General features: G+C 48.7%; 50 protein-coding genes, 1 pseudogene and 1 riboswitch. Of the genes and pseudogenes, 4 read left to right on the top strand and 47 right to left on the bottom strand.

Annotation, left to right across the window (positions count from 1 at the left end):
- Window positions 1–323 precede the first annotated feature (323 nt).
- The 24 genes and pseudogenes from Pmgp_RS11670 to Pmgp_RS11555 form a co-directional block, all read right to left on the bottom strand.
- Window positions 324–1,202, bottom strand: coding sequence for a beta/alpha barrel domain-containing protein (locus tag Pmgp_RS11670; RefSeq protein WP_134214158.1), 879 nt, complete (start codon window positions 1,200–1,202; stop codon window positions 324–326).
- A gap of 218 nt (window positions 1,203–1,420) precedes the next feature.
- On the bottom strand, window positions 1,421–2,662 hold the full coding sequence (locus Pmgp_RS11665; RefSeq protein WP_192902911.1) for an EAL domain-containing protein: 1,242 nt from the start codon (window positions 2,660–2,662) through the stop codon (window positions 1,421–1,423).
- 85 nt (window positions 2,663–2,747) lie between these two features.
- Window positions 2,748–3,560 (bottom strand): radical SAM protein, encoded by an 813-nt coding sequence (locus tag Pmgp_RS11660; RefSeq protein ID WP_134214156.1) that lies wholly within the window; start codon window positions 3,558–3,560, stop codon window positions 2,748–2,750.
- 71 nt (window positions 3,561–3,631) lie between these two features.
- Window positions 3,632–4,105 carry a Fe-only nitrogenase accessory AnfO family protein gene (locus Pmgp_RS11655; protein ID WP_134214155.1) on the bottom strand — a complete coding sequence of 158 codons (474 nt, stop codon included), beginning with the start codon at window positions 4,103–4,105 and terminating at the stop codon, window positions 3,632–3,634.
- A 31-nt stretch (window positions 4,106–4,136) separates the two neighbouring features.
- Window positions 4,137–4,895, bottom strand: a complete 759-nt coding sequence (locus Pmgp_RS11650) for a radical SAM protein (RefSeq protein WP_134214163.1) — start codon at window positions 4,893–4,895, stop codon at window positions 4,137–4,139.
- Window positions 4,896–4,905: 10 nt separating this feature from the next.
- Window positions 4,906–6,303, bottom strand: coding sequence for a nitrogenase component 1 (locus Pmgp_RS11645; protein WP_134214154.1), 1,398 nt, complete (start codon window positions 6,301–6,303; stop codon window positions 4,906–4,908).
- 120 nt (window positions 6,304–6,423) lie between these two features.
- Entirely contained in the window at window positions 6,424–7,776 is a 1,353-nt protein-coding gene (nifE, locus tag Pmgp_RS11640) for a nitrogenase iron-molybdenum cofactor biosynthesis protein NifE (RefSeq protein ID WP_134214162.1), read from the bottom strand.
- Window positions 7,777–7,810: 34 nt separating this feature from the next.
- Window positions 7,811–9,170, bottom strand: a pseudogene (nifK, locus tag Pmgp_RS11635) (nitrogenase molybdenum-iron protein subunit beta).
- Window positions 9,163–10,779 carry a nitrogenase molybdenum-iron protein alpha chain gene (nifD, locus tag Pmgp_RS11630; RefSeq protein ID WP_345789145.1) on the bottom strand — a complete coding sequence of 539 codons (1,617 nt, stop codon included), beginning with the start codon at window positions 10,777–10,779 and terminating at the stop codon, window positions 9,163–9,165. Before nifD ends, nifK begins: the two are co-directional and overlap by 8 nt.
- A complete protein-coding gene (locus Pmgp_RS11625) occupies window positions 10,776–11,138 on the bottom strand; it encodes a P-II family nitrogen regulator (RefSeq protein ID WP_134214153.1) in 363 nt (120 codons plus the stop codon). Before Pmgp_RS11625 ends, nifD begins: the two co-directional genes overlap by 4 nt.
- Window positions 11,139–11,142: 4 nt before the next feature.
- Window positions 11,143–11,460, bottom strand: a complete 318-nt coding sequence (locus tag Pmgp_RS11620) for a P-II family nitrogen regulator (RefSeq protein WP_134214152.1) — start codon at window positions 11,458–11,460, stop codon at window positions 11,143–11,145.
- A complete protein-coding gene (cfbC, locus tag Pmgp_RS11615; RefSeq protein ID WP_134214151.1) occupies window positions 11,457–12,272 on the bottom strand; it encodes a Ni-sirohydrochlorin a,c-diamide reductive cyclase ATP-dependent reductase subunit in 816 nt (271 codons plus the stop codon). Before cfbC ends, Pmgp_RS11620 begins: the two co-directional genes overlap by 4 nt.
- Before the next feature lie 150 nt (window positions 12,273–12,422).
- The gene (locus Pmgp_RS11610; RefSeq protein WP_134214150.1) at window positions 12,423–12,761 is read right to left on the bottom strand and encodes a P-II family nitrogen regulator; all 339 of its coding nucleotides are present in this window, start codon (window positions 12,759–12,761) and stop codon (window positions 12,423–12,425) included.
- A 67-nt stretch (window positions 12,762–12,828) separates the two neighbouring features.
- Window positions 12,829–14,247: an ammonium transporter gene (locus tag Pmgp_RS11605; RefSeq protein ID WP_134214149.1), complete on the bottom strand. Its 1,419-nt coding sequence runs from the start codon at window positions 14,245–14,247 to the stop codon at window positions 12,829–12,831.
- A 330-nt stretch (window positions 14,248–14,577) separates the two neighbouring features.
- A complete protein-coding gene (locus Pmgp_RS11600; RefSeq protein ID WP_134214148.1) occupies window positions 14,578–15,915 on the bottom strand; it encodes an ammonium transporter in 1,338 nt (445 codons plus the stop codon).
- Between the two features lie 127 nt (window positions 15,916–16,042).
- Window positions 16,043–16,381, bottom strand: coding sequence for a P-II family nitrogen regulator (locus Pmgp_RS11595; RefSeq protein WP_134214147.1), 339 nt, complete (start codon window positions 16,379–16,381; stop codon window positions 16,043–16,045).
- Between the two features lie 376 nt (window positions 16,382–16,757).
- The gene (gene alr, locus Pmgp_RS11590; RefSeq protein ID WP_134214146.1) at window positions 16,758–17,879 is read right to left on the bottom strand and encodes an alanine racemase; all 1,122 of its coding nucleotides are present in this window, start codon (window positions 17,877–17,879) and stop codon (window positions 16,758–16,760) included.
- Between the two features lie 401 nt (window positions 17,880–18,280).
- Window positions 18,281–19,399 carry an alanine dehydrogenase gene (gene ald / locus Pmgp_RS11585; RefSeq protein WP_134214145.1) on the bottom strand — a complete coding sequence of 373 codons (1,119 nt, stop codon included), beginning with the start codon at window positions 19,397–19,399 and terminating at the stop codon, window positions 18,281–18,283.
- Window positions 19,400–19,556: 157 nt separating this feature from the next.
- On the bottom strand, window positions 19,557–21,113 hold the full coding sequence (locus Pmgp_RS11580; protein WP_134214144.1) for an NAD(P)H-hydrate dehydratase: 1,557 nt from the start codon (window positions 21,111–21,113) through the stop codon (window positions 19,557–19,559).
- A gap of 169 nt (window positions 21,114–21,282) precedes the next feature.
- Window positions 21,283–22,083, bottom strand: coding sequence for a LytR/AlgR family response regulator transcription factor (locus Pmgp_RS11575; protein WP_134214143.1), 801 nt, complete (start codon window positions 22,081–22,083; stop codon window positions 21,283–21,285).
- Complete coding sequence (locus Pmgp_RS11570) at window positions 22,055–23,380, bottom strand: histidine kinase (RefSeq protein ID WP_134214142.1); 1,326 nt, start codon at window positions 23,378–23,380, stop codon at window positions 22,055–22,057. Before Pmgp_RS11570 ends, Pmgp_RS11575 begins: the two co-directional genes overlap by 29 nt.
- Before the next feature lie 88 nt (window positions 23,381–23,468).
- A complete protein-coding gene (locus Pmgp_RS11565) occupies window positions 23,469–24,419 on the bottom strand; it encodes an MBL fold metallo-hydrolase (protein ID WP_192902910.1) in 951 nt (316 codons plus the stop codon).
- Window positions 24,420–24,703: 284 nt separating this feature from the next.
- Window positions 24,704–25,228 (bottom strand): DUF4097 family beta strand repeat-containing protein, encoded by a 525-nt coding sequence (locus Pmgp_RS11560; protein WP_134214140.1) that lies wholly within the window; start codon window positions 25,226–25,228, stop codon window positions 24,704–24,706.
- Window positions 25,229–25,362: 134 nt separating this feature from the next.
- Window positions 25,363–25,920: an O-acetyl-ADP-ribose deacetylase gene (locus Pmgp_RS11555; protein ID WP_134214139.1), complete on the bottom strand. Its 558-nt coding sequence runs from the start codon at window positions 25,918–25,920 to the stop codon at window positions 25,363–25,365.
- A 187-nt stretch (window positions 25,921–26,107) separates the two neighbouring features.
- Here Pmgp_RS11555 and Pmgp_RS11550 point away from each other — a divergent pair, with 187 nt between their 5' ends.
- A complete protein-coding gene (locus tag Pmgp_RS11550) occupies window positions 26,108–26,290 on the top strand; it encodes a hypothetical protein (RefSeq protein WP_134214138.1) in 183 nt (60 codons plus the stop codon).
- 75 nt (window positions 26,291–26,365) lie between these two features.
- On the opposite strand, the gene Pmgp_RS11545 is transcribed toward Pmgp_RS11550, so the two are convergent.
- From Pmgp_RS11545 to thiS, 6 genes are all read right to left on the bottom strand, one after another.
- A complete protein-coding gene (locus Pmgp_RS11545; RefSeq protein WP_345789144.1) occupies window positions 26,366–26,941 on the bottom strand; it encodes a flavin reductase family protein in 576 nt (191 codons plus the stop codon).
- Window positions 26,942–27,062: 121 nt separating this feature from the next.
- Entirely contained in the window at window positions 27,063–28,358 is a 1,296-nt protein-coding gene (gene thiC / locus Pmgp_RS11540) for a phosphomethylpyrimidine synthase ThiC (RefSeq protein WP_134214137.1), read from the bottom strand.
- A 2-nt stretch (window positions 28,359–28,360) separates the two neighbouring features.
- Window positions 28,361–29,017 carry a thiamine phosphate synthase gene (gene thiE / locus Pmgp_RS11535; protein ID WP_134214136.1) on the bottom strand — a complete coding sequence of 219 codons (657 nt, stop codon included), beginning with the start codon at window positions 29,015–29,017 and terminating at the stop codon, window positions 28,361–28,363.
- A gap of 45 nt (window positions 29,018–29,062) precedes the next feature.
- Window positions 29,063–30,163 (bottom strand): 2-iminoacetate synthase ThiH, encoded by a 1,101-nt coding sequence (thiH, locus tag Pmgp_RS11530; RefSeq protein WP_134214135.1) that lies wholly within the window; start codon window positions 30,161–30,163, stop codon window positions 29,063–29,065.
- 82 nt (window positions 30,164–30,245) lie between these two features.
- Entirely contained in the window at window positions 30,246–31,016 is a 771-nt protein-coding gene (locus tag Pmgp_RS11525) for a thiazole synthase (RefSeq protein ID WP_134214134.1), read from the bottom strand.
- 5 nt (window positions 31,017–31,021) lie between these two features.
- On the bottom strand, window positions 31,022–31,213 hold the full coding sequence (gene thiS, locus Pmgp_RS11520; RefSeq protein ID WP_243119820.1) for a sulfur carrier protein ThiS: 192 nt from the start codon (window positions 31,211–31,213) through the stop codon (window positions 31,022–31,024).
- Window positions 31,214–31,300: 87 nt separating this feature from the next.
- A riboswitch (TPP riboswitch) is annotated at window positions 31,301–31,399 on the bottom strand.
- Between the two features lie 158 nt (window positions 31,400–31,557).
- Between thiS and Pmgp_RS11515 the strand changes: the two genes are divergently transcribed.
- Window positions 31,558–31,947, top strand: coding sequence for a RidA family protein (locus tag Pmgp_RS11515; protein ID WP_134214132.1), 390 nt, complete (start codon window positions 31,558–31,560; stop codon window positions 31,945–31,947).
- Here the strand turns inward: Pmgp_RS11515 and Pmgp_RS11510 are convergent.
- Window positions 31,931–33,262, bottom strand: a complete 1,332-nt coding sequence (locus Pmgp_RS11510) for a DNA recombination protein RmuC (RefSeq protein ID WP_134214131.1) — start codon at window positions 33,260–33,262, stop codon at window positions 31,931–31,933. The two genes, Pmgp_RS11515 and Pmgp_RS11510, sit on opposite strands and share 17 nt — an antisense overlap.
- Window positions 33,263–33,673: 411 nt before the next feature.
- Between Pmgp_RS11510 and Pmgp_RS11505 the strand changes: the two genes are divergently transcribed.
- On the top strand, window positions 33,674–35,740 hold the full coding sequence (locus Pmgp_RS11505) for a thioredoxin domain-containing protein (RefSeq protein WP_134214130.1): 2,067 nt from the start codon (window positions 33,674–33,676) through the stop codon (window positions 35,738–35,740).
- Window positions 35,741–35,997: 257 nt separating this feature from the next.
- Here the strand turns inward: Pmgp_RS11505 and Pmgp_RS11500 are convergent, their stop codons facing one another.
- On the bottom strand, window positions 35,998–36,297 hold the full coding sequence (locus tag Pmgp_RS11500; protein WP_134214129.1) for a hypothetical protein: 300 nt from the start codon (window positions 36,295–36,297) through the stop codon (window positions 35,998–36,000).
- Between the two features lie 79 nt (window positions 36,298–36,376).
- Window positions 36,377–36,739, bottom strand: a complete 363-nt coding sequence (locus Pmgp_RS11495; RefSeq protein WP_243119819.1) for a winged helix-turn-helix domain-containing protein — start codon at window positions 36,737–36,739, stop codon at window positions 36,377–36,379.
- A 307-nt stretch (window positions 36,740–37,046) separates the two neighbouring features.
- On the opposite strand from Pmgp_RS11495, the gene Pmgp_RS11490 reads away from it, so the two are divergent.
- Complete coding sequence (locus Pmgp_RS11490; protein ID WP_134214128.1) at window positions 37,047–37,487, top strand: GreA/GreB family elongation factor; 441 nt, start codon at window positions 37,047–37,049, stop codon at window positions 37,485–37,487.
- A 53-nt stretch (window positions 37,488–37,540) separates the two neighbouring features.
- On the opposite strand, the gene spoVT is transcribed toward Pmgp_RS11490, so the two are convergent.
- The 14 genes from spoVT to Pmgp_RS11425 all read right to left on the bottom strand — a co-directional run.
- Window positions 37,541–38,077, bottom strand: a complete 537-nt coding sequence (spoVT, locus tag Pmgp_RS11485) for a stage V sporulation protein T (RefSeq protein ID WP_134214127.1) — start codon at window positions 38,075–38,077, stop codon at window positions 37,541–37,543.
- Window positions 38,078–38,463: 386 nt separating this feature from the next.
- Window positions 38,464–38,661: a cold shock domain-containing protein gene (locus Pmgp_RS11480; protein ID WP_134214126.1), complete on the bottom strand. Its 198-nt coding sequence runs from the start codon at window positions 38,659–38,661 to the stop codon at window positions 38,464–38,466.
- Window positions 38,662–38,812: 151 nt separating this feature from the next.
- Window positions 38,813–40,273 carry a VWA domain-containing protein gene (locus Pmgp_RS11475; RefSeq protein WP_134214125.1) on the bottom strand — a complete coding sequence of 487 codons (1,461 nt, stop codon included), beginning with the start codon at window positions 40,271–40,273 and terminating at the stop codon, window positions 38,813–38,815.
- On the bottom strand, window positions 40,270–41,157 hold the full coding sequence (locus Pmgp_RS11470; RefSeq protein ID WP_134214124.1) for an AAA family ATPase: 888 nt from the start codon (window positions 41,155–41,157) through the stop codon (window positions 40,270–40,272). Before Pmgp_RS11470 ends, Pmgp_RS11475 begins: the two co-directional genes overlap by 4 nt.
- Before the next feature lie 141 nt (window positions 41,158–41,298).
- Window positions 41,299–41,712: an RrF2 family transcriptional regulator gene (locus tag Pmgp_RS11465; protein ID WP_134214123.1), complete on the bottom strand. Its 414-nt coding sequence runs from the start codon at window positions 41,710–41,712 to the stop codon at window positions 41,299–41,301.
- Between the two features lie 172 nt (window positions 41,713–41,884).
- Window positions 41,885–44,086 carry an adenosylcobalamin-dependent ribonucleoside-diphosphate reductase gene (locus Pmgp_RS11460; RefSeq protein WP_134214122.1) on the bottom strand — a complete coding sequence of 734 codons (2,202 nt, stop codon included), beginning with the start codon at window positions 44,084–44,086 and terminating at the stop codon, window positions 41,885–41,887.
- Window positions 44,087–44,181: 95 nt separating this feature from the next.
- Window positions 44,182–45,336, bottom strand: a complete 1,155-nt coding sequence (locus Pmgp_RS11455; protein ID WP_134214121.1) for an aldo/keto reductase — start codon at window positions 45,334–45,336, stop codon at window positions 44,182–44,184.
- A 90-nt stretch (window positions 45,337–45,426) separates the two neighbouring features.
- Window positions 45,427–45,597, bottom strand: a complete 171-nt coding sequence (locus Pmgp_RS19755) for a hypothetical protein (RefSeq protein WP_192902909.1) — start codon at window positions 45,595–45,597, stop codon at window positions 45,427–45,429.
- Between the two features lie 16 nt (window positions 45,598–45,613).
- Window positions 45,614–46,126, bottom strand: a complete 513-nt coding sequence (locus Pmgp_RS11450) for a nitroreductase family protein (RefSeq protein WP_134214120.1) — start codon at window positions 46,124–46,126, stop codon at window positions 45,614–45,616.
- A gap of 62 nt (window positions 46,127–46,188) precedes the next feature.
- Complete coding sequence (locus Pmgp_RS11445; RefSeq protein WP_134214119.1) at window positions 46,189–46,473, bottom strand: ArsR/SmtB family transcription factor; 285 nt, start codon at window positions 46,471–46,473, stop codon at window positions 46,189–46,191.
- Between the two features lie 126 nt (window positions 46,474–46,599).
- Window positions 46,600–47,238 carry a DOMON domain-containing protein gene (locus tag Pmgp_RS11440; RefSeq protein ID WP_134214118.1) on the bottom strand — a complete coding sequence of 213 codons (639 nt, stop codon included), beginning with the start codon at window positions 47,236–47,238 and terminating at the stop codon, window positions 46,600–46,602.
- Window positions 47,239–47,500: 262 nt separating this feature from the next.
- Window positions 47,501–48,103 carry a superoxide dismutase gene (locus tag Pmgp_RS11435; RefSeq protein WP_134214117.1) on the bottom strand — a complete coding sequence of 201 codons (603 nt, stop codon included), beginning with the start codon at window positions 48,101–48,103 and terminating at the stop codon, window positions 47,501–47,503.
- Window positions 48,104–48,180: 77 nt separating this feature from the next.
- Entirely contained in the window at window positions 48,181–48,336 is a 156-nt protein-coding gene (locus Pmgp_RS20910; RefSeq protein ID WP_427910031.1) for a Fe-Mn family superoxide dismutase, read from the bottom strand.
- Window positions 48,337–48,571: 235 nt separating this feature from the next.
- A partial coding sequence (locus Pmgp_RS11425; RefSeq protein ID WP_205078015.1) for a hypothetical protein occupies window positions 48,572–48,837 on the bottom strand: 266 nt, incomplete at its 5' end.

Here is a 48,837-nt window from a genome sequence, read left to right as displayed (position 1 = left end):
CTTGAATAACGCTCTGCGTTATTCACATACCCACAACCCCTGCGACGGTAGAGACAAAAATAATATTGCTAAAAGACCGCCAGTAATAATATTCCATAATTACCATTCCAAATGAGCTGATCCCCTTTTTATGGGTGGTAAACTTTTACGTGATCACAGTGGTAAACTTTTTGATTGACAAACACATTTTTGGCTGAAAATGAAAGAACGCGGGCTGGTGGACCACTTGCTGACAATTAAAGACGGCAGGACCATTTACTTGATCAAGCGAACCACAAAATTAGGCAAGGCAGGGTAGAAATCACGCACGGGAAAAGACATATTTACAACAACGGGTAGTATTGCTCAAAAATGGTTAGAGCCCTATAACCGGGCTTTGTTATTTTGCTGGAGAATTCAGACCTGCCGCTGGCTACATTCAAATAATTCAAGGTGTCTGTTAACATCTCATCGTTTACGTTCAGATCTATCCCCTCATGCTGTTTCAACACTGCCAGGATCTCCTCAAAGGAGCAGTTGCCGGCACGCTCCCCCAATCCGCCCAAGGTGGTGCTGAGAAAACGGGCGCCTGCTTTAAAAGCGGCAAAGGTATTGGCGGTAGCCATACCAAAATCATTATGACCGTGAAATTCAATATCCATTCCAGTGTTTTCAAGAAGCATGCCAATTATTTGTTTTGTCCGGAATGGCTCCAGTATCCCGATAGTGTCGGCAAAGCGTAAACGTTCCGCTCCTTCCCGCCGGGCTTGAACAGTAAATTCTATTAGAAACTCCAGATCAGCCCTCGATGCGTCTTCCGCTCCTACTGTAACGCTGCATCCTTGCTCCAGAGCGTAACAAACAGCCCTTTTCATATTCTCGACTACCCAGGTTCTGTTTTTGCACAGCTTTGTTTTTATTTGGATATCTGAAACAGGAGCTGAAACATGGATATGTTTTGCCCCACAGGCCAGTGATGCCTTAATGTCGCTTATATTTGCCCGGTTCCAGGTAGAAATAACCGCTTTCAGGCCAAGGTCAAGAATTTCTTTTATTGCTTCGTCTTCAGGCGGACCCATTGCAGGTATGCCCGCTTCTATATATTCTATCCCGAGGGAATCGAGCATTTTAGCTATTTGAACTTTTTCCCCGACAGTAAAAGCTACACCCGGCGCCTGTTCGCCATCCCTGAGAGTCGTATCCGCAAACTTTAAGTTTCCCATATCAGTACCCTTTAACCTACTCAAATTAAACCTGTGACTGCTTATAATTAAAATAGCCGTGTCACCGGGCCGGGCGCCACATGGTCCGGGAGAAAACTCCCGCCCCATCCGGCCCGGGCGCGGCTAAGAACTATTTACCAACTGATTGGCGACAGCTTCCGGATATTACAGTCCATGCGGAAGTTAGAATCGCAACAACAGCTTTAAGGTGTTTTATATTAATATAGATAATTCTGCCTGATATCCACACAGATGATAAACCGTCTGCCGTCCAGTCCTACAAATAAGGATGAGATGGTTACGCATAAATTACCAGACGCCAGAGATATATACGGTTCGGTGGTATAACTGCTTAGACTGGTATTAACTATAAGATAATAATAATCTTTTGAAGAATGATCTGTCCCTTTCTTTGCCGGTCCGAAGATTTTTCTATTTTTTAATATCTCAACGTGGTTAAAAATTGTATCAGTTACCTGGGTGCCGGCCTCATTTAAAATATAAACACACTCTAAGACCAGATGGCTTTTAATTGCCTCCTTTAATCTAGCGTCATAATGTTCGACAGATATTTTTGAAAGATCACTTGTAATGATGTCTATTATCATCTTATATCCTTTATGACGTGATTTGGCATCTTTAACTTTTTTCACTAAATGACTTCTGTATTTGAAGGCAATACTATCAGTTTTATTCTTAATACAACTAATTTTGTCATCTATATTCTCTTGTGGTTTTGAGAAATAATACCCCTGAAGCATATCTGCCCCCAGATCCAGGGCTAACATTGCTTCTTCCTCCCTTTCAACACCTTCGGCAACAACAAGCGCTCCTATCTTTTTTGACAAGTTGACTAAAGATTTGAATACCTCCTGTTTATAATACATTCTATCGATATTGTTAATTAAACTCCTGTCTATCTTTAACACATCAGGTTTTACAAGTGGAATTCTGTCAAGATTGGAGTGTCCGGCGCCAACGTCATCCAAAGCTATTAAAAAGCCATAGTTCTTATGTGTCTCAATAAATCTATTCAGTGCAAGAATATCGGTAGTTTTTGATTCAATAATCTCTATCACCACATTGCCGGGATCTATTCTATAACTATGAACAGTGTTAAGGAGGTGGCCGGAACCGACCACACCCCTGTCTATAATAGAAGTATCAAGGTTAAGAAATAGAATTGCTTCATTGTCTTTATTGTAAATTCGGCTGTAGCTTTCAAGAGCCTTTTTCCTGCATAACCTATCGAATTCTAAAGTCATTTCCCGATCTTTGGCAAGATGAAATAGAGTATTTGGAGGAATTATTCCATTTGTTTCGACATCAATACCCCTGCATAGGGCTTCAAAGCCAACGACGGTTTTTTTCTTCACTGAAACAACCGGCTGGAAATGCGTTGTTATAGATTCATTTTTAATGATGTCATTAATATCCAACTTATAGTCCAAAAGTGGCATATTACGGCTCCTTGGAAACATGATGGCTCGACTAAAAGCCGGGGGAAACCTGCATGTGCTGCAGTATCCTTCTCACTCAAGAAATTCAGCAATATATTTTCCTCATATCTTGCAGACACTGCTCCCTGCAGTCCGTCTGCCGTATAACCGGCGCCAGTTCCCGCCTGGTCTTGTACAACATTTTACCGCTGGGTGCCGGGAGTAGGGAGAATTCCGCCTGAGGCACAAGCGGAATGACATTCATAACGAATGCACCGGCCTTTCTTACAGTTATGGCTACCTGCTTCAAGTGAATGTCATTTATTCCGGGTATCAGAACAGTGTTTACTTTGACCAGTATTCCCCTGCTGTTGGCTTCCCGGATGCCGGCAATCTGCTTGTCTATCAGCAGGCTCGCCCCGGCAAAACCGTAGTGAGGTTTGTTCTTATAAAATACCCATCCATAAATTTTCCTGGCTATATCAGGGTCAATCGCATTTACTGTAACAGTAACTGTTTTAACGCCAAATTCCTGAAGCAAATCCAGGCTTTCTTCCAGCATTAGACCATTAGTGCTGATACACTTAATAAGGTTTGGATAGCAGCTATGCAACATACTCAAGGTGTCCATAGTTTCCTTGTCAGCCAGGGCCTCGCCGGGCCCGGCCACACCGACCACCCGCAATCGTACATCCTGCCGCATCATATTGTGCACCTTTTTTAAGGCTTCCCGGGGTGATATTGTTTTGGTGATAAATCCCGGCGCGTTTTCATTTACGCAGTCGAACTTTCTGGAGCAGTAATTGCATTTTATGTTGCAGCCGCTAGCCACGGGAAGGTGAATGTGTGTAAACCAGCGAGCGGCCGCCCGGTTGAAACAGGGGTGCTGATTTAAGACAGATTTCTCGTGTCGGTTCATCTACTGTCCCTCCTTTGTAGGTTCGTGTTTCCCGCTCAATGGAATATTTCCATACCAGGCGCGGCTAAGAACTATTTTTCGACTGGTTGGCAACAGCTTCTGGATAAGATAATCTTTACTTCTTTGTGATCTATTTTTTCAATTTCTCCTGAATACCCCCCGCCCAGCAATTCCGCCTGCAGCCACGGAGGCACATGATTGCACATAATTTCTAAATAATCAAACCTGCCTTGACGTAAAAACGGAAGAAGCGCCTGCTTGGACGTGATCCCAATATCGTTTTCCTGGATCTCTTTTATGGAAATCCGGTAGTATCCATTTGATATTTCAACAGGAGCCAGCTCAACACCATTTTTTCCCCTGTTGTTAATCTGCCCGCGCTTTTCTTCCTCTTCCGCGAGGACGTAATCAAGAAATTCCAATGGCTTTCCTTCGAATTCCCAAACGCTGAAACCTGCCTTCTCCAATTCGTAGTAAGACAAACCAGCTATAGAGAGTCCTGCAAAAACCCTGCATCCATTTAAAAATTCCAGGGCCTCCGCCATTTTTTCACGCAGTTCTTTGATGACCAGGCTTTTATCCAGAACAAATATTTCTCATTCTATTTATTTCTTTCATACAGGTCTGGGGCAGGTTCTCAAACAGACTTCCAGGGGCGGGGATCAGCGGCATAATATTGCTTATGAACGCCCCGAGATCCTTGACTTTTTTAATGACTTCAGGAATATGGTTATCGTTGATTCCTTGAATCATAACGATATTTACTTTAACTGCCACACCTTGCACAGCAAGAGATTTTATACCTGACAATTGATTCTCAATAACAAGCCCGGCTCCCTCACCCCCCTTGTACCTTTTCCCTTTATAGTCGACGAACCTGTAAATCTGCTCTCCTATTTCGGGGCTAAGGCAATTTACCGTGACAGTCACATGCCTGATGCCGAGGTCAATTATTTCCCGCGCATAATCAGGCAGCATCAGCCCATTTGTAGATAAGCAGAACAGCACATCCGGATCGGATCGTTTTATTAAATCAACTGTAAGACTTGTTTTCTCCCAGTTGGCCAGCGCGTCACCCGGTCCGGCTATTCCCACAACGCTTATATTAGACAACCTATCCTTAACAAATTTGTACTTTTGCAGGGCAGCTTCGGGCGACAGGATCTCACTGGTCACACCCGGCCTGCTCTCGTGTAAACAGTCAAATTTTCTGTTGCAGTAATTGCAGCTTATATTACAATGGGGCGCCACCGGCAGGTGCATCCTGGCATACTTATGGCTGACCTCAAAAGAAAAGCAGGGATGCCTGTCGTACTTTATTAGGGTATAATCCATCTTCTTCACCTCAACCCTGCAGCTGCTGGCCCGCTACTTTCAGTTTCTTATAATATTTCTGATACATAGAATTTCGATAGCTGTTGTATTTGTTTTCCAGCAGCGTATTGGTGATCCGGTCTAAAAACATCGTTGTGCCGACGTATCCCACTGATAACAACCTCTGTCCCCCCACCCGGTCATGAATGGGAAAACCGTGCCTGACCAGGGGAATACCTTCTCTTTCTGTCAGATATCTGCCGTCGGAATGCCCGATAGCAATGTTTGCATTCATCCTTATACTTTTTTTCCTGATTTGTGCGAAATCTGTTTCATTTAAAAAATGAACTTCACCCCGGTAATTATTCAACTCATTATTCAACAACTCGATCATTTTACCGGGCTTGCTTCCCGTAGCAACCACTACCGGGTAAACTCCGTTCTCCATGCAGGTTTTAAAAATCGCATACACATTTTCCGGCTCACCGAAAATAACGCTTCTTCCCTGGAAATTATATTTATGTGAGTCGATCATGCAGTCCAGCAGCCTTCCCCTCTCCCGTTCCAGGCTTTCAGGTACTTTATTGCCGCTAAGCTGCTTTAATACGTCTATAAATAAATCAGTATTTTCAATGCCCATAGGTACAGGCAAGTTATATAAGGGGACGCCAAATTCGGCTTCCAGGTACCTGCCGGGTGAAATATCATCATCCACCGTTATGCCCATCTGGATGGTGGCTGCCGCTCCCGGCATTTCCGCTATATCAGACAGTTTTGTTCCTCCCCCGGGTATCTTTTTATACGGCCTCTCAAAAGGTCGGTCCAGAGTATCAGAGAAATCAGGGCACAGTGTAAATTCAACTTTAAACATGTGCAGTATTCTCTTGATCTCCCTGATATCGGCAGGGCTCAGGTTTGGGACTATAACATTTATCCTGGAATGTTTCTCTGTCTTTTTTGCCAGCCTGGCTACCATCCTTTTTACAGCCAGAAAATAGCCGTCCGTATGGGCGCCTCCATAACCTGGAGTGGATACGGTAACCAGGGGAAAATCACCCAGTTCTCTTTCTTTTAAATATTTTGAGGTGATTCTTTCGACATCTTCACCTATTGTTTCAGCCAGGCAGGTGGTGAGCACACCGACAAGCCCGGGATTATACAGTTTGATTAAGTTATCCAGGCCCTTTATTAAACTGGCCTCCCCACCGTAAATGGTACCCTTCTCATTAAGGGAAGAGGAGGCCACGTCGATGGGCTCGTTAAAATGTTCGGCAATATGACGGCGCATATAAGTACTGCAGCCCTGTGAACCGTGGATAATCACCATGGATTGTTCCACACCTTTAAACGGCAGGATGGCTCCCATGGGCATACACATATTGCACGGGTTTTCATTGACATTGCGGCAGTTCTCGGTCTCCTTATCCATAAAGCCACCTCCCATTTGGGTCGTGCGTCGTGGGACGTGGGACATGGGATCCAGGCATTCCTCTTAAGTTCTATTAACCCTGAAGCCCATCTTGTATTCTCACGTCTCATTTCTCACGTCTCACGTCCCAATATATTTCCAGACCGGTGAGCAGACGGTTGAGTATACCTCCCGGGCAAAGTTCACCGCTCCCGCAAAGCCGCTCAAAGGGTGCTTGCGGTCATGGTTGTGGTCGATAAAGGCAATACCGAGCTTGTAGGCCAGCGGTCTTTCCTTTACTCCCCCCACCAGGAGATGGGCTCCCTTTTCTACCATGAACTTTTCCAGTTCGGTGGGGTTGGCGTCATCCAGGATCACCGTGCCTTCGTCCACCAGTTCGTTGATAATCTCATATTCCTCCTGCCGGCCGGTCTGGGTACCGATCATCACCACATCTATGCCTATCTCGCTAAACTGCTTAACCAACGAGATGGCCTTAAATCCACCACCCACGTAGATGGCGGCCTTTTTACCTTTTAGTTTCTCACGGTAGCTCTGAACTGTGCCGCTGTAAGCATTTACCTCTTTTTTTATAAGTTCTTCTGTTTTGTGTATTATTTTCAGGTCACCAAAGAACCTGGCAATTTTCCTGAGGGACTCGGCTGTATCCTCTAAACCCAGAAAGGATACGTTTAGATAGGGAATGTCATATATCTCATCCATCTTTTCGGCGAGATAGATCATGGACCCGGCGCATTGGACAATGTTGAGGGAAGCCCTGGCGGCCGTCTTCAGGGTTTCGCAGCTGGAATCCCCGGTAAATGCCACATTTAGCTTTATACCCATCTGTTTTAAATAATTGCCAATGATCCACACCTCACCGGCAAGGTTGAAATCTCCCAGGTAGTTGACACACTTACTTTCCTTTGTTTCATTTCTGCTTGTTGGTCCTATCAAACGCAACAGGGCGTCACAGGCAGCCCGGTACCCTGCTGATTTATTGCCGATAAAACCGCTGGATTGCACCGGAATAACCTTAATACCGTGTTTTCTTGCGGCAGCCTTGCAAACAGCCTCAAGATCGTCGCCGATAACTCCAACAATGCAGGTGGCATAGACGAAGATCAGCTTGGGATTGTATTTTAAAACCAGTTCGTCAATAGCCCTGGCCAGCTTTTTTTCACCACCGAAAATCACATCTTCTTCCTTTAAGTCAGTGGAAAAACTGAAACGGTACAGTTCAGCGCCGCTGCTCAAAGACCCCCGGATATCCCAGGTATAACTGGCGCAGCCAATTGGTCCGTGGACAAGGTGGACAGCGTCGGTAACCGGGTTTAAAACAACCCTGGCCCCGCAGTAAACACAGGCCCTCTGGCTCACACACCCGGCGACGCTGTCATTTTCACATTTGAGCTGTTTCTTTTGCTTTCCCTTGGTGTGGATAAAATCTTCTCTTTCTTTAATAAACACGTCAGGCAACCCGGCCTCTTTCATGGCAATCACATCTTTCCCTGAATAGTTTTTCAAACTAGAGGATTAATTCAAAGTGGCTGTCGTCCGCGTCACGGTCAACGCGATCAAGCAGCGTGTTGCCGATGGTCTCCACCAGCCTGGCCGTCCCAAGGTAACCCACCGAAGGGAAGTAGTGCAGGTTGGCACGGTCGGTGATGGGAAAGCCCAGCCTTACCAGAGGGATGTCTTCGGCCCGGGCGATATACTTTCCATGAGTATTGCCTATCAGCAGGTCCACCGGCTCGTTCTTGATCTTCTGGTGCAGCAGAAAGAGGTCGCCGATCATGGCCTCGCAGCCGGGGGCTGTATTTTTGATTTCCGGGATAAACTGCTTATCCGGCGTACCGGTAAGAGCAAACACCGGTTCCATTCCCATATCCACCAACAGGCTGGTTATACCGCACACCATGTCCGGGTCGCCGTAAACCGCCACTTTCTTACCGTGGAAATGGGGGTGGGCGTCCACCATCATATCTACCAGCCGGCCGCGCTCGTCCTCCAGCTCCCTCGGGATGGAAACCCCCATCAGCTTACTCACGTTAAGCACAAATTTATCGGTATTGGAAATACCTATCGGCGTTGGGCCAATCACTGCGGGAATGTCGAACCGGCCCTTCAGAACAATTGCCCCCGAGCCGCCGGCGGTCCTTCCCAAAGCGATGGTGCCCATGGAGTTGGCCGCGTCTTCCAGGTCGCTGATGGTCGTCCCCCCCGGGGGGTAAAGAGCTCCGGAGCCAGGCGCCAGCGGGGCGTCAAAGACATCCGTCGTATCGGGGAAAACTATAGGCTCCACCCCCATCATACCTAAGATCCTTTTGATTTCCCTGATATCGCCCGGCTCAATGAAACCGGGGATGATGTTCAACTTGCCGTTTGGCTCACCCTTTTTGGGAAAGGTCTGGGTGATGGACACGACCATGTTGTCGTAACCGGTGATGTGTGATCCCACGTAGCTGGGTGTGTTCGAAATGACCACTTTAATTTTTGGATCAAAAAAGCTTTGCTTTTTGATACTTTCCATAAAGCTGGACACGTCGTCTCCTATGGTCTCCGAGGAGCAGGTGGTGCTGATGGAGATCACTTCCGGATGGTAGAGGGTGACGACATTTTCAATGGCTTCCCGCAAGTTGCTCAGGCCGCCGAAAACCACCGTGTCCTCGGAAAATGAGGTAGTGGCGGCGATAGGAAGGCTCCCGGTAGTGACGGGCCAGGGTCATGCGCAGGTAGCTTGAACACCCCTGTGAGCCATGGGTCAGGGGCATGCAGTTGCGGATCCCCTTGGATGCAAGGATGGCTCCTATAGGCTGGCAGGTCTTGGCCGGGTTGATTACCAGAGCTTTGCGTTCGACAATTTCTTTCGGTGTATATTTAAGCATCTTTATTCTCCCTCCAGGGCGGAGTAATAAACCTCCAGGTGGGGCTGTTCACTGCCATGTCAATATCTTGAAGAAACTTTTCAAACCCCTTAAAGCCGGCATACGGCCCGGCGTAGTCATATGAGTGCATCTGGCGCGAGGGGATGTGCATCTTCTGAAAAACATACTTATCTTTAATTCCCGAACAGAACAGGTCGATTCCCAGCTCTTTAACCAGGTACTCGCACTCGAAATGGTTGTAATCATCGATTGCGATTTCGCCGTTCTTCATTTCCGGCAGCATTCCTTCATAGTCCATTAGGTTGGGCAATTCTTCCTTCTTTCTTTTGATTTCATCGTCGTCGTATGGCGATATGACCTTCGGGTCGCGCTCCCAGTGGATGTCCTCCAGAATTTTCGACCGTCCGGTGTGCACGATTTCGGGGATAACCATCCTGCCTTCATAGTCATCCCTGTGGGCAAATTCATAGCCCGCCACCACTACCTCCATGCCAACTTTCTCGAACATGTTCCTGAAGTGGTGAGAGCGGGATCCCCCTACCAGGATCATGACTCTCTTGCCGGCCAGCCTCTTCCTGTATTTCTCGATAATGGGATCCAGCCGGGCCGTCTCCCGGGCGATCACCGCTTCCGTCCGCCTGGTCAGCTCCTTGTCGTCAAAGAACCTGGCCATGTCCCGCAGGCACTTCACCAGACCGTCCACTCCCATGTAATTGACTTTCAGCCAGGGCACACCGTACTTCTCCTCCATCATCCGGTTGGTGTAGTTAATGGAGCGGTGGCAGAGCAGGATGCTCAGCTTCGCCCGGTGCGCCTTCGCAATCTCATGGAATGACGCGTCTCCCGTGAAGGAGCTGACGATCCGGTAGCCGACTTCCTCCAGGACCTCCTTGATCATCCAGTAGTCTCCGCCAATGTTGTACTCGCCGAAGACGTTGATGTCGAAAGGACCGGGGTCTTCCAGTTCCTCGGTGCCGACCAGGTGCTCCATCAAGGCGTTGGAGGCCAGGTGGTGCCCTGCCGACTGGCTTACTCCCCGGTAGCCTTCACAACTAACCCCGATTGTTTTTATTTGCAGGTCTTCTTCCGCCTTTTTGCAAACCATCTCGATATCGTCGCCGATCAGGCCCACCGGGCAGGTGGCGTATACTCCGATGCACTCAGGCCTAAATATGGCGTAAGCTTCCCGGATGGCCTGGGCCAGCTTTTTCTCCGCCCCGAAGACGATATCCGTTTCCATCATATTCGTGCTCAGGCAGTAACCGGCGAAATCATCTTCGCCCACACCAGGCCGGGAAAGGTTGCGGCGCGTGCCCCAGGTATAGTACGCGCAGCCCACCGGGCCGTGAGTAAGGTCCAGGATGTCCTTGACCGGCCCGAAGACAACGCCCTTGGTTCCGGCAAAGGCGCAGCCGCGGTTGGTTAATATGCCCGGCACGGCTCTGTCGTTGGCCTCGATTACCTGCTTCTGCTCACCTGAATTCTTTACAACCACATGTCTCTTCCGGTTTATTCCCGCCTTCTTGGGAAAGGCGGCATACATTTCGTCAATGATTCTCCGGCTTTCCTCTACTCCGACGGGTTTTTTTCCCTTATTAGCACCAGTCACGAAATTGCCTCCTTTCCGCGCTCCCCGGTCCTGACGCGGATCGCGTCATCCACCGGGCAGACAAAGATTCTGCCGTCGCCGATATTGCCGGTCCTGTTTATCCTCATCAGCACCGCCACCACCGCCGGCACGAACTCGTCTTCCACCACCACCGAAACCATCCGCTTGGGCAGAAACTTGATTCTTCTGCCATCGGCTTCACTCTCCCTGTGTTCGGACGGGTAGGTAACCTGCAGGCCGCGCTGCTTTCCCCGTCCAAATACCTTGTAGGCCATGAAGGCTGGAAAACCTACAGTTGCCAGAGCGTCCTTGGTGCACTCCATCTTGTTCATCCGGATGATGGCTATGACTTCCTTCACCTTTTCACAGTCCCCTTTCCCCCGTCCTGATGGTGTATGCTTCTTCCACCGGGGTGACAAATATTTTGCCGTCCCCGATATTGCCGGTGCGGGAGCTTTCCTCAATAATTCTAACCGCCTGCTCCACCCGGACGTCTTCCACCACGATCAACAATAACGTCTTGGGCAGGTTGTCATACAGCACACTGCCCACCTTCAGGCCCTTTTGCTTGCCGCGGCCGAAGACATCGATCCTGGTGAGAGCGGTAAAACCACCGGCGTCCAGGGCTTCAGCCACTTCCTCAACTTTTTCCGGTCTGATCACAGCCTTGATCATTTTCATTCCACAATCCCCCATTCGATCATTAATTCTTCCAGCTCGTCGAAATCCAAAGGCTTGGGAATGACAAACATCTTATTGTTGTCAATATTTTTTGCCAGGCTGAAGTAGGCCTGGGCTTGAGTGGAGTCGGGAGCGTACTGGATTACCGTCTGCTTGCGGATTTCCGCCTGCTGGACGATAGTGTCGCGGGGAATGAACTGGATCAACTGGGTGCCCAGCCTCTCAGCAAACGCCTGGAGCAACTCTTCTTCCCGGAGGACACTGCGGGAGTTGCAAATAATCCCGCCCAGCCTGGTGCCGCCGGTCTCCGCGAACTTCTGGATTCCCTTGCAGATATTGTTGGCCGCGTACATGGCCATCATTTCGCCGGAAGCCACGATGTATATTTCCTGCGCCTTACCCTCCCTAATGGGCATGGCAAACCCCCCGCAAACCACATCGCCTAAAACGTCGTAAAAAACGTAGTCCAGGTCGTCAGTGTAAGCGCCCAGATTCTCCAGCAACCCGATGGAAGTGATGATCCCCCGGCCGGCACAGCCGACACCCGGTTCGGGCCCTCCCGACTCAACACACCTGATTCCATTAAAACCAGTTTCCAGTACGTCTTCGAGCTCTACATTTCCTTCCTCACGCAGGGTGTCCAGCACACTGTGCTGCCTTTTTCCCCCCATCAGCATCCTGGTGGAATCAGCCTTGGGGTCGCAACCGATTTGCATGATCTTCTTTCCCAAAACGGACAGCGCCGCCGTCAGGTTTTGTGTGGTGGTAGACTTTCCTATACCGCCTTTACCGTAAATTGCAACCTGTCTCATTAAAATTTCCTCCTATTTTTGGTAATAAAAATGACGCCTGCATCCCCTGCAGGGGGAACAGGCGTCTTCGCCTTACATTTATTAATGTCAATCTGATAAATCAACTTTAGGGCGTCTCTGCCTTAAATGAAACAACCAACAGAAATTTTCTTATATTGCTATTTCTCCCGTTTCACCAGTTCTGATCCGGACGGCATTATCAATCTTGTAGGTAAAGATTTTCCCGTCACCGACCTCGCCGGTACGGGCGTTTTCAATGACAAGTTTAACAATAGCCTCAACGTCCTTATCTGGAACTACCATTTCCATTTTAATTTTCGGGAGCAGGTTGATACTGTATTCAGTACCGCGGTAGACCTCGGTCCTGCCTTTCTGAAGACCGCAGCCGATTACCTGGGTTACAGTCATGCCATGGATACCGAACTGATTTATAGCCTCTTTGACATTTTCCAGTTTACCGGGGCGTAAGATGCATTCGATCTTTGTCAACTTAATACCTCCTCTTTTTTAGGTTTACTGGCAAGGGATCGATATTCCCCAAAGTTAAGCTAACTCATTATAAAGCAGGCTTTACCTCGCTGCTGGTCTTAACAGCAGGTATACTGGCAGATCCGAACGGTGAAGCTGAAAGTACAAAGTCGGTGTACGCGTCCTCTCCGTGCTGTGTAAAATCGAGGCCGGTGTCCTGCTCCTCGTCCGTGGCGCTAAGCTTGATGAAGATACTGATAACCTTCAGGATAACAAAAGTACCTGCTATGGCCATGGCCCAACTGGCCCCGATGGCGATAAACTGCTTGCCGAGCAAGCCGGCGTTACCGTAAAACAACCCGTCGGCGCCCAGTTCATTAACAGTTGTAGTGGCAAAAAGACCGGTGGCAATGGCGCCCCAGGTGCCGCCGATGCCGTGTACTCCGAAAGCGTCCAGCGCGTCGTCGTAACGGAGTTTGGCCTTGACCACGCCTACCGCTATATAACATACCGCGCCGGCAACCAGGCCGATAATGATAGCGGGCAGCGGCTCCACGAAGCCGGAGGCAGGCGTAATGGCTACGAGACCAGCCACAGCGCCTGAAGCAGCGCCGAGTGTTGTCGGTTTGCCGTGGTGAATCCATTCAGCAACTACCCAGGAAAACGCTGCCGCGGCAGTAGCCAGGTGGGTCACTACGAAGGCACTGGCTGCCAGCCCGTTGGCGCCGAGGGCGCTGCCGGCGTTGAAGCCGAACCAGCCAAACCACAGCAAGGCCGCACCGAGCACTGTAAAGGGCAGATTGTGCGGAATCATCGGCTCGTTGCCGAAGCCCTTGCGCTTGCCCAGCACAAGGCAGGCGACCAGACCGGATACACCGGATAAGATATGAACCACGGTACCTCCCGCGAAGTCGAGCGCGCCGAGGTTGCGCAGCCATCCGTCGACTCCCCATACCCAGTGGGCCACGGGGTCATACACAAAGGTGGCCCAGAGCAGTAAAAACGCCATGAAAGCTGGAAAGCGCATCCTTTCAGCAAAGGCTCCGGAAATCAGAGCCGGGGTTATAACCGCGAACATCATCTGGAAGATCATGAACGCCTGGTGGGGAATTGTCGCTGAATAGTCGGGGTTGGGGACAAGCCCTACACTTTTCAGTCCCACCCAGTCCAGGTTGCCGATAATGTGATTAACGTCGGGCCCGAAAGCCAGGCTGTAGCCCCAGAGCGACCACTGCAGGCTGATTAAAACCATAGCGAAAAAACTGTACATAATAGTGCTTAAAACGTTCTTCTTGCGGGCTAAACCGCCGTAGAAAAGAGCCAGTCCGGGCAGGGTCATGAGCATGACCAGGGCGGCTGAAGCCAGAACCCATGCCGTATCGCCTGTGTCAACTGTCGCAGCAGTTTCCACAACCGCCTCGGCTGACTCCTCGGCCCAGGCCAGGGCCGGAACTGTCATTATAAACGCAGTAGCCATTAATATAGTCCGTAAGAGCCGGTTTTTCATTTTCTTAAAACCTCCTTTTCTTATTCCACTGAGAACCACTATTTGAACGCACCCGGCTCAGGTGGCGCCCCCTTCGCCGGCACGTGGTTTTTTGATGGTTCCCTTTATAACAGAAAACGCTCTCCCGAACAGGCTTTACCCTGTCCTTGAGAGCGTCACTGCTCATATGAAATACTGCTTTGGATCCTGAACAAGAAACGCTTTCCAGGAAAATGCCTTTCCTAAAAAGCGTCTTTGCCTTTGATACTGCTTTGTATCAGTTAAATTAAGATTTATTTTGTAATTATAAAAGGATAACCGGACGGTGTCAATAGGTTTTGCAGAATTTTTTTATTTATCTACAACCGCCTGTGTAACTGCATATACCGCACCCGGCGTCTTTAACCCGGCTCCCGTGTGAACTGCGCTTTCTTCCACATCATAGAGCGGGGTGGCTACCAGGCCGGTATAAGCCGGCATACCGTGGTCAGTAAGATCCATTCCTTCAAATTCTTCCGCGGCGGAAACCCTGATCCCCATTGTCCTTTTCAATACTCTGAAGATAATATAAGTTGATGCAAAGGCCAGGACCGAAACTGAGAGAACACCAATGGCCTGTACAGCCAGCAGGTTAGCCCCGCCACCGTAGAGAAGACCGCCCTTCTGGGCGAAAATGCCGACCGCGATCACCCCCCAGGTCCCGTTCACCCCGTGCACGGCGATAGCTCCCACCGGGTCGTCAGCTTTAATCCGGTCAAACACGCCAACAGCCAGAACACAGAATATCCCGGCCAACCCCCCGATGACAACAGCACTGACAGGGTGCACAAACGCGCACCCGGCGGTGATGGCGGCCAAACCGGCCAGTGCTCCGTTCATGGCCATACTGGGATCCGCCTTGCCGAACTTAAACATGGTGAAAAGTATGCCCGCGGTGCCGCCCGCGGCCGCGGCCAGGTTTGTGTTCACGGCAATCCTGGCAATGTTCATATCCAGGCCGGACAGAGAGCTGCCGGGGTTGAAGCCGAACCAGCCGAACCACAGAATAAATGTCCCCAGAAAAGCCAGGTGCATATTGTGCGCCGGCAGCACATTCATCGTGCCATCCTCGTTATATTTACCCGTCCTTGGCCCCAGCACAAACACAGCCGCCAGGGCGCTCCAGCCTCCCACGGCATGCACGACCGCGGAACCGGCAAAATCGAGCATGCCCAGTTTATACAACCAGCCGCCGGCACCCCAGACCCAGTGTCCGGCTATCGGATAAATCACGCCCGCGGCCAGAGCCGTATAAATAATATAAGGACGGAACTTCATCCGCTCCGCCACGGCCCCCGAAACAATGGAAGCCATAGCCATAGCGAAAGCGGCCTGGAAAAGCCAGTAAGCATAGATGGGGACCCTGAGCTGGATATGTTCCAGGTTTCCTTCTATGAAAAACCCGGTAGTGCCGATAAGCCCGCCCCGGTCAAGGCCGTACATGATGCCGAAGCCTATAGCCCAGTAGCTGAGCATACCCACGGTGCTGTCGGTGAATACCTTCATGACAATATTCATGGAGTTCTTCGCGCGAATAAACCCAGCTTCGAGAAAGGCAAAACCGCCTTCCATCAAGAAGACTAATGCGGCGCAGAGCAATACCCATATTGTATCTATGCCTGACGCCAGATCGTTAAAGCCGATTTCCATGATAAGATCCTCCTTATCTGATTTTCTTCTATGAAAATAAAAAAGGCGCAAACCGGCCCGGGTTAAAAACCCGGATCAGGGAGCGCCTTTGCCCTGCAGGAATCGTCTCCTGTTTTTTTAATTAAATCTATATGGCTTCGTTGCCGGATTCACCAGTCCTGATCCTGTAAGCGTTTTCCAGGCTGAAAATAAAAATCTTGCCGTCCCCCACAGCGCCGGTCCTGGCCTCGTCGCTGATGATATCCACCACTTCCTGTACCTGGTGGTCCATTAAAACAATTTCTATTTTCAACTTGGGTATAAGGTTAATGCTGTACTCATGTCCCCTGTAAACACCAACTCTGCCCTTCTGCAGCCCGCAGCCCACAACTTGTGTTACAGTCATCCCCTGTATCCCGTATTTACCAAGAGCGTCCTTTACGTCCTCCAGCTTTTCCGGACGAATAACCGCCTCAATTTTCTTCACTTTTTAAACAACCCCCATGTTGTTCAATATTAATTTTTAAGTAAAAATAAAACCCTTAATTACCACTACATAATGGCATAAGGGCATCATTGACCATTGACACATCTTCGTATCTTATTTCATTATACTCAACAAAGTTTTTCCAGGCAAGCTAAAAAAACAACTTATTTTAAGTCGTATGTCGTAAGCCGTAGGCCGTAGGTAAAAATAGTCGTAAGTCGTAGGTTATAGGACGTAGGCATGCATGAAATCCTTATAAGCCAAAGACTAAAAAGGAATGCAGGATATACCTACGGCTTAAAGCCTACGGCATACGACTAATATAGCCTACGGCTTACGCTTTTTCTCACGTCTCACTTCTCATATCCCACGTCTTCTACTTGTATAATCTGGGGACGCGGTAGCTGATCATACACACCACCTCGTAATTAATGGTGCCTATTTTGGCGGCAACCTCGTCAGCGCTAACTTCCTCATCACCCTGGTGTCCAATAAGAACTGCTTCATCTCCGACCTTCACCCCAGGGATATGTCCCACATCCACCATCACCTGGTCCATGCAGACCCTTCCCACCACCGGCGCTCTCAGGCCGTTGAGAAGCGCTTCGCCCCTGGAAGATAGCAGCCTGCTGTATCCGTCCGCGTAGCCCAGTGGCAGTGTGGCGATAACAGTAGGTTTTTTGGTGGTAAAAGTGCAGCCGTAGCTCACTTTAAAACCCGCAGGCACACTCTTAACATGCGCCACTTTGGCTTTCAGGCTAATAGCCGGGCGAAGTTCAAGCAGGCTATGGTCAACTTCATCTGACGGGTAGAGGCCATATACAATAATACCGGCCCTAACCAGATCGAGGTGGGTCTCCGGCATTTCCATTATAGCCGCGCTGTTGGCGGCGTGCCTCAGCGGTATTTCAAGCCCGTTCCTGCGCAGCTCCGTAATTATTTCCATAAACCTGGCGTACTGTTCCAGGGTATACCTCTTATCCGCCGCATCGGAAGCGGCAAAATGAGTAAAAATACCTTCCACTTCAAGGTGCGGGTTCCGGGCAAGCTCCAGGATTTCTTTCACTGCCCCTGGCCCAACCGCCCAGCCGATACGGCCCATCCCGGTGTCAACCTTGAAATGAATCTTTGCCTTTACTCCTTCGGCAGCTGCGGCTCCGGCCAGCGATAGCGCCATCTCACGTGTGTATACCGCCTGGGACAGCCGGTTGCGCACAACTTCCACGGACTGTTCGGGAGTAATATAACCGAGTATGAGCACAGGGGCCTCGATCCCTGCCTCGCGAAGCTCGGTACCCTCAGCCGTTCTGGCCACTCCCAGCCAGTCCGCGCCGCTGGCCAGGGCTGTACGGCTTACTTCCACAGCGCCGTGGCCGTAGGCGTTGGCTTTAACCACCGCCATAACCTTGGCCGGCGGAGCAGCTTTTCTGCGTATTTCATGTACATTATGGCTGACAGCGGCCAAGTCAATTTCAGCCCAAACCGGAAAAACAGACAAAGAGCAGCACTCCCCTTAATAACAATCATTTACTTATATTCTCACCTCCAGTATTATTTCCTTCATAAAAAACAAAACCCTGAATAAACAGGGTTTGAAGGAAAAACCTTTCGGTATTTATAACAAAAATTTAGTCCTACCGGTGCATGGGTTGATGCCGGCTATCCCATAGTAAAAAGAAATAAACTAGCATATATGTAAATGCCGTTGCCGCGGAAAATACTAAATATTTCACTTGGCAAACCTCCCTTCTTTTTACTCCTTTATTATATTGTATACAATATTTTATAATACGCAATACTATATACGGAATTCATAATATTTTATTTTCAATAATGATAATCATTATCGCTAAGTGTTTAAAAATTTTATTCCCCTCTAGGGGGAATAAAAATATCAACTCAGCTTAATACTTCACTTAGCTCGCAGCATTCCATATTTAAAGATTCTCCCACAGCCCGGCAGGTCAGCTTCCCCTTATAGGTGTTAACACCGCGGGCCAGGGCGCGGTTATTCAGAATGGCATTCAGACAGCCTCGATCGGCCAACTCCAGGGCTAAGGGCAAAGTGGCGTTGGTAAGGGCGAAGGTGGAAGTGCGGGCAACGGCGCCCGGCATATTGGCCACGGCGTAATGGACAACACCATGTTTCTCATAGATGGGATTGCTGTGCGTGGTAACCCGGTCGATTGTTTCTATGGAGCCGCCCTGGTCGATAGCCACGTCCACAATTACTGAGCCCGGTTTCATCTGCTTTACCATTTCCTCGGTGACCAGCTTCGGCGCCCTTGCCCCAACGATCAGTACCGCGCCTATCAACAGATCCGCGTAACGGACCGACTGCTCGATATTATAATGGTTGGAAACCAGTGTGATCAGCCTTCCGCCGTAAAGATCGTCCAGGTAACGCAGCCTCTCGGGGCTGCGGTCGATAACCGTCACCTGGGCGCCCATGCCCGCCGCCACTTTAACAGCGCTGGCCCCGACTGTGCCGGCGCCGATAATAACCACATCCGCCGCAGGCACGCCGGGTATGCCGCCCAGCAGGATCCCTCTCCCCCCGCTTGGCTTTTCAAGGAAATGGGCGCCGATCTGCACTGACATTTTGCCGGCGACCTCGCTCATTGGTATCAACAGGGGCAGCGAACCGTTGTCCAATTGAATGGTTTCATAGGCTATGCCGATAACTTTCCGCTCAAGCAGAGCCTTGGTAAGCTCGGGCGCACTGGCCAGGTGCAGGTAGGTGAACAGGATCTGTCCCTCGCGCAGCAGGGGGTACTCCTGAGGCAGGGGTTCTTTTACTTTCATGATCATCTCAGCCCGTTCAAATATCTCTGACGGCGCCTCAGCTATTTTCGCCCCCACAGATGTATAGGCTTCATCGCTGATTCCGCTGCCCAGCCCCGCGCCTGCTTCCACGATTACTTCATGGCCCGCTCCGGTTAAAGTGAGCACCCCCGCCGGAGTGACCGCTACCCGGTCTTCATTGGACTTAATTTCCTTGGGCACACCAATGATCATATTAATCCCTCCGATACGATTTACAGGATGTTATATATACTTACCTACTTATTACTTTTTTACCAAAAAGTTAAGCTAAGTGCATAATAATATTTTAAAATCCTGTTAATCCATCAAAAACCCGTTAATCCTGTCAATTTGTTTTCCATATTTTTTATTACTGCTTTTGCACCAGTTCCCGGGTGGCAGCCGGAAGCGCGGACATAATATCTCCAGCGACTAAACCCATCATGCCCTTCTCCCCGGCGGCCAGATCCCCAGCCAGCCCGTGGATATAAGCACCGGCGGCAGCCGCCCGGGCTGTTTCCATACCCTGAGCTATCAGTGCGGCCACCACGCCGGTCAGCACATCGCCGCTGCCGGCGGTCGCCATGCCGGGGTTGCCGGTCGGGTTAATGAAAATCGCCCCGTCCGGCGCCGCGATAACAGTCCGCGCGCCTTTTAAAAGGGCGGTTACACCCCACTTCTCAGACGCCTGCACAGCCGCGGCTATTCTGTCCTTCTGAATCTCCTTTGGAGATACTCCCAGCAGCCTGCCCATCTCACCGGGATGAGGGGTGATTACCACCGGAGCCTGCACCTTTCTTAAAATATCGCCCGAACCGGCCAGTGCATTAAGGGCGTCAGCGTCTAAAACACAGGGTATTCTGACATGTGGAAGCAGTTCTCTCACCAGGGTGACCACCTCGCCTGCCTGTGACAGGCCGGGGCCTATTGCCAGCACGTCAGTGTTTTCCAGTAAAGACAGGATACGCTGGCGCGCTCCCCTGCTCAAACTGCCTTTCCCCGTATCGGGCAGCGGAGACGTCATCACCTCGGTGAGTTTTTCCTCCATAATCTCATGGAGTGTTTCGGGGACCGCCACTGTGACCAGGCCCGCGCCTGCCCTCAAAGCAGACTCCCCGGTCAGGCAGGCGGCCCCGGTCATCCCCCTGGACCCGGCGACCACCAGCACCCTGCCGAAGTCTCCCTTGTGGGCCAGGCTGGGGCGGGAGGGCAGCCATTCACGCACCAGTTCCGCCGTTGTTATGAACCTTGGCGGCGCTATTTTTTCCACAAGGACCGCCGGTATAGATATATCCGCGACAGTAAGTTTTCCAGTGAAATCGGCGCCTGGCTCAAGCATCAAGCCAAGCTTGGGCAAACCGAAAGTGACTGTGTAGTCCGCCCTGATGCAAACGCCGTTGACCCTGCCGGTGTCTGCTTCCAGCCCTGAAGGGATATCGACGGCTAATACCGGTTTGCCGCTCCCGTTCAGCAGCTCGATAACCCGTCCCACCTTTTCCGCGATAGCGCCTTTGAAACCAGTCCCGTAAATGGCATCCACAATCAAGTCTGTATTCATCAAAACCAACTTAACGATATTGATCCCGTCGCCGTGGTGCAGGGAAAAAACTTTCTGTTCCATCTTCCGCCAAATATCAAGGTTTACAGCCGCATCCCCGCTGATCTCCTCCAGGTTGACCATTGATAATACTTTTACTTCCGCGCCCATGTTCAGCAGGTGGCGCGCCATAACCAAGCCGTCCCCGCCGTTGTTGCCTTTACCGATAAAAATTGTAACTACCTTGCCCCGCACCTCGCCCAGCACGTCCCGGACCAATTGAACAGCCTGATGCCCGGCGTTTTCCATTAAGACCAGGCCTGAAATCCCGTACTCTTCTATCGCCGCCTTGTCCAGCGCCCTCATTTCTCCCGCTGTTACAACCCGCAAGTTTTTAAACCTCCTTGTCCATGAGTCGTCTCATGGATGTTAATCCAAAGCGTGAATATTCCTTTAAAAAAGTTACAAGTATTTTTCTCCAATAAATCAAAAAAACCTGCAGCCAGAGCTTTTAGGCCCGGCGGCAGGTCAGGTACACAGATCTCACGAGGCGGAGAAATTAAAACCCCAAAATTCTCCTTAATTTTTTGGCCTGTGCCCGGCTAACCGGTACTTCACTGCGCTCCTTGTCTTCGACAATAAGGTTATAGGTGCCATTGAAAAACGGCACGATTTCTTTTACTTTATTGAGGTTTACCAGGTAGCAGCGGTGTGTCCGGAAAAAAACCTGGGGATTGAGACGTGATTCCAGTTCTTTCAGGGTGAAACGTGTAAACAGTTTTTCGTTGAAAGTTTTTAAATAAATATTGTCCTGCTCGGTATAAGCGTAAAAAATATCAGACTCGCTGACAAGGATTGTCTTGCCCTGAATTTCAGCGGGTATCCGGTCAATTTTTATTAATTCCTTGTCCTTATGTTCAGACTTGAGTCCGCCGTTGCGCGCAGCCGGGCCTTCAGGAGAGTGTAACAACTCTTCGGATACAGCTTTAGATTCCCGTGTCAGCTTCGTTACTTTATCAATCGCTTTTTTTAAGCGTTTTGGCTCAATCGGTTTTAAAATATAGTCTATGGCGTTTACATCAAAAGCAGAGAGGGCAAATTCATCGAAAGCGGTGACAAATATAATATAAGGCCGGTTGGGCAACTCCTGGATGGCGGCCCCCAATTCAAGGCCGTTCATACCGGGCATGGAAATATCCAGGAACAGCACTTGATAATCAAGTGCTTTAATCAAGGCCAGGGCCTCCATGGCGTTGGTAGCCTCACCCACGATCTCGATATTGTCGAAGTTGCCCAGCGCATATCTCAATTCTTGCCTGGCCGGATATTCATCATCGATAATCAATGCCTTGAGTTTCAATGGGATACCCCCTTTCTTCGAGAGAGTCTTCATGCAGGGGAACCCTGACGTATACACCTGTGCCATTGCCTTCCTCGCTCTCAATGCGCAGCCCGTAGTCCTCGCCAAAAAGACTCTTTAAACGCTCATTCACATTACTCAAACCTACACCATTACCGGAGCCAAAACCGGGTAAAAGAACCTTGGGCATGATTTCACTGCTGATGCCGACACCGTCATCCCTGATCTCAAAAATCATTTCCCCGTCAACCCGCCTGGCAGAAATAAAAACTGTGCCTGGCCCCATTTTGGGCTGAATACCGTGCTTAATAGCATTTTCCACCAGCGGCTGCAGTGTCAGCACAGGCACCTGGCAATCGATCAAAGTCGGGTCAATGTCCCTCTGGATCCTTAGTTTTTCTCTGAAGCGGGCTTTTTCAAGAATCAGGTAAGTGTTGACATATTCAATTTCTTCCCTCAATGTGTTAAAATGCCCGTGCCTTTTCAGAGTTTGGCGGAAAAAAGAAGCCAGCCTGATTAAGAGTCGGCGGGATGTTTCAGGGTTGGTCCTGGTATAGGTGATAATAGTATTTAAGGTGTTGAACAAAAAGTGAGGGTTGATTTGAGCATGCAGGGCGTCGAGCTCGGCCTTGGTTACCAGTTGGGCCTGCCGGTCCAGTTCCGCCAGTTCCATTTGCAGCCCCAACAGCTGAGCTACAGCGGTGGCAAGTTTTACCACAGAAGGCTGCAGGTCGCCCTGACTGGTCTGGTAAAGCTTGACCGAGCCGGCAACTTCTCCCTTGCATTTAAGGGGGGCAATAACCGCTGACTGCAGCGTGCAGTTTTTATCCGGGCAGTTAAGCCCTTTTTTGTCTTTGATGATGATCAGCTCACCGGTTTCCAGCGCGTGTTTGGTGGCGTCAGTGATTATCGGCCCTCCCGCCAGGTGGTGGTCAGAGCATTCTCCAATGTAAGCCAGCACCGTTTCCCGGTCTGTCACAGCCACAGCTGATACATCACTCAGCTTCAGGATGATCTCAGCGGTCTTATAAGCTGTTTCTTTGTTCAGACCACGCCTTAAATAAGGCAGGGTCTCATTGGCGATTTGCAGGGTCGGGTCCAGAGGATGTTCATCCAGCTTAATTCTGATGAATTTGTTCTTCTGAATATAGTCCACAAGGAGGTAGGTGCCAATAACGCCGGCAATGATCATCAGAACAAGAGCCTGCCAGAGCACCGGGTTGAGCAGCGCCACCAGGACAAAAACAAACAACTGGATCAGACCCCAGCGCAAGAATACATTGGTAATAAAATTCATATCCCTACTCCATTCAAAACATATTGCCAAAACATTTTTCTTGTTTTCATAATACTATTTTAATTTAGAAATCTCAATTAGTTTCCCGCTAGGATTTAGTTTTCATATTTTCAAAATAGTGGGTGATACCCCCGGCATTGAGCCTTAAGTCCAACTCCAGGAATTTTACGGCGGGATGACCCCTGTCAAACGTCATATGCCTGCCTATTTCACGCATAACCAGTTCCCATAAAGCTGTTTCAATTTCCTCGTCTCTTCCTCCCGAGTCGAAAACCTGGCGGCCAATGGACTCGAAAACGGAAATCAGTTCCTTAATACGTTTGAGGATGGCAACAGCCCCCGCGGCCTTGCCGAAATGAGTAAAATAAATATAGTCAGGCTCCAAGCCACAGATGCGGTCTAAAGTTTCCACCGCCGCCGCCGGGTCAAACTCCGGCGGCGGGGCGGACGGCAAAGTGAAATCAAAGCCAAGCAAATCACTTAAGGCAAGGAAACGCAGCCCCAGGGCGTCACCGCTGAATATACCCCGGCTGAACGGGTCGTGCACTACAAAGTGATGCCGGGCATGGCCGGGTGTAAAATAAAAGGTAAGCAGCCTACCCCCGCCCAGGTCCAGTGTCTCTCCGTCCGCAGGCGTGTACACCCTTTCTGGTGGAACCGGCAGCACCTCACCAAACAAACGGTCAAAGCTTGCGCCATAGACAGCTCTGGCGCCGGCGGCAAGCCTGGACGGGTCGATCAGGTGCCTGGCCCCCCTGGGGTGCACATAGACCTTGGCCCGCGCCAGGTGCTGCGCCAGTGTCCCGGCGCCTCCCGCGTGATCCAGGTGGATGTGAGTGACTATAATGCAATCTACTTTTTCCGGCGGTACTGCCAGGCTTTTCAAGGCGTCCGTGATATGAGCCACTCCCGGAGCCGGACCTGTTTCAACCAGCGCCACCCTGTCTGACAGGATCAGATAGCCATTGGTCCTGCCGGGCTCCTGGTCGTACAGGTCAATCTGGTAGATGCCATTACCCAAGTCAACAGGTTCCGACAATTTAACAAACCTCCCGTAGGATTTAACCTGGGGCGTGTAAATCTTGTTATATAATAAACTAATTAGATCAATTTCTTTAAGACTAGAATATCTAAAAAGTTTGAAGATTGCAACAAAAACTGTAGTTCCCGTCCCTTTTAGGTTTTATTGTCGCATGACAAGACTGCTGCAAAAAGTCACTGGTTTTAACTGTCCAATCAAAAATAATTATTAAAAAAAGCCTATGGTCTACGAACCTGGATGCCCCTTACTTCAGTGAGGGGAGGAAGTCACAAAGGCGCCTTTCATTCAACATATACCTGTATGTTGCCGTTCTCTGTACTGAGCCTGGCACTGCCCATGCCGCCGCCCAGTTTTATAGTCTGGCTTCTAAACTGGGCTGTCCCAGGATCGTAATTATTGTTCATACCTGAAATACTCCCGTTTCTTGTCCTGGCTTCGATGGAAAGGTCGGAATTACCCGGCAGCCCGAAATCCAAAGACCCGTGGCTGCTGCTTAAAACATAGCTTTTTGTCAGCGGCAAGTTTGAGGAAAGCTCTATGTCGCCATTTTGGGTCCTGGCCTGGACGTCTCCACCGGGATCCTCCACCAGGATCTGGCCGTTCCTTGCATTGGCCGTAACACTGCCTGTAACTTTACTTACAGTGACCCGGCCGTTATCAGTGTTCACCTCTAAGCTGCCGTTTAAACCAAACACATTAACCTCACCGTTGTCCGTCCTGACCTTCATTTTCCCTGTCAGGCCACTAATCTCAACGATCCCGTTGCCGCAGTCCACCTCTGTGAACAGACCGGCAGGGATTTCCACAGTAATATTTACACGTGTGTTGTGTCTTTCTGAAGATCCCTCATAGCTATTATAAATCCTGGTGACGCTTTACCCCAAAAACAACAGGCGCCGGTTTAAAGGCGCCTTAGTGAACGGGGGCAATTTCACATCAATTATTTTGCGGCCTTGCCGGTTATTTCCTGCCAGGCGGCCTCAAACTCGCGCAGCACCTGGTCGCTGAAAAGGACAAAACGGACCTCTGCAAAACCGGGCTGGCCGCTTACAAAATCTTTTACTTCACGCAGGGCGATCCTGGCCGCCCGGTCTACCGGGAAATGGTATATGCCGGTGCTGACCGAAGGGAAGGAAATTGAGCGGAGCCCCCGCTCCCTGGCCAGGGAGAGGCAGCTGTGGTAGGCGCTGCGCAGAGTTTCATCCTCGCCTTTGCCGCCGCCTGCCCATACCGGGCCTACTGTATGTATGACATAGCGCGCCTTGAGGCGGCCTCCCGTAGTAATGACCGCCTGTCCCGGGGGCAGCATGCCCTGCCTGGCGCGGATCTCCTTGCACTCGGCCAGGATCTGGGGGCCACCGGCGCGGTGTATGGCGCCGTCCACACCTCCCCCGCCCATCAGCCCGGAGTTGGCTGCATTTACAATAGCCTCGGTTTCCTGTACGGTAATATCCCCTTTAATCATTCTTATCAGTGTTTGCCCAAGCTGTGTTTCCATAAACAAAAACCTCCCTGTATCTTTTGGGCTTGTAGATTATCACAATACCCTTTTATTGTAACTTTACCAGCCTTTTTAGAAATGTAAATAACAAATTCCCAGATACAGTTCCCAGCCTAAAATGACCTAATAGGAAACAGCTCATAAGGAGAAAATATCAATATAATGAAAGAGGAGGTATAAAGAATTGGTAAATTGTCCGTATACCAACAAAAGAAACAACAATGCTTTAAACGAAATCAGCTCAGAACTGGCGTGCGAATTTGATTTCATCTGCGATGAAATGCATAACTGTGTCAATAAGCAGGCAGGGATGGCAACGGAAGAACATAAAAAGAAAGGAGCACTTGGCTCCAGGGCTGCTGATTAAAAAAGTTTTTCAATTGAAACACTCGTCCAAACACCAGGCATTCAAGCAAACGAATGTCTATCCTGGCCAGAAGGTTTACTCTGCCTTTTTTGAATACCCGTAATATCCCAATTTTTTTGTAACCAGCCTGTATTCACCGGAGCAATAACCGTAAGGTTCAATTATTTCAAAATCCGGCCGGCCTTTCTCATCCAAAACGTCCTTATTATAGTGAACCGCCAGCACATCTGCTATAAAAATATCGTGGCTGCCAAGAGGAATGTTTTGCCTGACCCGGCACTCGACATTTACGGGACATTCTGCGATCAAAGGAGCTCTAACATGCGCTGCTGGCAGGGGGGTCAGGCCGGTTTCCTTAAATTTGTCCACATCCCTGCCGGAAACCATGCCGCAGTAATCAACAACCCTGGCCTGACCGGCTGAAGGTATATTTATTACAAATTCCCCCGACTCCTTGATCAGCTGGTAAGAATACCTGCCCACAGGGCGGACGCCAATGTACACAATCGGGGGTTCAGAACACATGATCCCTGTCCAGGCGATAGTGACAATATCCGGATCGCCCCCTTCAAGGCAGGCCGTCACAAGCACGGTGGGGACAGGAAAAAGTCCTGTGGAAGGTCCTTTAGTAACTTTATTAATGTCAACCAACTCCCTTTTTTCTCTCTTTAAAAATTATTATATACCAAAAACTGCAAAACTAGCCTTATAACTTTTTTGCATTAAAGTCACGTAAAAACCCCTGCCTTCAGTCGACAGGGGCTAATTGTAACTATAAAGGGCTTACTCCATTTAATACTTTATTCATATTGCGCACAGCGCACATCTTACCGCACATGGTACAGGTATCTTCGTTCTCCGGCCTGGATTCATCTCTGTAACGGACAGCCTTCTCCGGATCCAGCGCTAATTCGAACATCCCAGGCCAGTCCAGGTTGCGCCTGGCTTCACTCATTTTGTCATCCCACTGCCGCGCACCCGGCACTCCCTTGGCGATATCGGCGGCGTGGGCCGCGATGCGCGAGGCAATAATACCCTCTTTCATATCCTCCAGATTGGGCAGACGAAGATGTTCCGCCGGGGTGACATAACAGAGGAAGTCGGCTCCGTTGGCAGCGGCAATGGCGCCGCCGATGGCGCTGGTGATATGATCATATCCGGGAGCAATATCAGTTACCAGCGGACCTAAAACATAAAAAGGCGCTCCGTGGCACAACTTCTTCTCTATTATCATGTTTGGCACTATCTCATTTAAAGCCATATGTCCCGGTCCCTCGATCATCACCTGTACACCCTTTTCCCAGGCCCGTTTTGTCAACTCACCTAAAATAATCAGTTCCTGAATTTGAGATGCGTCGGTGGCATCCTTGATACTGCCCGGCCGGCAGGCGTCGCCCAGACTAATAGTTACGTCATACTTTCTGCACAGATTAAGAAGTTCGTCATAATACTCATAAAACGGGTTCTCCCGGTTGTTTAGTTCCATCCAGGTAAACAGCAGGGCGCCACCCCTGGAGACGATGTTGGTAAGACGCGGGTTTTTCCTGAACCTGGCGGCGGTCTCCCGGTTTATCCCGGCGTGGACGGTCATAAAGTCGACTCCATCAAGAGCGTGCTTTTCTACTACTCCCAGAAACTCCTCTGCTGTTATTTTTTCCAGTTCTTTATCATAGAAACCCACGGCGTCATAGACCGGCACAGTACCAATGGCAGCCGGGGATATTTCTACCAGCCTGCGCCTGAATTCCTCGGTTTTCCCATAACAACTTAGGTCCATGATGGCGTCAGCCTTCAACTTTATAGCGCATCGCACCTTTTCCAACTCTGCTTCGATATTACAACAATCCTTGGAAACCCCCAGATTTACGTTGATCTTGGTCTTAAGGCCTTCTCCAATACCGCACGGTTCCAGAGAGATATGGTTTTTATTGGCTGGAATGACAACTTTCCCTTCTGCCACCAGTTTACGCAGCTTCTCAACGTCAACCAGTTCCTTGCGGGCCACCGCCTCCATTTCGTCGGTAATAATCCCTCGCCGGGCGGCATCCATTTGGGTCATGTAATCCACAGTTATTCCTCCTTCAGGTTAATGGCTTTTCTGAGTGCACGCACCCTGCCAATAATATCTTCAGCGCCGACAATTTCTGTCACAGCGGCAATACAGCGTGCCCCCCTGCGGCTTACCTCGGCGATGTTATGCTCCTTGATCCCGCCAATGGCTACAAAGGGAAGCTCAATGTTCCGCACCACAAATTCAAGGTATTCAAGACCTACCGGGTCACATACATCCTTCTTGGTCTTTGTGGCAAATATGGGGCCTACTCCAATGTAATCAATCCCGGTTTTAGCTGCGTCCAAAGCCTGGGCGGGGGAGTGGGTGGAAAGGCCAATAATCATCTTTTCACCTACTAGTTCCCGTACCTTCTCAGGAGGCAAATCATCCTGTCCGATATGTACTCCGTCCGCCTCCACCAGTAAGGCTAGGTCGACATGGTCGTTAACAATTAAGGTTACACCAGCATCTCTGGTCATTTCTCTGATTTTCAGGCATTCCTCGTACATTCTCCTGGCCTTTTTTTGTTTCTCACGGTACTGGACAACCCTGATTCCGGAATCAATCATCCTTGCCACGACTTCGACATTACTTCTTCCCAGGGAGTATTCCTCTGCCGTAATACCGTAAATATCCGCCCCCAACAAGTTGCTCAATTCTTTTCTAGCCGCCATTTCACCCTCCCTATACCATTTATCTAAACTTTTTAGCATTTACCGCTATAACATCTGCCAGTCCTTATAGACCGGCTGGTAACCTTGGCCATAGAGCATTCCGGCCATCTCCGCCACACTACGCTCATCTGATATCTCAAATTGGCCGGCGGATTCAGAATCAGACCTGCCGCCCACAGCGGTACAAGAACCGGCGGACATCTTGGTAGCTCCCAACTTTACCAGGCGATCCCTTAGATCGGCCCGCTCCCTGGTGGAAATGGTGATTCCCCCCCTGGGCATATAGAGTCTGAAGGCTAGCATGAGTTGCACCAGGTTTTTATCTGTCACCTTAAATCCTGGCTGGAAACCACCCACTTGTGGACGTATCCTGGGCGGAGAGATGCTGACTTCCACCTCCGGGAAAGCGTTTTGGAGATAGTCAGCATGAATGCCAGTGAAAAATGACTCGCTCCGCCACTCGCCCAAACCCAGCAAAGCACCCACATTGACTGTCCTGATACCTGCCCGGCAGGCGCGCTCGGGGGCTTCCAGACGGAAACGGTAGTCCCTTTTCGGACCGGCCAGGTGCAGTTTGGCGTATTCTTCCTCGTTGTAAACCTCCTGGTACATGGTCAAACCGTCCACTCCGGCTGAAATCAACTCGGCGTACTCATGTTCTTCCAAGGGATAAACCTCAACACTAATGGAGGTAAAATATTTTTTCAGAACTTCAACACATTCTCTGATATACGATACAGGAGACTCCCGCCTGGACTCCCCGGTCAAAATAAGAATGTGTTTTAGTCCGGTTGCCGATATTATTTCAGCTTCATGCGCGACTTCAGCAAGGGTGAGTTTCTTCCTCTTAAGCTCATTTTTAATCTGAAAACCGCAGTAAACACATTGATTCACACAGAAATTCGCCAGGTACAAGGGAGTATAGAGGAAAATTACCCTGCCGAAATGCTGAATGGTCAGACGGTGAGCTCTTTGGGCCATTTCCTCCAGGTAGATCTCCGACCGGGGGGAAAGAAGGTTAAGGTAATCTAATTCCGTAAGTCGGCTTTTGGCAATTATTCTTTGTATGCTTTCATCGGAAGTCTGCTCAAAAAAGCGTTCAAAATCAAAGTTTTTATACCTTCCAAGCACATTGTAAAAACTCATCATGATCATCCCCCGGGTAACAAATTCTCAAGATAACTAGTTGCCGCTGCGTGATCCCAGTTCGAGCTAATGATCAACCATTCTAATCTCTTAAAAACCCTGTAAGGGGCGAGGACGCCCTGGCAAATTCCTGGGTTTCACCAGGTCCCGCCAGATAGGCCAGGCGTCCTGCTTCAACCGCCAGTCTAAAAGCCCTGGCCATGGCTACCGGATCACTGGCTGTAGCGATGGCGGTGTTTACCAGCACTGCCGCAGCGCCCATCTCCATTGCTTCTGCCGCTTCGGACGGCCTTCCCAGTCCAGCATCCACGATAATGGGCAATGGTATTTCATCAATTAAGATTCTTATCAATTCTTTTGTTCTAAGACCACGGTTGCTGCCGATAGGAGAACCCAAAGGCATTACCGCGGCGGCGCCGGCTTCCACCAGTTTTTTAGCCACCATCAGGTCCGGGCTCATGTATGGCAAGACCACAAAGCCTTCGGAGGCAAGGATCTCAGTAGCCTTAACCGTTTCATAATTATCAGGAAGCAAATATCTGTTGTCTGTTATTACCTCAATTTTCACCCAGTCGCCGCATCCGGCCGCCCTGGCCAGCCTGGCAATCCGCACCGCTTCCCCGGCGTTTCTGGCTCCTGAAGTGTTTGGCATCAAAATGCAGTTTCCCGGCACATATGCGGCAATATTCTCTTCCTCGTATGCCGGGTCTACTCTTCTCAAAGCTATGGTTACCACCTGGGAGCCAGCAGTTTCTACAACTTCGGGGATCAACTTGTTTGAAGAAAACTTGCCGGTTCCCAGTAAAAGCCGGCTGTTTATTTCCCGACCGCCAATCTTAAAAACATCTTTCACTTGGTTTAACCTCCTCCCACGAATTTTACCAGATCAATTTTGTCGTTATCCTTCATTTTGAAACCGGCCAGACTTTCTCGACTTACGATTTCAGAGTTGTAAACAATTATAATATGCTCCGGGTTGTAGCCTTTCAAATTAATAAATACGTCCAGGGTCATACCTGCTTCTATGAATTCTTCTTTACCGTTTAACATGATTTTCAAATACAATCACCTCCCAACAAAAAAGCCTACCCGCCAGGGTAAGCCTTTTTAAAAAAATCGTGCTGACAATCATATAAAATCTTTCAGCTTCTGCTTCCCTACGCTGGTATTATCCAGTTCAGGTTCAGAGGGTCGAGATTGCTCTCTCTCAGCCTTGAGGCACCCCTAGCCAGTTATTCAATTATTATATATATTTATATTCTAACTCAAAATAAATGTCAAGAATGTGTTTTTAATCTTATACAATGTATATTTCTTTGTAAATCGTCCTTAATATATTGTATACTAATCCTATTGGTAAAGATATTATCATATAATGTGAGGTGTATATAGTAATGAGCAAAACTACAGTATCCACACAAAAAGCGCCCGCGGCTATTGGTCCGTACTCTCAAGCCGTAAAACTTGGTGACTTTGTCTTTACTTCAGGGCAGATCCCCATTGACCCCGCCAGCGGGGATATCGTGCCCGGAGGCGTTGAAGCTCAGGCGCGGCAGGCTTTGCATAACCTGGAAGAGGTGTTGAAAGCCGCCGGGGCGTCTTCAGCAACAGTATTGAAAACAACCCTGTTTATTAAAAACATGGATGATTTCGCCCATGTTAATGATGTCTACGCCGGCTTTTTCAAGTCTGAGCCGCCGGCCCGCTCCTGCGTGGAAGTGGCCAGGCTGCCGAAAGATGTACTGGTCGAGATTGAGGCCATAGCTTTTATTCCCCGTTCTTAAGAGCTTCTTCCTCAATTTGCCCCAAAAGGTTTACAGCGTCTGTCGCCGGGAGTTCCTGCACTGTTTTCAACTTTCTTTCTATGGTGCGGGATTTTCTGGCGGCATTGTCAATGGTATTGCTCGCTTCCTGCAGCTTTTTGTGCGTTTTTTCAAGAATATCACTGAATTTGCCAAACTCGCTCTTTACCGCTCCGAGCAGCGCCCATACCTCACTTGACCTTTTTTCTATAGCCAGGGTTTGAAAACCTACCTGCAGGCTGTTCAACAATGCTGACAGGGTCGTTGGCCCGGTTACTATTACCCGGTACTCTCTTAAAAGGACATCACAAAGGCCCGGCCTCCGGATAATTTCCGCGAAAAGCCCTTCCGTGGGCAGGAACATGATGCCAAAATCTGTGGTATGGGGCGGGTCCAGGTATTTGTCCCTGATATTCTTAGCTTCCGCTTTAATCCTGGTCTCCAGCTGTTTTGAAGACTGTTCGGCCAGCACTGGATTGGCCTGTTCCTGGGCTTCTACCAGCCTTTGGTAATCCTCCTGCGGAAATTTGGCGTCAATCGGCAGCCAGACAATTCTCTGCTCAGCAGCACGACCGGGCAGTTTTATGGCAAATTCCACTCTTTCACTGCTGCCTTTCTTAGTGACTACGTTTTGCTCGTACTGCTCCCCGGTAAAAATCTGCTCCAGCAGGGCGCCAAGTGAAATCTCCCCCCATACGCCCCTGGTTTTTACGTTGGTCAGTACTTTTTTCAGGTCACCCACTCCCGCGGCTAAAGACTGCATTTCCCCCAGGCCTTTATGGACCAGTTCCAGCCTTTCACTCACCTGTCTAAATGATTCCCCCAGGCGTCTTTCCAGAGTGTTATGCAGTTTCTCATCCACAGTCGCACGCATCTGCTCCAGCTTCAGGTTGTTATCTTTCTGCAGCATGGTCAATTTTTCTTCAACAGTGTCTCTCATCTTCTCCAGTCTCTGTTCATTGCTGGCGGTTAATGCTGTAATTTGACCCGCAAAACTATCCAACTGGCTCTTTTGTAATGTGGCGTGATCAACAAAGCGCTTCATTAAGGCATCTTCCAGTCTATAAAAAGAATTGGCAACCTCTGACCTAAGCATGCCCGCGTTTTTAGCTGCTTCTTCCCTGCTTCTGGCAATCTCCTCGCGCATTACTCTCTCCGTTTTTTCCTGGCTTTTCTCCAGCAGTACAAAACTAGTTTCTGGAGCTTTCGCGTGTTTAAATTGATAATATAATAGTACCAACAGGGCAATAATTATGATTTCGCCTGCTATTAATAAAACCGGAATTAAATTAGGCATAAGCTACCTCAATTCTCTTTAGGATTTTTTTATTAATACTCTTGAGCAGCTACTGGAAAGATGTTTCAACCTCGATTTCATTTTAAAATAATAGACAGTAGAAAAAAAAGGCCTGTTATAAGACCTTTGCAAATAGCCACCTCCTCTAATTTTCATTATAGGAATAAATTAATTTATGTACAAGCTACTTTAGGATTAGACCTGCGCCTAAGTAGTTACCATTATATGTAAAGTGATTTTATAAATTCGTTGCTGCCCTCAACATTATTGGTTTAAACCATACTAACTATGGTGTCAATGATATTCCCTCCTTGTTTAGTTGAAAAGCAATGATTGTTAGATTATTCATAAAATACTAATTACGTTTTTTGTGTAGAATAATAACATTCGAAAAAATCTGGAGGTAACTTTATGACAACAAGTAAAACACCCAATAGATTAGGTGGTGAAAAATCGCCATACCTTCTGCAACATGCTAATAACCCTGTACATTGGTTCCCCTGGGGTGATGAGGCTTTTGAAAAGGCTAAAAAGGAAAACAAACCGATTTTTCTTAGTATTGGTTATAGCACCTGTCATTGGTGTCATGTAATGGAAAGAGAGTCTTTCGAAGACGATGAAGTAGCTGCCATTCTGAATAATAACTTTGTCTCCATAAAAGTAGACCGGGAAGAACGTCCGGATATAGACCATATTTATATGTTGGTCTGCCAGAATATGACCGGTCAAGGTGGGTGGCCGCTTACTATATTGATGACTCCTGCAAAGAAGCCTTTTTATGCGGGGACATATTTCCCCAAACATGAAAAGTGGGGCAGGGCAGGCCTGGTGGACATCCTTATACAGGTAAGTGAAAAGTGGAGGCAGGATCCGGATTTATTAGTTAAGATTGGCGAGCAGGTAACCCAGTCACTACAATCCGGGGATAAAGACCTGCCTGTGGACAAAATTACCGGAAAAATATTGCAAAATGCTTTTACGCAGGCGAGGAGTCTTTTTGACAGTAAGTACGGCGGGTTCGGCACGGCGCCAAAGTTTCCCACACCACATAACCTGTCCTTTCTGCTGCGTTACTGGAAGAGAAATAATGAACCGGAAGCTCTGGCCATGGTTGAAAAAACGCTTGAATCGATGTACAGGGGGGGGATCTATGACCACATCGGCTATGGTTTTGCCCGTTACTCGACGGACGGGAAGTGGCTGGTCCCCCACTTTGAAAAAATGTTGTACGACAACGCCCTGCTGGCACTGGCTTATACTGAGTGCTTTCAGGCAACCGGCCGCAGCCTTTACGCCAAAGTGGCTAAAGAGATTTTTACATATGTTTTAAGGGATATGACTTCACCTGAAGGAGGGTTTTATTCGGCGGAAGACGCCGACTCCGAGGGTGAGGAAGGTAAATTTTATGTCTGGTCACCCGCTGAGGTTAAGAACATTTTAGGTGAAAAAGAAGGAGAAATATACTGCCGGTTGTTTGACATTACTGCCAAGGGTAATTTTGAAGGGCGCAGTATCCCGAATTTGATCTCAGCACCTCCGTTTAACGCAGCCGGGGAGATAAACTCAAAGACCGACGAAATGACCGTTTCAATAGGACTGCAGCGGCAAAAGCTTTTTGACGCGCGTGCAAAACGGGTGCATCCTTACAAGGACGACAAGATCCTCACCTCCTGGAACGGGCTGATGATTGCAGCCCTGGCCAGGGGAGCGGCTGTTTTTAGTGAACCTGTCTATAAAGAGGCGGCAGTGAGGGCTGTGGATTTTATTTTGCAAAAGCTGCGGCGGGAGGACGGCAGGCTGCTGGCCCGTTACCGTGACGGCGAGTCTGACTACCAGGCTTACCTTGACGATTATGCTTTTTTAACCTGGGGCCTGTTGGAACTGTACGGGGCAACTTTTGAAGTCACCTACCTGGTAAGTGCTCTTAAACTGGCCGGACAAATGATAGATCTGTTTTGGGATAAAGAGAATGGAGGTTTTTTCTTTTACGGGGAAGATGCCGAACGTCTAATCGCCCGTCCTAAAGAAATTTACGACGGGGCGCTCCCGTCCGGCAATTCAGCTGGGCTGCACAACTTGCTCCGCCTGGCCAGGCTGACTGGGAACACAGAACTGCTTGAGATGGCAGACAAGCAGATTGCGGCCTTTGCCGGAGAGATAAGCAAGCACCCCTGGGGTTATACTCACTTCTTATCCGGGATTGACTTAATGCTAGGGCCTGCGCGGGAGATTGTGATTGCCGGCAAGTCTGGTGAGGCTGATACGGAGGCGATGTTAAGCGCGGTCCGGCGTGCCTTCATACCGGAAACGGCGGCAGTGTTTCACCCTGCCGGCGAAAGTGGGAAAGGGATAGAAAAAGCTGCTCCTTTTGTTAAGGAACAGCTGCCGGTTAACGGCAAGGCTACAGCCTATATTTGTCAGAACTACGCTTGCCGGGAGCCTGTTACAGACCCGGAGGAATTGGCAAGACTGTTATAAGCGCTTTTTATAAGCTTTCTTGTCTATGTTATTCATTTTAAAATGATAAACAAGGGTACACATTTTATCATCTTTTTCTAAAATAAATTATGCCAAAATACGCCGGAGATAATCCATCTCGGCGTATTTTTATATCATAAACGTAATTGCACTTTGTACGCCAGGAATGCCGCTATGTTATGCAAAAAATGCTTAAAAGCAATAAAACCCACAGCGTTATACCCTCTCCAGCATATCGAGCCTAGAAAATATTATCCCTATGCTTCTTTATTATTAAAATACTTGGCACACAGCGGTTCTAGAGTATTTTCCTCCTTCTCCAAGTATGTATATACCGCTTGGGTTATTAGACCCTCACAATAGTTATTGTATGATATTTCCTCCACCTTTATTGCGCCTGTTTTAGTAAAATTTTTCTTTATCCTTGGTTTTCTGTTTCTTATCATTTTATGAACGTTATCAATAACTGCAACATAACGGGTAGCTCCCGGTGAGCTGCCCATTTCTAAACGGCCGCACTCTAAAGTCGCCTTAAAATAACGATACTTACTGTCCATGATCCACACCCTTTCTTAAATTTTTAATAGATAAAATCAATACGTTATACTTTTGCTAGTATAACGCAACCAAAAAATATTATCCCTTTATTTCTTTTTCATTAAAATGCTTGGCATACAGCAATTCTAAAGCGTTTTCTGCTTCCTCCCGAAAAGCCCTGTATTGCTGCATCAGTCGGCGGGCCTGGGAAGTAACTTCGGACCCTCCGCCTGAGGCGCCGCCTACTTTACATTTCAGCAGTGGAAAGCCTAATCTATCTTCAATGGCACGTATCAACCGCCAGGCTTTATTATAAGACATACCAATCTCGGCCGCCGCTTTGCTCAAAGAACCTATTTGTTCAACTCTTAACAACAAGTCGTATGGCCCGTCGCCAAAAACCTTCCCGTTATTATCCAACCAGATTTTATAAGCAAGGCGCACGCAGTTCTCATCTCCCAATAAATCTGGCTCCTCTATATACTAATGTTAGTATAACGATTTTTTAAATCTTTGTCCATATTACTTCCTAAATTATTAGCAGCTTGGAGAAAATTTGCTTCACAATTTGATTACCATGAATTTAAAGTCGGTACCGAAGGATTTGACACAGCCTCTAGTATTATCCTATTAAACCATTATTATTGACAATATTATATAATATACTATAATTATTGTAATAAGTTACAAATGAGTATTTTACACCTGTGGAATACTCATTTGCATCTTTGTGTAATTTCCCATTAACTGTATATTACAGCAGGTGAATATGGATAATTACAACATATCTATAAAAGCATTTGAAAGTATCATTAGGAATTTAGTAAAGTTGGAAGAAGAACAGCATATTATTGTTGAATATTTCGCTAAATCAGCTGCTGAGCGGTCTGAAATAGTAAATATTATTGAAAATTACATAAAAACAATTGACCAATTTATTATCAATTCAAAACAGAATAGTCGTCACGATAGAAAATTGCCGTTCGCAACTATTGGCTGTGAGATAGAGGTTGAAAATATGTTCAACCAGAACCGTCATAAGTTTAGATTAATAAGTGCGTTAGAAGAAAACCTAATCTATGGGGATGTTTCATTTTTATCATCATTGGGGCAAACCTTATTATTAAAAAGACCCGGCAGTATTGTGGAAGTAGACCTGCCCGCCGGCAGGGCTAAATGTAGGATTATATCTATTAATGCCATCATCTGATTTCCAATTTTAAAAGGACTCTAAAAAGAAAGCCCCTGAAAGGGGCTTTCTTTTTAGGACTCCATCTGTTTAGCCAGAAAACCTGCGGCTGTTTCAGCCAGTTTGGTTTCCAGGTTGCCCATTTGCACGCCGGGCTCTTTAGCGGCGATGATGACAGCGCCCAGTGTATCACCTTCAGCAATGATGGGAGCTATTACCGCGGAGTTGAAACTGACGTCTTCATCAATGGTCAAATAGCAGGTCTCATTGAATACAGCCATTTTCCTGTCAGCCATCACTTTTTCCACATCGGTGCTGATCTGTTTGTTCATAAGCTGCTTTTTGGGTGCTCCCGCGACCGCGATAATCATATCTTTATCCGCGACACAAGAAATGTGGCCCAGTGTTTCATTCAATGAGTCGGCATACTCGGTGGCAAACTCTCCGAGTTCACCAATCGGGGAATACTTTTTTAAGATAACCTCCCCTTCCCTGTCTGTGAAGATCTCAAGGGGATCCCCCTCCCGAATGCGCATGGTCCGCCGTATTTCCTTAGGTATCACCACTCTGCCCAGATCATCGATGCGACGCACGATTCCTGTTGCTTTCAACTTATGTCACCCCTTTTTAAATTAATGTCGCAACCTGTCATTCTTATGTGGGACCCGCTCAAACCTTAAAATGCAAAACAACTATTACCGATCCCTGTGCCTATCTCCATAATTACCAGGATTCCTTTATTAGTTTTCACTAAAATGGGATTTATATTAAATAAAAATCTTACCAAATTGACTGGATGCCCGGATAAGATCCTGAGAGGCGTTGGAAAAGTAAAAAGGATTCTACAGCGGTGACCATACTATCTTTATAAGGGTATAATTCTACGATTAAGGAAATTTTATACGGCTGGCCGAATTTTAGCTGTATAAAAGCAAAAAGGACTGAATAATTACCAGTCCCTTTCGCTAAGCGTTAAATTATTTAAAAGAAGATTCTTTTATAATTTAACTACATTTGCGGCTTGTGGGCCGCGCTCACCCTGAACTACGTCGAATTCCACATCCTGGCCTTCGTCAAGGGTCTTGAAACCGTCAGTTTGAATTGAGGAAAAATGCACAAAAACATCCTTGCCTTCTTCTGTTTCGATAAAACCGAAACCTTTACCAGCATTGAACCATTTTACCTTACCAATCATACTTTTAGCTTAGCCTCCTAAAATAACCTTTCGGCTTATAACACGGGCGGACATTTGCTGATACGGGAGTCAGCCCTGCCACAGCCTTTCATACCGGTATCTATTCTAACCAATCCAGTAAAAAGCTATACCTGTTAAATAATAAAAGAGTTTATACTGTCAGCACCTGGCTGCCAAGCACATTGCTCAGCTGGTCCAGTGTGGAGCATTCGAACATCCTGCAGTATTTCTGAAACTCGTTTATTTCCAAAGCCCACAGCCAATCTTCACGGGGCATGGTATTAAGCCAGATAATATCTTTAACCCTGCTCCTGATTTCCTTCAGGCCGGCTGTAGTCTGATAAGCCTGGATGGTCTGAGCGTCGCTGACAATAATTACAAACACTGAGGGTGAGAGGAGGCGGTGGTGTTTTTCCAGGAAAGTGTCCAGGGAAGCGTGCAGATTGGTGCCCAATCCCCACTGGCTGCTCTTTTCAACTAGAGTAGACATGGTCTTGATAAAGCTGTCACCCTTTTTAAAATAAGGAGTTACCCTTTCCAGATCCTCAGAAAAGATAAAGCTCTCAATGCCCTTGACAACGCTGGAAAGCCCGTAGATAAACTGGATTACAAAAACTGCGTAACGCGCCATTGACCCGGACACATCACAGATTAAGACCAGGCGCGGTTTTTGCTCCTTTTTGGACTGGTATTTCAAGTCAATCAACGCCCCGCCAAAACTTATATTCCTGCGGATGGTACGCCTGATGTCCAGCCTGCCTCTTCTTCTTTTTCTGTAGTAGCGCCTTGAAATACGGGTCGCCAGGCGGCGCGAAAGCTTTTTGATCAAAAGTATTACCCTGGGCAGGTCCTTATCAGATATTTTTTTCATATCCGCGTACAGAATCGATTCCTCATCACTCCTGGCGCCGGAACCGGGCGCCAGGGAAGCATATGTGTCTTTTAACTTTTCTTTGAGCGCCGAGTTGAAGTTCTGTTGGGCTACCGCTTCGCTCTGCTCAACCTGTCTCTTTACCTCTTCGTGCCACAGGTCAAGGGATTTTTCTGATTTCCTGGCTAAGGGCGCTGACGTGCCGGGACTGCCGGTCTCGCCGCGCATCCGGCTGATAGTCTCAATGAATTGTTTTTTTTGCCTTTTAGTCCAGCCTGGCTTGATGGAAAGCTTCTCATTTTGTTCCACCGCCTGGCGCGCGTGATCAAGAAATTCTTTGCCCCAGTCCCGCTCAGCGTCCTTACGCGCGGGCACCGGCCCGTCGCCGGCCTGCTCAGGCTGAGTTCCCGCACCGGCGTACCCCACGCCTTTCGGGTCCGGCCCCTGCATCTTGATATCTGAAACGGAAAAATAATCGTCAAAAGCTTTATTAAACGTGTTGCGGTCATGAAAATTCTTGACCAGTGTAGCGCTCAGCGCCACCTTCACCTGTTCCCGGTCCAGAATATCCACCTGGGACAGCGCGTCAAGGGCGTCCCTGGTTTCCGCCACACTCGCCCGAATCCCCTGTCGCCTTAAGATGTTAATGAATTTTACCAGGCCGTATAAAATTTTATACTCGGTTTCTTCCCCCGTACTGGGGGAATACAGGTCGGTATAGCCGGGGGAATCAACGATCATGCTTTTTGGGCGCCGGCGGCCAGTGCCTTGACCCCTACCTCCCTGACCACAGTGTCTATATCCTCTTTATTCTTTAAAACAATACTAAGCGTCTGTTTTACAGCCTCCTGGGTGAGCGAAGCCGCTCCGAGAGCTACCAGAGCCCTGGCCCAGTCAATGGATTCAGAAATAGCAGGTTTTTTGCCGATTCCGTCGTTGGCCCTGATCAGGCTGACAGCACGGGCCACCTCCCTCGACAGTCTTTCACCCGCCTCCGGAGCTTTTACCTGCAATATGCGCACTTCCTTTTCAATAGAGGGATAATCAATGAAAAGGTAGACACAGCGGCGCTTCAGGCCGTCGGAAATATCGCGCTCCCTGTTGCTGGTCAGCACCACCAAAGGAATCTGCCTGGCGGTCAGAGTGCCCAGTTCCGGTATAGAAACCTGAAAATCCGACAGCAGCTCAAAAAGGAATGCCTCGAATTCTTCTTCCACCTTGTCAACTTCATCAATCAGCAGCACCACCGGTTCCTCTGTGCGGATGGCCTTTAAAAGAGGCCTTTCCAGCAGGTATTCAGCGCTGAAAAGGTCACGTTCCGCCATTTCAGTACCTATGCCTTCCTTCTGCAGCTGAATTCTTAAAAGCTGTTTTTGATAATTCCACTCGTACAGTGCTTTATTCTCGTCCAACCCCTCGTAACACTGCAGGCGAATCAGCTGAGCGTTAAAAATCCGGCTCAGCACCTTGCCTATTTCCGTCTTGCCGACACCGGGCGCACCTTCCACAAGCAGCGGCTTGCCCAGCTTCAAGGCCAGAAAAACAGTTACCACCAGGTTTTTCTCACAGATGTATCCCTGCTCTTCAAAAGAACGGTACAGCCCGTCAACAGTCAGGTCCCTCATCAGATCTACCCCTCTCTTACACAGCATATTATGTATCTATAATTCTTATATATGCCATATGCCACATGTCACATATGGTAACATAACTTTCCTGTTTTATCAAGACGCCATCATTAACGTTACCCGGTTCTGGCCATTCATTTATTTTTCACAATCCTGCCCTATCAATTCAGCGAAAGTTTTGGAATTTAAATGTTCCACAAATCTTGCTTGTGACTCCATAAGAAACTGCCTAACGCTGCAGGAACTTTTATTAATACAGCTGTAACTATCCCTCAGGCACGGGTTTATCGCCAGAGGGCCCTCAATTGTTTCAACCACGTCAGCCATAGTGAAGCTGTCGCCAGGCTTGATTAACCTTACACCGCCCATTTTACCCCTCCTCGTCTCCACAAATCCGGCGCGGGCCAGGTCGCGAATGGTTTTGTTCAGAAAAGGTTCGGGGATATCTTTTGTCTCTGCGATTTCACATGTTTGAACCAACTCACCCCAAGGCCTGCTTACCAATTCCAACAGTGTTCTGACCGCGTATTCCGTTTTTCTTGTTAACTGCATGTCATTCAGTCCTATCTAGATAAAAAAGACCTTATTAATCTTAATTAAAATAATACTTTAAATATTTTTCCTTGTAAAGGAAAAATTCTTTGCTTTTTTACGGCTCTAGTTGTACAGCCTAAAACAAGATACCTCATCTGTATTCTCCTTTAAAAAATTCTTTCAACATGCCCTAGCATCTGGCCGCCCCGCAGTTTCTGCACACCAGACAGCCTTCAGCCCTTTCCAAAGCAGCTTCACCACATGCCTCACAGATTTTCCATTTTTCAATACTCATTTTATCCGGACAGCCTTTGCCGCAGCGCTGATCCAGTTCGGCCTTGACCTGGTTAAGCTGCTTGGCTATGGCTGAGGCACATGACTTGCCCGGAGAAACCTTCTTGCCCTTGCCTCTGGCCAGCATGTAGGACGGGCATGAATGGGTGCCTTCCAGCTGCTCGGTTATGCTTTCCACAGAGATACCACCCCGAATAGCCAGGCTGATTAACCGGGAGGCGGCTTCAGTGTAAACCAGACAGCCGCCGTCAGAGCCGGTGGTGATAAAAGTCTCCAGTATCTCCCCGTTGTCAGGCTGGTAGTTGATGGTCAGGTAGATTTTGCCGCAGCCGGTGTCAAGCCGGTGGGTCATACCATGGGCGCTTACCGGGCGGGGCAGAATTTCACCACGGCGCAGCTCAGGAACTTTCCCGGCGGCGCGTTCCCTGCCCACCGTGACCGTCCCTTTTTTGCTGCCTTCCCGGAAAACTGTGACTCCCTTGAGCCCCAATTCATAAGCTGTCTTGTAGCAGGCGCCGATGTCCTCCGCAGAAGCGTCTTCCGGCAGGTTTATAGTCTTCGATACCGCGTTGTCAACATGTTTTTGCACCGCCGCCTGCATCAGGAGGTGGTCGATGGGGGCAATCTCCCGCGCCCCCTTGAAGATCCCGGCAACCTCCTCCGGTATGCCTTCTATCCCCTGGCAGGAGCCCTTTTCAGCAATGACCGCCAGTGTTTCCGCCGGGATGTTGTAATCTTTTATGTATTCCAGGAACAGGGGCGAAAACACCTCCAGATCGCCGGCCACGTTGGTGGTCTTGGTATAGGCGACGGCAAAGATCGGCTCGACCCCGTAGCCTTCGCAGCCGGCCATGGTGGTCACCGAACCTGTGGGGGCGATGGTGATGCAGGCCGCATTCCGGCGCGGCCGGTCCGGGTAAAAAACGCTTTTGTCCCAGAGCGGGAAACACCCCTTTTCTTCAGCCAGTTTCTCTGAAGCTGCATGCGCCGCCTGGCGTATCAGCCCGGTGATTGTTCCGGCCAGTTCCCTGCCCCCGGCGGAGTCATAAGCCAGCCCCGCTTTGATCAGCGCGTCTGCCAGGCCGGTAAAGCCCAGTCCTATCTTCCTCGTCGCCCTGGTCGCGGCGGCGATCGCAGGCAGAGGATAATCAGCCACGTCGATCAGGTTGTCCAGAAAACGCACAGCGGCTGTGACGGTTTCCTCGAGTATCTCCTTGTTTAACCCGCCTTCAAAAGTGGACATCCTGTCCAGGTTGATACTGCCCAGAAGACAGGACTCCCCCGGGCTCAGCGGCTGTTCACCGCAGGGATTGGTGGCGTTGATCCGGTTCTCCGGAACCGGGTTGCCGGACTGCAGCCTGTCCAGAAAGATCACACCCGGGTCGCCGCAGCTGTGAGCGGATTCGATGATTATCCGCCAAAGCCGGCGGGCCGGCAGTTCCCGGCGCACTGTGCCGTTGAAAACCAGCTGCCACGGCAGGTCTTTTTCCAGCGCCTCCATGAACGCATCCGTGACTCCAACTGAAAGGTTGAAGTTTGTAAGCCCGCCGTCATTTTTAGCCTGAATAAAGTCAATAATTTCCGGGTGGTCGACGTTCAATATGCCCATGATAGCGCCGCGTCTTACGCCGCCCTGCTTGACCATGTCGGCGGAAGCGTCGTACAGCCTGATCAATTCCACCACCCCGGATGCCTGTCCCTTGGTGGTGCCTACCAGGTCTCCCCTCGGCCTGATTGCCGAGAAATTAAAGCCCACGCCGCCGCCGGACTTAAAAACCAGCGCCATGTCTTTAAGCGTGTCATACATGGATTCAAGCGTATCTTCCACCGCAAGCACAAAACAGGCTCCCGGCTGCCAGGGGCGGTCTTTTTTGCCAACGTTGGCCCAGATAGGAGTGGAGGGAACAAATAAAAGCTCTCCAATGATGTGGCTGAATTTTTCTTCCCAAGTTTTTAGGTTTTCTTTTTCAGCGGAGGCGGCTGCCCTGGCCAGGCGCAGCACCGCTTCTGCAAAGGTTTCATTGATATGGCCGTTTTCGTCTTTCCCGGCGTAACGCGCTTCAAATACTTTTTGGCCGGCCTGAGTCAGCTGCCGCATGTGGTACCACCTTCATTGAAACAATATATATTGGTAAGATTATACCAGATAACTATATATTGTGGTCAATATTATTTCCGCGATATTTAAATTTTTTAATAGGGTTTGCCTTCCCCCAATACCGCGTGTGCTTTAGGCATCCACTCGCTGATGATTATTTTTTGCGGGCATTTCTCCTCACATTCTTTACACTGAATACATGCGACGGCCCGGTTAGCCGCCGCCATGAAATTGGCGTAAATACTGCGGCAGGTTTCAACATCTCCATAAGTAAAACCGTCATTAAAGAGTTTAATGTTTCTCGGAATATTAACCCCGTTGGGGCACGGCAGGCAGTAACCGCACTTGGTGCACGGGATCAGGGTCATTTCCTTGTATTTGGCCCTGGCCTTTTGAATAACCTCCAACTCCTCCGCCCCCATAGAGCCGGTACCGGATTTGTTCGCCGAGAGGATATTTTCCTCAACCTGCCGCATGGTACTCATGCCGCTCAGCAGTAAAGACACCTCCGGCTGGTTCCATACCCACTGCAGCGCCCAATCAACAGGGGTCCTTTCCCCATGACCTTTAAACACATCCAGCACCGTCGCGGGCGGATTCGCCAACCTGCCGCCCAGCAGCGGCTCCATAATTACCACAGCCAGCCCTTTGGAGGCCGCGTACCGCAATCCCTTACTCCCGGCCTGGTGCTCAATATCCATATAGTTATACTGAATCTGGCAAAACGTCCAACCATTATACCCGTCAATTATTTCCTGGAAAACCTCATAGCGGTCGTGAAATGAAAACCCCAGATAACCGATTTTACCGTCCCGCAGGGCTGATTCCGCTCTTTCCAGCAGGTTCAGCTTTAAGACCACGTTATCCCATCTTTTTTTGTCCAGCCCGTGAAACAGGTAAAAATCAATTTGATCTGTCTGAAGCTTCTCAAGCTGTCTGTTCAGATACTTGTCAAAATCTTCTGTTTTGCTTATACCCCAGACTGGTGACTTAGTGGCTACTTTAACCTTTTCCCTGTAACCATCTTTAAGAGCTTTACCCGTTATAATTTCACTGTTTTTATCATGATAGGGATAAGCGGTATCAATATAATTTACTCCATGATCAATGGCATAACGGATCATCCTGATAGATTCATCCTCGTTAATGTTGCCGCTTAAAGGTTTTCCATCAAGGGTCGGCAGACGCATACATCCGAAACCTAAAGCTGAAGCGTGCCAATCAAGCTTGCCAAATTTTCTGTATTGCATTTAAAATGATCCTTCTTCCCGATATTTTTCGTTAGCTATTTAAAAGTGATATTATGAACGGGCAGTTTTAGGTCTTGCCCAGGACCAAAGTCAACAGCCGCCTTTGCAGTGGGCTACCGCCCGAAGCATGTATCTTTTCTTAAGCATTTTTATCCCTCCTCTCATAAAATCTATTGTAACAAGCATTGTCTCCGGGTGCTTGCTATCTTCGCCAATTATAGCATGGTCAACCTTGGCGTCCATTATTTCACCAACAAACAACTGGGTATGTAATCTCCTACTGGTATTTTTCAAAGCAGGCTATCTGTTCGACACTTTTGCGCGGGCGCGGGGCCGGGTCCTGGTTGGGGTAACCTACCGGAAATAAGGCCACAATGGGAATCTGCTCCGGTACGCCCAAAACTGCCTTAACTTCCTTCTCCTTGAAAGCTCCGATCCAGCAAGTACCCAGGCCAAGCTCATAGGCCTGCAGGATCATATACGAAACAGCTATTGACAGGTCCACTGTATAGGCCTTCTGGCCGCACGGCATAACCGCCTCTGATTCTGTCGCGCAGGCGGCTATTATAACCGGCGCTTCTGCGATAAAGCTTTGGTTGCACGCTGCTTTTGCAATTTTCCGCCTGGCATCTTTGTCCCTGACGATTACAAATTTCCATTCCTGCCGGTTGCCGGCCGAAGGGGAAAGACGGGCAGCCTCAATGATTTTACTGATTTTTTCTTCCTCAACCTCTATGTCTTTATAAGCTCGAATGCTTCTTCTTCCGGTTATTGCGGTTAAAACATCCACTTTTCAGCCTCCCCGAAATATTTTGATTATTGCAGAAATATCGATGTTTTAGCTAAATTTAATCAATCACTAATCACCCCCGGCGCGTAATGTTTCAGCAAGTCAACCTGCAGGCGGTAAATATGATATGTCCCTTCTTTTCTCAGTTCCAGCAGTCCGCAGTCCATGAGCAGCTTGATATGGTGTGAAAGGGTGGAGCAGGCTGTTACGTTAATATGTTCGATTATGTCTGTACAGCTTAATTCCTTATGCTGCAGCAAAAGCTGAACTATTTTCAGGCGGGTTGGCTCCCCCAGAGCTTTATATACTCTGACTGCCTCCCTGAATTGCCTGTTTTCGAAAACCATTAAATCTCACCTAAATCTATATATCTATATCTATCGAAATAACTGTACCACACTTTTTACAAGCAAACAAGTCTGAATGCAAAAAAACCGGCTCAGGGTCTATGCCTTGAACCATTTTTTAGTTCATCAATTGGACTGCAGGACCAGGGTGCCCGCTCCTCTTTTACTATGCGGCTTGGGAAAATCGCTGCTGATCCCGACAGCCCAGATAACCTTGTTCTCACCTGTTTTCAGTACCTCATCCCTGCTGTCACCCGTATCCAGTTTTCTTTTGAATTCAAATACCGCGGTGAGATCCTTCCTGCTCCCGGATATATCGGTCAGGTCCATTTTGCCGCCTGAATCTGTATCAGCCGGGTGCGACGAGTGTTTGCCGCCGCTGCACATGTCCCCGGCCACAGCGTTTCCATCTTTAATGGCGCACATAATCATATCGACATCCTTCAGGTCTCCTTCAGGGTCGATGCCAAGGGCCAGGTACCCTTCTGTGTTTGCCATCAGGCCGAACATAACACTATCGCCTGCCAGTCGTGTATAGACCTCCAGATCCCCTATAGTCTGGTGGCTGGCGTACTCGTTGTCACTAATTTTGCCGTCTGATTTCCACTCAGTCGGCTGATTTGACACGGCAGGCAGCGCTTCCTTCTGTTCAGCGGGAGGGCCGGCAGCCCTGGCTGGTGTACCGGATTTGTTCCCGCCGCAACCTGTAAGCAGCAGCACCAGTAGTAATGACATAAAGCAGGCCACGCACATTTTCTTTAACATTTTTTGCCCCCTTATAGTTAATTTAATATCCTTTAAAAAAAGCTTATAAAGCGTTATCTCTCCACTGTTTTAGACGATCTGATCCAAATAAATACTTCATCCTGGAAACAGATAACTTCTCTACTGTTCAAACCAATATTTTACATTATACCACAAGCGCAGCTGTTTTATCATAATAAAAAAGGGAATTGCAGAAAAAGGCCTGGCAATTGTTAGCCCGGCCTTTTCTTGTTAAAACAGTAAAATTATTTTAAATAATCGGTCAAGCCTCACAAGTGCATTTACACCTGCTGTTCACTCCGTCCCAGTTGACCAGGTTCCACCAGGCCTCAACAAAAGCGGTGCGTTTATTCTGATACTTCAGGTAGTACGCGTGCTCCCAGACATCCAGCGCCAGGATGGGTATAACACCCCACTGGGTAAGGTTCTGGTGTTTTTCGGCGGTAAGGATTTCGAGCTTACCAAAGGTTGGGTTGCAGCATAACAGGGCCCATCCGGAACCCTCCACCGCCACTGCCGCCGCGGAAAACTGCTTCTTAAAATTATCGAAGCTGCCGAAATCCCTATCGATCAGCTCTGCTATTTTTCCTGTGGCAGGACCGCCGCCGCCGGGTTTCATGCTCTCCCAGAAAAGTGTGTGCAGGATATGGCCTGAGCCGTGAAAAGCCAGTTCCCTCTCCCAGTGTTTGACCAGGCCGAAATCCCCTTTTTCTCGTGCTTCGGCCAATTTCGCCTCGGCGTTGTTGAGCCCGTCGATATAGGCTTTATGGTGCGCATCATGGTGCAGCTTTACAGTTTGCTCATCATAATGGGGTTCCAGGGCGTTATATGGGTACGGCAGTTCTGGCAATTCATGTTTAACCATTCTCATCAACCTCCTGTTTATTGGTGTAGTATGTTACTTGAACCTTTTTTACAAACAAAAAGGGTTCACTCACTACCTCATTTGCCCGCTTTAATTATTTTTTCATAGAGTTCATTGGCCGCATTCAGTCGCTTGTTTACTGATTCCCACCTTACAAACTTTAAGAACTCCTGGACATACGCGTTCCTGGTAGGAAAAACAGTACAATAGGCATGTTCATACACGTCAAGCACCAGGATCGGTAGTCAGAGCTGACGCATGAAAATGTTTTTTAAATCTTGCGGGGTCTGGAATTGACGTTTTCGCAACTATTGCCTATTCGGTTATTCCAAAAATCACCGGTTTATCCGTATCAACACATCCTTAACTAAACCGTTTCTGCTCGTTTTAGCATGCCGGACATCTTCAACGGAAAGACGAGTAGCGCCGCGCAACCGCTGCCTAAGCTGTCTGTATCAGTTCAATTCGCTATGCCGCCAGACGGCTTGCTTTCCAATTTTCTTCGCGCACTAGTCGCAATTGACCGGGAGATTCGGTCAGCCGGCGAAGCCGCCCTGTATCCAACTCACTATAGGTCATAGCTTCATAAAACTTCTTGATGAAAGACTGAACCCCGACTGTTTTGACATGTTCCGTCAGGTAAAGCGAATGAAGCGCCATTTCATTTAACATACGGGCGATATGCATGAGGTAATGATACCCCCGCATCGCATTCCAGTCATGTGAAAAAATGT

This window comes from Pelotomaculum propionicicum (assembly GCF_004369225.1).
Taxonomy (GTDB): Bacteria; Bacillota; Desulfotomaculia; order Desulfotomaculales; family Pelotomaculaceae; genus Pelotomaculum_B; species Pelotomaculum_B propionicicum.
The sequence above is the reverse complement of the archived record's forward strand: the minus strand, read 5'-3'. Positions and strand labels throughout refer to the sequence as shown.

Bases quoted from the DNA above. Each gene is read 5' to 3' on its own strand.
- Pmgp_RS11670 (WP_134214158.1), bottom strand. From the start codon at position 1,202: ATGGGAAACTTAAAGTTTGCGGATACGACTCTCAGGGATGGCGAACAG.
- Pmgp_RS11665 (WP_192902911.1), bottom strand. From the start codon at position 2,662: ATGCCACTTTTGGACTATAAGTTGGATATTAATGACATCATTAAAAAT.
- Pmgp_RS11660 (WP_134214156.1), bottom strand. From the start codon at position 3,560: ATGAACCGACACGAGAAATCTGTCTTAAATCAGCACCCCTGTTTCAAC.
- Pmgp_RS11655 (WP_134214155.1), bottom strand. From the start codon at position 4,105: ATGGCGGAGGCCCTGGAATTTTTAAATGGATGCAGGGTTTTTGCAGGA.
- Pmgp_RS11650 (WP_134214163.1), bottom strand. From the start codon at position 4,895: ATGGATTATACCCTAATAAAGTACGACAGGCATCCCTGCTTTTCTTTT.
- Pmgp_RS11645 (WP_134214154.1), bottom strand. From the start codon at position 6,303: ATGGATAAGGAGACCGAGAACTGCCGCAATGTCAATGAAAACCCGTGC.
- nifE (WP_134214162.1), bottom strand. From the start codon at position 7,776: ATGAAAGAGGCCGGGTTGCCTGACGTGTTTATTAAAGAAAGAGAAGAT.
- Pmgp_RS11620 (WP_134214152.1), bottom strand. From the start codon at position 11,460: ATGAAAATGATCAAGGCTGTGATCAGACCGGAAAAAGTTGAGGAAGTG.
- cfbC (WP_134214151.1), bottom strand. From the start codon at position 12,272: ATGAGACAGGTTGCAATTTACGGTAAAGGCGGTATAGGAAAGTCTACC.
- Pmgp_RS11605 (WP_134214149.1), bottom strand. From the start codon at position 14,247: ATGAAAAACCGGCTCTTACGGACTATATTAATGGCTACTGCGTTTATA.
- Pmgp_RS11600 (WP_134214148.1), bottom strand. From the start codon at position 15,915: ATGGAAATCGGCTTTAACGATCTGGCGTCAGGCATAGATACAATATGG.
- ald (WP_134214145.1), bottom strand. From the start codon at position 19,399: ATGATCATTGGTGTGCCCAAGGAAATTAAGTCCAATGAAGACCGGGTA.
- Pmgp_RS11570 (WP_134214142.1), bottom strand. From the start codon at position 23,380: ATGAATTTTATTACCAATGTATTCTTGCGCTGGGGTCTGATCCAGTTG.
- Pmgp_RS11555 (WP_134214139.1), bottom strand. From the start codon at position 25,920: ATGGAAACACAGCTTGGGCAAACACTGATAAGAATGATTAAAGGGGAT.
- thiE (WP_134214136.1), bottom strand. From the start codon at position 29,017: ATGGCGGCTAGAAAAGAATTGAGCAACTTGTTGGGGGCGGATATTTAC.
- thiH (WP_134214135.1), bottom strand. From the start codon at position 30,163: ATGAGTTTTTACAATGTGCTTGGAAGGTATAAAAACTTTGATTTTGAA.
- thiS (WP_243119820.1), bottom strand. From the start codon at position 31,213: ATGTTAAACGGTAAAGAAGAATTCATAGAAGCAGGTATGACCCTGGAC.
- Pmgp_RS11515 (WP_134214132.1), top strand. From the start codon at position 31,558: ATGAGCAAAACTACAGTATCCACACAAAAAGCGCCCGCGGCTATTGGT.
- Pmgp_RS11510 (WP_134214131.1), bottom strand. From the start codon at position 33,262: ATGCCTAATTTAATTCCGGTTTTATTAATAGCAGGCGAAATCATAATT.
- Pmgp_RS11505 (WP_134214130.1), top strand. From the start codon at position 33,674: ATGACAACAAGTAAAACACCCAATAGATTAGGTGGTGAAAAATCGCCA.
- Pmgp_RS11500 (WP_134214129.1), bottom strand. From the start codon at position 36,297: ATGGACAGTAAGTATCGTTATTTTAAGGCGACTTTAGAGTGCGGCCGT.
- Pmgp_RS11490 (WP_134214128.1), top strand. From the start codon at position 37,047: ATGGATAATTACAACATATCTATAAAAGCATTTGAAAGTATCATTAGG.
- Pmgp_RS11480 (WP_134214126.1), bottom strand. From the start codon at position 38,661: ATGATTGGTAAGGTAAAATGGTTCAATGCTGGTAAAGGTTTCGGTTTT.
- Pmgp_RS11475 (WP_134214125.1), bottom strand. From the start codon at position 40,273: ATGATCGTTGATTCCCCCGGCTATACCGACCTGTATTCCCCCAGTACG.
- Pmgp_RS11470 (WP_134214124.1), bottom strand. From the start codon at position 41,157: ATGAGGGACCTGACTGTTGACGGGCTGTACCGTTCTTTTGAAGAGCAG.
- Pmgp_RS11465 (WP_134214123.1), bottom strand. From the start codon at position 41,712: ATGCAGTTAACAAGAAAAACGGAATACGCGGTCAGAACACTGTTGGAA.
- Pmgp_RS11460 (WP_134214122.1), bottom strand. From the start codon at position 44,086: ATGCGGCAGCTGACTCAGGCCGGCCAAAAAGTATTTGAAGCGCGTTAC.
- Pmgp_RS11455 (WP_134214121.1), bottom strand. From the start codon at position 45,336: ATGCAATACAGAAAATTTGGCAAGCTTGATTGGCACGCTTCAGCTTTA.
- Pmgp_RS11445 (WP_134214119.1), bottom strand. From the start codon at position 46,473: ATGGTTTTCGAAAACAGGCAATTCAGGGAGGCAGTCAGAGTATATAAA.
- Pmgp_RS11440 (WP_134214118.1), bottom strand. From the start codon at position 47,238: ATGTTAAAGAAAATGTGCGTGGCCTGCTTTATGTCATTACTACTGGTG.
- Pmgp_RS11435 (WP_134214117.1), bottom strand. From the start codon at position 48,103: ATGGTTAAACATGAATTGCCAGAACTGCCGTACCCATATAACGCCCTG.